Here is a 40,980-nt window from a genome sequence, read left to right on the forward strand (position 1 = left end):
CTGGCTGATACTAATGCTGGTAGAGTCGCAGTGCCGAACATGACCTTGCCAGAGCATCGCTTCCAATGGGCGGAAGACATTCCCCGGCACTTACGCAAAGCTTGGGATTTATATACAGACCGTTTTGGTCAAGAACCACGGGGTTTATGGCCTTCAGAACAATCAGTTAGTCCAGAAGTTTTACCGTATATTATTAAACAAGGATTTAAGTGGATTTGCTCAGATGAAGCCGTCCTAGGATGGACATTGAAACACTTCTTCCATCGAGATGGCGCAGGTAACGTCCAGCAACCAGAAATACTCTATCGACCTTATCGTTTAACAACCCCAGCCGGAGATTTGTCCATTGTCTTCCGCGACCATAGATTGTCCGATTTAATTGGCTTTACCTATGGGTCAATGCCACCAAAACAAGCCGCAGCCAACTTAGTGGGACACCTACAGGCGATCGCTAAAAAGCAACGCGAAAACCCCAGCGAACAACCTTGGTTAGTTACCATCGCCTTGGATGGCGAGAATTGTTGGGAATTTTATCCCCAAGACGGTAAACTCTTCCTCGAAGCCTTATATCAAAACCTCAGCAACGACTCTCAACTGCAACTCGTTACCGTCTCCGAATTTATTGAGCAATTTCCGCCTACAGCCACTATCCCCCAAGAACAATTACACAGTGGTTCTTGGGTAGATGGCAGCTTCACCACCTGGATTGGCGACCCGGCGAAAAATAAAGCTTGGGACTACCTAACCCAAGCTAGAGCAGTGCTGGCAAGCCATCCAGAAGCCACAGAAGAAAGTAACCCAGCCGCCTGGGAGGCTTTATATGCTGCTGAGGGTTCAGACTGGTTTTGGTGGTTTGGCGAAGGGCATTCTTCCAATCAAGATGCCATCTTTGATCAATTATTTCGAGAACATTTATGTGGCATTTACAAAGCCTTAAATGAACCCTTACCCTTCCATCTCTCACAACCTCTAGAGGTGCATGAAGTTCGTGCCAACCATACTCCCGAAAGCTTTATTCACCCCGTCATTGATGGCAGAGGTGATGAGCAAGATTGGGACAAGGCCGGACGGATAGAAGTCGGTGGTGCTAGAGGCACAATGCACAACAGCAGCGTCGTCCAACGACTGTGGTATGGAGTAGATCACCTGAATTTCTATTTGAGGTTGGACTTTAAAAGTGGTGTAGCACCAGGAAATGATTTACCACCAGAGCTAAATTTGCTGTGGTTCTATCCTGAGAAAACAATGCATAATAGCCCAATTCCCTTGACAGATTTGCCGCAGCAAGCGCCAGTGAATTATTTGTATCACCACCATCTAGAAATTAACTTGCTGACACAATCGGTGCAGTTCCGGGAAGCAGCAGAGAATCATCAATGGCAGCCCCGCTTTAGTCGCGCCCAAGTAGCTTTAGACACTTGTTTAGAGTTATCTGTGCCTTGGGCAGATTTGCAAGTGCCACCAGATTACCCCTTACGCTTGATTTTAGTGCAGTCTGATAATGGGCGCTTCTGCGATTATTTACCAGAAAATGCTTTTATTCCGATTGAAGTACCATAGGAAAGTAGCGCAAGGTAAAAGTCAAAAAGCTTAGATGACCACCTGTTGATTTACGCCGTACTGTAGTGGTCAGAAGGCTGAAGTATAAAGCAAATTACTTCAGCCTTTATCTGTGTCTATTGGTGGTTGCTAAATCTTGCTATTAGTCTCAGTAATTTGGATAGTTTTGTATAAAAATTATAAAATTTTGATTTTAGATTACGTAGAAAGAAAAACATAGATGAGAAATTTGCCAAAAAGCAGTAATGATACTGGCAAAAAAATATTTTTATAGTTAAATTGAAGACTACACAGAGTAGCTGTTTTTGAACCATGAATTGCTTTTCTGGAAACATCCCCAATTTTCAAGACGAGTACAGTTTACAAAGGAATCAACTGGCTCATTTGTGTGGTTCCCAGCAGCTATTCCGCGATCGCTACATCATCCTGCGAATTTTAGGTAGAGGTGGTTTTGGCATTACCTTTTTAGCTCGAAATGCCCGATTACCAGGAAATCCTCTGTGCGTAATTAAACAACTTTGCCCGAAGACAACTAGTACTAAAAGTTGGGAAAAAGCCTGTCAGCGATTTGAACAAGAGGCGAAAACTCTAGCGCAACTCGGTAGTCATTCACAAGTTCCTATGCTTTTAGACTACTTTGAAACCAATGGTGAGTTTTATTTAGTGCAAGAATATGTGCGCGGCTACACTTTAGCGCGAGAAGTTAAACGTAATGGCACTAAAAGCGAAACAGAAGTTAAACAGTTTCTACGAGAAATTCTGCCAATACTCCAATACATACATCAAAATCGCGTCATTCATCGAGATATTAAACCGCAAAACTTGTTGCGTTGTGAAGATGATCAGCGGTTGGTGATGATAGATTTCGGTGCAGTGAAAGAGAAGTTAGTTGAGATTACTGAAGACTCTGGTTATAAAACTGCAACAACTAATTTTGTTGGGACAATGGGGTTTGCACCTCCAGAACAGTTTGCATTGCGACCAGTTTACGCCAGTGATATTTATGCCGTGGGTATCACTTGTCTTTATTTGTTGACTGGTAAGGGGCCTTTAGACTTTGAACAGGATGCCTACACAGGTGAGATATGTTGGCAAAAAGAAGTGAATATTAGTGATAACTTTGCCAAAATTTTAGGAAAGATGGTGAAATTTTCTTTAGCCGATCGCTTCAAAACAGTTGATGATGTGATTAAAGCCTTAAATTTAGGGGAGAATTTACCAAATTTAAGTAACTGTTTAACAACTAAGCCTCTCAGAGAATTCCCGCCTCAACCACAACAAACACCACCACAAGCATATATATCACCGACCAACAAAACAGCGATCGCTATTCGAGAATGGAAAGCTAAACTCAATAACAAACAGTTGCATCGTCAGTTAAATTCTTACTTAACTTCGGTGTAAAGAATCATTTTCAGGACTTACGCATCAAAATTGTCTGTAGGGATTGGGTGTAAGGGTCTTGAATACCTACACCCTTACACTCTTATACCCCTATACTCTGATCTAAAACCTTAATAATTAAAACCCTATTGTCTTGTGTGCGGCAGCACGGGTGGGGTAGATTTTATGTGTTGAGGAATTTCTATAAATTACTTACTTCGCTTTTAATTAATCCTTTTTGTAAAGCCATCATTACAGCTTGAGTGCGATCGCTCACCTCTAACTTTTGTAAAATAGCATGGATATGCACTCGTACTGTTCCCGGTGCAATATATAGTGCAACGGCAATTTCTTGATTAGTTTTGCCAGCTGCTAACAGTGATAAAATTTCTTGTTCGCGCCCAGTGAGGGGATTAGCAAGTTTTGAGATATTCTCTACATGAGGCGACGGTTCAGCCAAAAAAGAAGAACGAATTTCTTTGGTTGCAGTTTCATCCCACCAAGAAGCCCCAGCCGCCACAGAACGCAATGCTAAGACTAATTTTTCCGCAGCAATGCCTTTGAGACAATAGCCTTGAGCGCCAGCTTCTATCAACCGTGAAATTAAAGGCTTTTGCCAATGGGAGGTGAGAATTAAGATTGGCAATAGAGGATTTTGCTGCTTTATTTGTTTACAAGTTTCGATTCCGCCAATTCCCGGTAAACCAACATCTAACAGCACAATATCCAAAGGATTTTGCTTGACTAACTCGATAGCTGTTTCACCATCTTCCGTCTCAGCGATAATCTCCAACCCAGGTTCTTGTTGCAACCGCACATATAAACCTAAGCGAAAGAGTTCATCATCTTCAACTAACAAAATTTTGATGGGGTTAGAAGACATTTCACACAGGTAAAGGGGACAGGAGACAGGAAAGACTTCGACGTAGCCACGACTTCAGTCGCTAGGCGCAAGATGTGGATAAACAGGCAGTTTAAAAGCAAACACAGCACCAGTAGGTACTTTGTTCTCTGCCCAGATTATACCCCCGTGGGCTTCAATAATTTGCCGAGATAAATAAAGCCCTAACCCCGAACCTTTCGCTTGACGGGCGCTATGTCCTTGGTAAAATCTTTCAAATAAGTGAGAGAACTTTTCTGGTTGAATACCTGCACCCGTATCCAAAATTTTGACTACTTGATAAGAAGTTTGCGGTTCTAAAACAACTTCAACCCTACCACCACGCAGAGAATGATTAATGGCATTCACTAACAGATTATGAAACACTCGTTGCAGTTGCAGCGCATCACCGTGAACCCACAACGATTGTCGCCAATCAGAATCACCATAGTTTACCGAGAGATGAACACGACGATTAGCCGCTAATTCCATCAAATCACCAGCCGCCTCTTCTGCCAAGATAGTTAAATCTACAGGTGCTAAATCTAGCCTTAAACCTTCAGTATCGTTGCGATAAACATCTAAAAGCGTTTCTACCAATTGTAGAGAAGTCTGATGACTCCGTGCCATTGTCGATAAGACTTTTTGCTGAGTTGGTAAAACTGGGCCAAATTTTTCTTGTTGAAAAGCTTTGATAGTTTCAATCGCCCCTAACAACGGCGTTTTTAAATCATGGGTAAGAGTAGAAGCAAAATCTTCCCGTACCTTCACTAACTCCCCTTGAGATTCTAACTTGGCGCGAGTTACTGCGATCGCCTCTTGAGAACGACGCAGGCGATCGCTTAAAATACCAGTCACAATTAAAGCCATCACCGCAATTAAGCGACTAGCTACCGTCGAGACTTTCACTAATTCATTTCCAGGTACAAGCAAATTCAACAGCGTCAAACTCACCGCCAACACAGTTGCGAAAAAAGTTGCCCTGCCACCAAACCAATAGTTTGTTAATAAGATTGCGCCTGTATAAAGATATCCAAAAACATATTCTGTTGGTGTTTTAAACTCCATCAAAATTACACCAACAAATAAACACAATATAATAATAAATCTGCCTAATTTATAGCATTGACTATTCTTTTGAACTCCAAATTTATCTGCGTTCATCGACGTTCATCCTCTTCTATCGGCGGTTAATTCCTAATATAAAATTTACGCAATAACTCTCTCAAACTCTCATTCCTCCGTGACCTCTGTGCCTCTGTGGTTCGTTTATCATAAATTGACAGCGTTTAGAAACAAACTAAACGCTAGATATAGAAAAAAATAAACGCTGTATAAGTATAAATTTATATCCTCCATCCCTTGTTTTTCCCTCATAAAAAATCGATGATCTAAATTAATTCAATTAATTACAAACTGTCTAAATAATTAATATTTATGCTCCAAGGATGGATTCAAATTGGACTAACGCTACTGATTGTAGTAGCCATAACTCCATTTTTTGGGCGATATATGGCGCGTGTTTACCAAGAACGCAGTACATTTCTCGACCCAATTTTAAACCCAATTGAACGCATACTTTACTCTTTAGTTGGCGTTCAGACTAAAGCAGAGATGACAGGCTGGCAATATGCCAGAGCCATCCTCTACAGCAATGTCGTCATGGGTTTGCTGATATTCTTGATTATTATGAATCAAGGATGGCTACCCTTTAACCCAACAAAAATCCCTGCACCAACTTGGGACACAGCCTTACACACAACAATTTCCTTTATTACTAACACTAACCAACAGCATTATTCTGGGGAAACATATTTGAGTTACGCCAGTCAAATGTGGGGACTTGGTTATCATATGTTCACCTCAGCCGCCACTGGTTTAGCTGTGGGAATTGCTTTTATTCGCGGCTTAACTGGGAGAGCATTAGGTAACTTTTATGTAGATTTGATTCGCTCAATTACGCGAATTTTATTACCTATTTGTATTGTTGGTGGGATTGCGTTGATGGCGGCGGGTGTTCCCGAAACCTTAGCAGGGCCAGTTGTATTCCCGACTTTAGAAGATTCTAGTGTAAGTCAGGCGATCGCTCTTGGCCCTGTTGCCCATTTTGAAATTATCAAACAACTCGGAGAAAACGGCGGCGGCTTTTTTGCCATCAACTCAGCCCATCCCTTTGAAAATCCCAACGGATTTTCTAACTTAATTCAAATTGTGGCGATGTTGTCAATTCCCACATCGTTGATTTATACCTACGGCTTATTTGCCAACAACACCAAGCAAGCCTGGTTAGTCTACGGTATGGTAGGCGTAATTTACATCACATTTATTATCATCACTGCTATTGGTGAATATAACGGCAACCCCGCAATTAACGCACTCTTAGGTAGTACCCAACCCAACCTCGAAGGTAAAGAAGTCCGCTTTGGTTGGGCGCAATCAGCCTTATTTGCTGTTAGTACCACCGGAACCATGTGCGGTGCAGTCAACAGTTTACATGACTCCTTCATGCCCAACGGTGGTTTTGTCACCCTCTCCAATATGTTCCTGCAAATTATCTGGGGTGGACAAGGCACAGGTACAGCTTATTTATTTGCCTACCTCATCTTGGCGGTATTCGTCACAGGCTTAATGGTAGGACGCACACCAGAATTTCTCGGACGCAAAATCGAAAAGCGCGAGGTAGTACTAGCGAGTTTCTTGATTCTCCTAGTTCACCCCATCTCCATTATGATTCCCGCTGGTATCGCTTTAGCCTTCCCTAACCAACTAGCAGGTATCAGCAACCCTGGCTTTCATGGCTTTGCCCAAGTCCTTTACGAATATGCTTCGGCTGCGGCTAACAACGGTTCAGGCTTTGAAGGCTTAGGCGACTCCCAACCATCACCCATCGCCATTGCAGCAGGCGCAAAAACCACCGTCACCGCCCTCTGGTGGAACCTCAGCACTTGCTTCAGCCTCCTCGCCGGACGCTATATCCCCATTATCGGCTTACTCTTACTCGCCGATAGTATGTCTCGCAAACCTCAAGTCCCCTTCACCGTTGGCACATTACGCACCGACACCGGACTGTTTACAGGCGTAACCGCAGGCGTAATTTTAATTCTCGGCGCACTCACATTCTTCCCCGTCCTCGCCTTCGGCCCCATCGGTGAAGCCTTCTGGATAGCCAAAGGTATCGGCTAATACACAGCAGAATTCAGAATCCAGAAGTCAGGAGTCAGAAGAAGAAATCCCTTTCCCTGAATTACTAGACCACATTTGCGAGCTTTTCTTTGCGTCTTTGCGTCTCTGCGCGAAACAATTCTCTCTTTATATGAAAACCAACACAACACCTCGTCTACCTCAAGGAACCCGTGACTCGCGCAAACATACCCCTAAATCAGATCTGCGGGGACTTTACCAAAGAGCGATTAAAGAGTCATTTGTCAAACTCCACCCAAAAATAGCTGTCAAAAACCCAGTCATGTTTATCGTCTGGGTAGGAACAGTTGTTACCTTCCTCGTCACCCTCGACCCCAATTTATTCGGCACAATTCAGGCAGATGTTAACCAACAACGTTTATTAAACGGGTTAATTACATTCATTCTGTTTTTTACAGTGGTGTTTGCCAATTTTGCCGAAGCCGTGGCCGAAGGACGGGGTAAAGCCCAGGCTGATTCCTTACGCTTAACTCGTTCTGATACCATTGCCAGTAAAATTCTCCCCGATGCTTCGATTCAACAAGTTAATTCTACGGAACTGCGACGCGGCGATTTAGTCAAAGTAGTAGCTAATAACATGATTCCCGCCGATGGCGAAGTGATTCAAGGGATTGGTTCTGTAGATGAATCGGCAATTACCGGAGAATCAGCCCCGGTACTCAAACAACCAGGGACAGATATTGCCAGTTCCGTTACAGGCGGTACGCGCTTGCTTTCTGATGAATTAACAATTAGGATTACGGCTGATCCTGGTAAGGGCTTTATTGACCGAATGATTTCTTTGGTGGAAGGCGCAGAACGCACCAAAACACCTAACGAAATTGCCTTAACAGTATTGTTAGCCGTATTAACACAAGTCTTTTTAATTGTGGTGGCAACCATGCCGCCCTTTGTTAACTATATTGCTAACTTTATCAGTACTGTGTTTGGCACAGAAGCTGGCAACAGCTTACGGGCGGGTGCGAGTGTGGCGATTTTGATTTCATTATTAGTTGCATTGATACCGACAACTATCGGTGGTTTACTCAGTGCGATCGGTATTGCGGGGATGGATAGAGTAGCGCAATTTAATGTGATTGCTACTTCTGGACGTGCCGTTGAAGCCTGCGGTGATATCAATACTCTAGTGCTAGATAAAACAGGTACCATCACCTTGGGCAACCGGATGGCAGATGAGTTTATCCCTGTTAACAGTTACACAATCGAAGATGTAGCCAGAGTTGCCCGTGCTGCCAGTGTATTTGATGAAACTCCCGAAGGTAGATCAATTGTCAAACTGGCAGAGACTTATCACATTGGTGTAGATTTCAATATCAACCAAGCAGAAGGTGTAGAATTTTCTGCCAAAACCCGGATGAGTGGGACAAATCTCCCCAACGGTAAGCAAGTCCGTAAAGGGGCGGTAGATGCAATTAAAAGTTTTGTGCGCTCTCGTGGAGGCCATATTACTAGTGATGTTGATGCAGCCTACGAGCGAGTTTCGCGGTTAGGGGGTACACCCTTAGCCGTTTGTCAAGATGACCAAATTTTCGGGGTTATCTATCTCAAAGATATTGTCAAACCAGGTTTAAGCGAAAGATTCGACCAACTCCGGCGGATGGGTGTGAAGACAATTATGCTCACAGGTGATAACCGCATTACAGCCAGTGTAATTGCTCAAGAAGCCGGCGTTGATGATTTTATCGCTGAAGCTACACCAGAAGACAAAATTGGTGTAATTCGCGCCGAACAATCTCAAGGTAAGTTAGTAGCAATGACCGGAGATGGGACAAATGATGCACCCGCATTAGCTCAAGCCAACGTGGGTTTAGCTATGAACTCTGGGACACAAGCTGCAAAAGAAGCCGCCAATATGGTGGATTTAGATTCTGACCCCACCAAGTTAATTGATTTGGTAACTATTGGTAAACAGTTGCTCATTACCCGTGGGGCGTTAACTACTTTCTCTATAGCTAACGATATTGCTAAGTATTTTGCCATTATTCCTACTATCTTTGCGGCGGCGGGAATTGGCGCACTCAACGTTATGGGGCTGAAAAGCGCCCAGTCTGCAATTATCTCAGCCCTGATTTACAACGCTTTGATTATTCCGGTACTGATTCCTTTAGCATTGACGGGAGTAAAATTCCGTCCCCTAACAGCAGATCAATTATTAAGACGCAACATTTTTATTTATGGTTTGGGCGGAATTGTTGCACCTTTTATTGCTATCAAATTAATTGATGTGATCTTACCTTTGTCTTAATTTTTTATTATTTACAACTCTGATGAAATTTCCACTTTTACCTCAAATATTGGCAGAAATAATTGATTTTTCTGCTGATTACCGCATTCCACAACTGCCCTTATATATCTTTTTGGGAATGTGTTTAAACATCATGGTTGCACCTGTGGTTTATGCCGCCACAGGAGAAAATTTTTCCCATGTTCAAGCTTGGTCATTAGGTCTATTAGGGCTAGTAACTTTGAGCCTTTCTACTTATTTATTTTTTGTTATGTTTGTCCCGGAGAAATTCTAATGAGTTTTGCACGCGAAGTTAACCGAGCCATTCGTTCTACTTTAGTTCTTTGGGTAATTGGCGCTATTATCTATCCCTTTATGATGATTACCTTGGGACAGATTGTCTTTCCATCTCAAGTCAATGGTAGTCTGATTAAAAATAGTCAAGGTCAAGTGATTGGCTCTAGTTTAATTGGTCAACCTTTTACTTCCGAAAAATACTTTAATAGTCGCCCTAGTACTACTAGCTACAGTACTGCTGACCCGAAAAAAGATGAAGCTGAAGTGTTGAAAACTGGGGTTTCTGGTGCGAGTAATTTAGCCCCCAGTAATTCAGCATTAATTGAACGCATCAAAGGTAAAGATGACCCCGACCCTAACAAACGGATTGAAGGTGATTTAAATCGACTCAAAACCGCAGGTATCCAACCTACCGCAGATTTAGTTTACACCTCTGCTTCTAGCCTTGACCCTCACATTACCCCTGAAGCTGCCAAAGCACAAGTTAGCCGTGTAGCGAAAGTGCGAGGAATCGAATATACTCAATTAGAAACTTTAATAGCTCAAAATACCGATGGTCGCTTTCTGGGTATTTTTGGTGAGCCTGGGGTCAATGTTTTGAAATTAAATTTAGCGTTGGATGCTTTGAAGTCGGCAAGTTAGTCAGATTTGAGATTGTATTTAGATAAATAGGCGATCGCACCTAAATTTTGTTAGTGCGATCGCCTTTAGCTTTAATTAATTACGTGCATCATCAATTAAGCAAGATTTGAACTTCTCCAACTTGGCTTTTGGGCTATTGGTCAGCAAGTCATTAATTAAAGTGTTAGGAGTAATATTGCCTCTGAGGTTAAACCAAAGTTCGCCTAATACTAAATCCTTACATTTGACTTCTGTCTTATCGCCAGCATCAGCGGCAAAAGACGACAAAGCTTGATCAATATCCTTGAGGGTAACTTGGCGACCAATATTACTAGCTACTAATGCTTGAATGGGTGATTTGTTCAAGGCATTAATCAGGGCGATTGACTCGGTAAAATATTCCTCTGGTGTACCTTGATAGCACGTACCATGCTTAATCCATTCATGCCTTTGCAAATTGGAAGCAGTTCCCGGCATAACTACTTGTAACCTTTCCCAAGTCTCAGGTGAAAGTTCTGTTTCTATGGGCGGTAACTTTGACCAAGCACTGGCTTTATCAAAAGTGATATCACCTTGACTGACTCCACAGTAAATATTAGATTCTGGCTGAGGCCACAAACCATGTAAAGCAAAATTGGTAGCTTCAGGACGGTTTGGGTTTTTCGCTAAATTTTTACACTCAGTTTTTTCGGGTTTGGATTCACAGAAAGCTGGTTGCCAACTCACTGCTAGTAGATAGTCGTTACCAACAGCTACGGGAATTACAGGCGGTATCTTGCCTGTCGTGTCAGAAGGCAAACCATCAGCACTCACGCAACTAATCGGAACCCAACGCCGAGAGGGACTGGCACTGGCAATTTCCAACAAGTAGTGAGAAGGATTATCCTGATTTTGACCAACTATTTGATAAGTTTGTCCCGGTTTTAATCTGACATTGCCGGGGTTCGTTCCTTTTTTAATCGAGGCTACTGCTTCACAAGCGCCTAGGGCGGTGGTAAATTGACTTTTTAAGGGAGTTGAAGCTAGGGCTTGGCTGGGAAATATGATGAAGGAAAACACCAATAAAACTACTAATGCAAAGATTTGTTGGAGCGATCGCCGCATAAAATACTCCTGAATATGGATACTTAATATCCACAGATGAGAAATGCTTTTCCTGATTTTGGCAAGTAATATATCTGTAGTATTGCCTGGAGCAAGAATCTGCTCGATCATAATTGCCTAAGGCAGAAAATCATAAGCGATAATACTTAAATCAAAATAAAAACATCAACTCTATAAAGTGCTGATTTACCCCATTAGATAGCAAAATCAGAAATTAGATTGCTGTTACTCAGTAACAATTTTAGTCTTCAGCATTGTTCACAGCTTGTGATTCTGAGTTGATTTGAATAAATATTTCGGGGAAATTCCGAATGTAAAAACTTGTTGTTCTTTAGTATGTGAGTGGATTTGTAGTTCAAAATTTTGAATAAAACTACCAAACTCAAAGCACTCATACCAGCGACTTTTGTCACAAAATCCGATTTGATGGCTAAATCAATGTTCTCAACAAAACGGCTCAATAGACGGTTTATCCGCTGGCTGCTGGCAGAAAACCGCCGCGAGAAGGAAGGGCCTTACCAAAAGGAAGAAGCACACCGTCAGCATCCTTGGTGGCAGGTTATGTGCTTAACGGGTGTAGATTATTTCTCTACCCTTGGCTATCAACCGGGAATTGCCGCACTGGCGGCAGGCGCGCTTTCTCCTATTGCTACTTTCATTTTGGTTTTACTGACACTTTTTGGTGCGTTGCCAATCTACCGCCGGATTGCTGCTAAAAGCCCACATGGCGAAGGTTCTATTGCTATGCTGGAGCATTTGCTTTCTTGGTGGCAAGGCAAATTATTAGTACTGTGTTTACTAGGCTTTGTGGCAACTGACTTTATTATTACAATTACGCTGTCTGCTGCTGATGCCACAGCCCACATCATCGAAAATCCTCTCACCCCGACTTTGCTGCACAGTCAGAGTATTGCTATCACATTGATGTTAATTGCTTTACTTGGTGCAGTGTTCCTGAGAGGTTTTAAAGAAGCGATTGGAATTGCAGTATTTTTGGTGGCAGTTTATCTGCTGCTGAATTTGGTTGTGATCAGTATTGGCTTATATCAGATTGCCCTGAACCCAGGTGCGATCGCTAACTGGCAAACAGCACTTTTCGCCCGTCATTCTAATTTCTTTGCCGTCATCGGCCTAGCTATCCTCTTGTTTCCTAAGCTGGCCTTGGGTTTGTCTGGGTTTGAGACTGGCGTAACTGTGATGCCCCTTGTCCAAGGTAGCAGTAGCGATACCCCAGAAATGCCCAGAGGAAGAATTCAAAATACCCGCAAGCTTCTAACTGCTGCTGCTGTGATTATGAGCTTCTTTTTACTCACCAGCAGTTTTGTCACTACTCTGTTGATTCCTACCGCAGAATTTGCCACAGGAGGTAAAGCCAATGGCCGCGCCCTTGCTTATCTAGCACATCTTTATTTGGGTAATGGCTTTGGCACAATCTATGATTTAAGCACCATCTCTATTTTGTGGTTTGCTGGTGCATCCGCAATGGCAGGACTACTAAATATTGTGCCTCGCTATTTACCACGTTATGGCATGGCACCAAGTTGGGCGCTATTAACCAGACCTTTGGTATTGGTTTATATAACTATTGCCTTTGTGGTGACAGTGATTTTCCGGGCTAATGTAGAGGCACAGGGTGGTGCTTATGCAACGGGTGTGTTGGTATTAATTAGCTCCGCCGCCTTTGCTGTTACCCTATCAGCCCATCGTCAACGCTCTCCCAAGGGAAGACTGATTTTTGCATTAATCACACTGGTTTTTATCTATACGACCATTGTGAATATCATTGAGAGACCAGAAGGGATTAAAATCGCGGCGTTCTTCATTGGTGCCATCATTTTTACTTCCCTAGTTTCCCGCGTTTGGCGCTCGACAGAATTACGAGTAGAACAAATAGAAGTTGATGAAAATGCCCGCCAATTCATTGCCGAAGAAAGCCAAGGTGCAATCCGCATCATTGCTAATCGATTAAATGTAGGTGATGAACAAGAATATTTGTTAAAGGAAAAAGAGGTACGGGAAGATAACCACATTCCGCCGACAGATCCCATTATCTTTCTAGAGATTCGGATATCTGATGCGTCAGACTTTGCTGAGGTAATTCGCGTTAAAGGCGTACAAGTTGGTGATTATCGGATTTTACGGGCTGAGAGTGCCGCAGTACCCAATGCGATCGCCGCTTTGCTACTGTATATTCGTGACCAAACTGGGAAAATTCCTCATGCCTACTTCGGCTGGGTGGAAGGAAATCCTATTCAATATTTACTGCGATTTATCTTGTTTGGTGAAGGTGATATTGCTGTAGTCACTCGTGAAGTAGTCCGTCGAGCCGAAAAAAATCCCCACAGGCGACCAGGAATTCATGTCGGTGGTTGAGAAAAAGTAGAGGCGTTGCATTGCAGCGTCTCTATCAAGGTTAAACAAGTGCTAAATTTTTACGTAATTAGTCAGTACGCAGATGTAAAACTAGTTTAGTGGTTTGTGCATCCCTCACCTTGAATCAAGACAATGGATACAAAAAGCAAAGTCAACGTTTGGTGGAGATACATTGTTTTATTTACAGTGCTTTTGGCATTTAGGCCAACTACCTATTTTATCCACCAGGCTTTGCGGGGACACCCACTAGATATTAATTACTTTTGGACAGAACTTTCTCCTTTTGGACTGCTCAAACAAGGTCTTTATAACGGTAATGGTGGCGCTGATTGGAAAATTGGCCAGCCAAAAGTCACCATTTGGAATGCAGCACAATTGCGTTCTCAGCCAGAGTTAAGCAAGTTTGCCTTAGAATTGGTAAATCGCGATCGCACAATCAATAATTTAAAACCTTTAACAGCCGACTCTTCACTTTCACTAGCAGCACAACTCCACGCCCAAGATATGCTGGAACGGCAATATTTTAATCATATTTCCCTTGATGGGAAAAATCCCCGCGATCGCTATATTGCCGTTAGCGGTAATCGGCGTGTTGCAGTTGGTGAGAATATTATTAAAGATAATGTGCAAGGTTTAGGATTAACTTACGGCACAGTTGAAGATTTTCAACGCGGTTGGATGTACAGCAATAGTCATCGGGAAAACCTCCTCACCCGTGAATACAAAAAATTTGGCTATGGTGTAGCAATTGGCAAAAACGGTCAAATTTATGCTGTGCAAATGTTTAGCGATTAATTTTGGATGATAGACTCAAAGCATAATATTTAGCTTTATAGCGAGGTAAAAATGTCCAGACAATTAAAGAAATTTAAATGTGTGTGATTAGCCGCAGAATTTTGCGAGATTTCTGTGATGTACACACAGATGTAAGGGAAGCACTTTATGATTGGTATAGGGTAGCAACTAAGGCTGAATGGAAAAATTTGGTAGAAGTTCAGGCTATTTATCCAAAAGCAGAAGCCGTTGGTAACTTCACTGTATTTAATATAAAAGGAAACAATTATCGCTTAATTGTTGATGTTGTTTACTAGGGTCAAAGAATCTACATTAAATATGTTATGACTCATGCCGAATATGATAAGGATAAATGGAAAAATGACCCGTACTTTTAATCCTGAATCCTACGGTAAATTACTAGCCCAGTATCAACCAAAAACAATTACTACAGATGAAGAAAATGAACAAGCAATAGCTCTTGTCCAAGACTTAGAACATCGTGCCAATCGTATACCAGAAGAAGAAATACTATTAGAACTGTTAGTAACATTAATTGAGAAATTTGAAGAAACCCATTATCCAATCCCTCAAGGTACACCACATTCGATGTTAGTCCATCTAATGGACGCACGCGATATTTCTCCAGAAGTATTAGCTGAGACTTTTGGATCATTGGAGTTTGTGCAGGAAATCTTAAATGGCGATCGCACGATTAATCAAGCAGAGGCAGAAGCGCTTGCTGAGTATTTTCATGTAAGTGCAAATTTATTTTTGACAACAAAAGGTTAAAAATGCGTACTATCAGATGCAAAGGAATTTAACCAAAGGCAAAACTCGGTAGAGTTTCTGGGATATCCTAAGATAAGTGAGAGATTTGCCAAAGAATAAGTAAGAATGAAACTGGCAGCAAGAGTAAGTCAGGTAAAACCTTCTTTAACCTTAGCGATCGCAGCTAAAGCTAAGGCCATGAAGGCAGAAGGTATAGATGTTTGTAGTTTTAGCGCTGGCGAACCGGATTTTGACACACCAGCGCATATTAAAGCCGCAGCAGCAAAAGCTTTGGAAGAAGGCAAAACCAAGTATGGCCCCGCAGCTGGAGAACCAAAGTTAAGGGAAGCGATCGCCCAGAAGCTGAAAACTGATAATGGTTTAGATTACAAGGCAGAAAATGTCATCGTCACCAATGGCGGGAAGCATTCTTTGTACAACTTGATATTGGCACTCATCGATCCTGGTGATGAGGTGATTATTCCGGCTCCCTATTGGCTGAGTTATCCCGAAATGGTAACTTTGGCTGGTGGTGTATCCGTAATTGTCAACACAGATGTTACTACTGGCTATAAAATTACACCAGAACAACTGCGCCAAGCCATTACCCCCAAAACTAAGTTATTTGTCCTCAATTCTCCATCTAACCCCACAGGGATGGTGTATACGCCAGAGGAAATTAAAGCTTTGGCGCAAGTAGTAGTTGATGCAGATATCTATGTAGTTTCCGATGAGATTTACGAAAAAATTCTCTACGACGGTGCAGAACACGTTAGCATTGGTTCTCTCGGTCAAGAAATTTTTCAGCGTACCTTCATTAGTAACGGATTTGCGAAAGCTTACTCCATGACAGGTTGGCGCTTGGGTTACTTAGCCGGGCCAATAGAAATTATTAAAGCCGCCAATTCCATTCAAGGGCATAGTACATCTAACGTTTGTACCTTTGCTCAATATGGAGCGATCGCCGCCTTACAAGATTCTCAAGACTGTGTAGCAGAAATGCTCCAAGCTTTTACCAAACGGCGACAAGTGATGTTAGAGAGAATTAATGCCATTCCTGGCCTAAATTGTCCCAAACCAGATGGTGCTTTTTATCTGTTTCCCGACATCAGCAAAACCGGACTGAAATCCTTAGATTTTTGCGACGCTTTGATTGAAGAACATCAAGTTGCAGTCATTCCCGGAATTGCCTTTGGTGCAGATAATAACATTCGCCTTTCCTATGCCACCGATTTAACTACCATTGAAAAGGGCTTGGATAGGTTAGAAAAGTTTGTGCGCTCCAAGATTTAGGGTCTTTGGTCATTTGTCGTATGACAAATGACCAAAAATTTTGGCGAGATTGTTAAGCAGCTTGCTGACTTAAGGGAATTGTCATCACAAATTCTGTACCTTGACCAACAGTAGAATTATATTGCAATTTTCCTTGATGTTTTTCCGTCACAATTTGATAACTAATAGATAAAGCCAAGCCTGTACCTTTACCCACAGGTTTAGTCGTAAAAAAGGGATTAAATACTTGTTTTTGCAAATTTTCTGGAATCCCCACACCATTATCAATAATCCGCACAATTATTTGTTTGTCAGCAGCAATTTCAGTTTTAATCCTAATTTCACCTTTACGGTTGTCTGGATCTGAATGCAAATATTGAGGATGAATAAATGACTCTTCTATAGCATCAATCGCATTGGTAAGCAGATTGATAAACACCTGATTGAGTTCTCCGGCGAAGCATTCTACCAGTGGGAGAACAGCATATTCTTTGATAACTTCAATTTCTGGATGATTGGGCGTAGCCTTGAGACGGCTTTCTAAAAACATGAGTGTACTATCAATACCTTCATGGATATTTACCATCTTCATTTCTGCCTCATCTAAGCGGGAAAAGTTTCGCAGAGACAAAACAATTTTTTTAATTCTTTCCGCACCAGCTTTCATCGAAGTGAGTAAATTGGGCAAATCTTCTATTAAGAAATCTAATTCAATTGCTTCAGACTCATCTTGAATTTCTGCCACTGGTTCAGGATAGTGATGTTGATAAAGTTGCACAACTCTGAGCAAATCTGCAATATATTCTTGGGCAGGAGTGAGATTACTATAAATAAAACTCACCGGGTTATTAATTTCGTGGGCAACTCCGGCGACTAACTGACTTAAACTAGACATTTTTTCCGCTTGAATTAACTGAGCTTGAGTTTGTTGCAATTCTTTGAAAGCTTGCTTTAATTCTTGCGCTTGCTGTTGCAATGTTTTTTGTTGTTGACTTAGCATCACCACCTGGATTTTGGCTTTATTAGATAGTTGTATCTGCCGCCAACTGATAATGAATGCAACCACCAGTAGTCCACCCAAGATGGAAGCCAGTAAATTCAAGGCTTTTAGTTGAGATTCGATGTTTTCCCGCGGTATCACCAGTGCTATTGACCAATTTGCTTGTTTGAGGTGAACATAAGCAACATATTTGTGCGTCCCATCAATGGAAATTAGTTCAATTCGTTGCTCTTTGTTTACCATCCGCCTAGCCAGCGCCGCCAAGCTAGAGTCACTTGAATTGAGAAAACTGGGAGCAGGTTTTTCTTGCGTTGACATCACCTGGGGATGAATAATTGGTTCTCCCTTGGAGTTAAGTGCAAACGCATAACTACCCTTACCGTAGTGCAGTTTGTTGACTACTTGGGTAATTCGATCTACCTTCAAACTGCCATTTAAAACGGCAATGGGACGACTGCTAGGATTATAACTTTGGCGAATTGGTGCCGCGATCGCCACAGAAGGAATCCCCGTACTTCGACTGATGAAGGGATCTGATATATTAACTTCTCCGGCCAGTGCTTTTTGAATAAAATCCCGATCATTGTTGCTGCTATTGCTTTTACCTACTTCGGTGTTGTAGTAAGAACCATCTGGTAGGGATAGTGAGATTTTAAAAAAATCCTCAGTGCGCTTAACTTCTGAGTTTAACAAAGGTTCCAGCAATTTCCAGTTTAAGGAACGCGCTAAGTCTGTATTCGCAATAGTCTGAATTGTCGTAGAGCAAGTGGCTAACCATTGATCAATTTCATCAGTTCCTTGATTAACTTGCAGTAGCGCTTTTTCTTGAAGTTGTTGAAGAATTAACTTTCTGACTACAAAATAGCTAGTAATGTCAACAAAACCTATAGCTAAGGTACAACTAATCAAAATCAGTGGTGTTCTGAGATTAGGGAGTTGCTGTTTTGTGGTGGATTGAGATTGTCTAACTTTGAATAAGTCACGGAATAATAAATAGAACATACAGGTAGTAACCAACAAATTTATTTAGCCTTACTACCTATATTTCCCATTCCATGAATTACTCCATGTCTCTTCCCTGCAACATTCCCATCAACTTGCGCTTACGTGCATGGATTGCCATTAATTTTGTATGATAATTTGACCAGTCAACTTGTTTATCTGATGCTAAGTAGGCAGCGCGGGCTTTTTTGAGCCAATCGACTGCGGCATCATAATATTCAGCTTTACCGGCATCCATAATTGCTTCTGCACGACGACAAGCATGAGTAATCACCCATTCAGGACGATGGGGAATGGCAGCATCCATCACCCGATGAATGATATCAGCATGATAGATATTTAGTTCATTGGCGATCGCAATCGCATCATCAATTAATCCCTCATGTAAGAAAATATCAACCTTGACTGGTGCAGTTTGCCAACTAATCTCAACCCGCAGCATTTTTAACAAGTCAGGTTTGACCCTTGCCCATTCTTCCCCAGCCAAATCTTGAATACGTTGGTATTCCTCTAAGGACGGGTGTGCCTGAAAGGCTATTTTTTTGGCTTGTAAAGCTGTGGTTTGATCTCCCAACTGCTGGGCTAAATCACTTGTCCACAAACCCAAGTCATATTGACAATTTCCTTGTAACTGCAAGCCAATTTGAGCAATATGTAAAGCTTGTGGCAATGCGCCCTGTTCTTGCAAGGTTTTCCCCAAAGCAAAGGCTTCTTCCATTGAGTTCATTTCAGTTTTGGCAGCTGCTAAAGCTTCTTCTACCCTGCCAAGTCTGCCCAACATCGTTAAATATTGCCGGGTTTGCCCTTCCGCCTCCGCCAGATATAAATATTCTTGATAACGTTCTTGCCGTTCGAGAATTTTCAGGCGAATTAAAGCTAAATCATCGGCATAATCGGGAATTTTTGCTTCCCATACGCCTCTTTCGCTCATCTTGCCTTGCAAAACTGCCACTAGCGGCGGGTAATCCCAACCTTGGCGCAAAGCATCTAAACTTAACCCAAAATCAACATCCCATTCATCTTGCCAGACTTCTAAATTTACCTGGATGTCAACTGTTTCCTCATCAGTAAGTTCCGCCGTCAAAATGGCTTCACACCAAGCATTATTCAATTCCCAAGCAATTTCATCATATTCAACACCATACTCAGCGACTTCATACCAATTTTCAATACAGGTAGAAGTAATTGCTTCTAAAACAGCGATCGCTTTATTCCCTTCTCCCCGTTCACTTAAATCTACAGCAGATTGAATCAGACTCAACAATTCTTCCGAAATTGGGTCTTCTTCACAGCCATCCTCCAAATAGCGCACACCATCGTGGATAATCTGCCGCACTTGCCGCCGTACCGGATGGGTATCAATGGTCTTCTGGCGCACAGATTTGAGCTTTTTTCCTTGGGGCGCAGGATTGGTCATCCAGATGACATGACGATCAATCGTCTCGATCAATTGGGGCTGTTCGGCGACTAATTCTTGCACTAGCCTTTGAGTTTGCACATGATCTAGCCGATCTAATAATTGCTCTAATGTCGGGCGATGCTCAATAATTTCTGGCTGGCGGACAAAAACAAGCATAGTTGCCACAATGTGTTTACACCATCCGTCAAAATTGTAGGCACAGGTACAATTTGCCGAGGTTAAACTATGACCCTCAAAATTGAGGCTGACACGATAAGGTCTAGCCTCACTACCATCAACTTCTGCGTGTAACAAATTACCGCGTCGAGTGATGGTATCCACAGCCCCTGACTCAAAATAAGCCTCACCGCGTTGGTAAGACTTGGCGTTAGCATAACGACGGATGGTAAATTCACTGATTTTGGGAATAGACATCGGGCGGATGAAGTGCAAAAATCCTAGGCGTAAATGAATTTTAGATCCAGGTTGGCTTTTCGGCTGATACCGATTTTAAATTCCCAGTCATAACCATCAGGCTGTTACTGAAATTTCCCACAATACGATACTAGTACAAGAAAGCAGAAGACAAAATATTTACGTCAATAGTAGTTTATTGCTCCTATTGACTACGAGTATTTTCTAATACTAATTATCTAGGTTTAATTATCCAATGTATTGATGAATCACAGTATAAGCAAGTTCCCCAAATCAAAACCAGAAGTTTTGCTACCAAGTTGTGATAAATTTTCCTGTTCGAGATTTTGGGAACTGTTAGATGGTAAAGATTGTGAAACCAAAATGCAAAATTGGTATGACAACCTGAATCAGTTATTATACCTTTCTCCAAAAAATTAGCCATATCAGTATAAAATTCAATAAGTGAATAATGTTTACTAAACTTGTCAAGAAATTTATCTCTTAGCTTGTTAGCGTGAATGATAATAGTTGATTTAGCCGTTCCCAACTCTCAATGGGTTGTCAGGATAGCTAGTCAAGTTGAGAATAAATAGGCGAAGCACACGGGGAAACTAACGTGAGTCATGGATTTGATTACGATTTAGTAATTATTGGCGCTGGTGTAGGCGGACATGGCGCTGCCCTACACGCGGTAAGCTGCGGTCTGAAAACAGCGATTATTGAAGCAGCTGACATGGGGGGAACCTGTGTTAACAGGGGCTGTATTCCATCAAAGGCGTTGCTGGCAGCAGCTGGACGTGTGCGGGAGTTACGTAATGCCCACCACCTCAAGTCACTGGGCATTCAAATTGGCAATGTGGAATTTGATCGCCAAGCGATCGCCAATCATGCGGGTAATTTAGTCTCGAAAATTCAAGGCGATTTAACCAACAGCCTGAAGCGTCTGGGAGTAGATATTATCCGGGGTTGGGGCAGAATCGCTGGGACACAGAAAATTACTGTCACTGGGGATGGGAGTGAAAAAACCATCACCGCGAAGGATATTATTCTTTCTCCTGGTTCAATTCCCTTTGTCCCGCCAGGAATTGACGTTGATGGCAAAACTGTCTTTACTAGTGACCAAGGTGTCAAGCTGGAATCTCTACCGCCTTGGGTGGCAATTATTGGTAGTGGTTACATCGGCTTAGAATTTTCGGATGTATATTCGGCATTGGGCTGTGAAATCACAATGATTGAAGCCCTAGACCAGTTAATGCCAGGGTTTGACCGCGATATTGCCAAACTCGCGGAACGGGTATTAATTACCCCCCGCGATATTGAAACTAAAGTTGGTATTTACGCTAAAAAAGTTATTCCCGGTTCGCCGGTGGTAATTGAATTAGCTGATTTCAAAACCAAAGAAGATTTAGAAGTCATCGAAGTCGATGCTTGTCTGGTGGCGACCGGACGCATCCCCGCAACCCAAAACCTCGGTTTGGAATCTGTTGGGGTGGAATTAGACAGACGGAATTTTATCCCTGTAGACGATCGCCTGGCGGTATTAAGTGCAGGTGAAGTTGTGCCGCATCTTTGGGCAATTGGTGATGCCAATGGCAAAATGATGCTGGCTCATGCGGCTTCTGCTCAAGGTATTGTTGCTGTAGAAAATATCGTTGGGCGATCGCGTACCATCGATTATCGCAGCATCCCCGCCGCCGCCTTCACTCACCCAGAAGTTAGCTATGTCGGCTTAACTGAAACCGCTGCTAAAGAATTGGGACAAACAGAAGGTTTTACCGTTGGGACTAGTAAGAGTTACTTCAAAGGCAACTCTAAGGCGTTGGCAGAAAACGAAGCCGACGGTATCGCTAAGGTAATCTATCGCCAAGATACAGGCGAGGTTTTAGGTGTTCACATCTTTGGGATGCACGCCTCCGACTTGATTCACGAAGCCTCCGCCGCCATTGCCAACCGTCAATCTGTCCACACCCTCGCCCATCTAGTTCACGCCCACCCAACCCTCTCGGAAGTTCTAGATGAAGCCTATAAACGGGCAGTAGCTTAACAAAAGTATGAAGGATGAAGTCAGAAGTATGAAATATAAATTTCCCACTTCATACTTCACACTTCATACTTCCCACTTCATACTTCACACTTCATACTTCACACTTCATACTTCTATGCAAATCCGTCGCCGTTCACCTAGCCCAGCTATAGATGTATCCATCTTGCGTTATCAGGTTGCTGTACCAAATGCCAAACCAAACAATATTTTAGAAGAAATTGTCTGGCAAAAAGAAGTTGAAGTTGACCAACTGCGGGACAAGCAGCCTTTGAGCGAATTGCAAAAGCAAGCACTCTCCGCACCGCCAACGCGAGATTTTATCGCCGCCCTTAAACAAGGTAAAACTAAACCAGCGTTAATTGCCGAAGTCAAAAAAGCTTCACCCAGTAAAGGCGTTTTACGCGAAGATTTTGACCCTGTAGCGATCGCCCTATCCTATCAACAAGGTGGTGCTAGTTGCATTTCTGTTTTGACAGATGTGAAATTTTTTCAAGGCAGCTTTGACAACTTAGCCAAAGTACGTGCCGCTGTAGATTTACCATTATTGTGTAAAGATTTTATTATCTATCCTTACCAGATGTATCTAGCCCGCATTCATGGTGCGGATGCCGTTTTATTAATTGCGGCGATTTTGAGTGACCAAGACTTACAGTACTTCATCAAAATTGCTCAAGCCTTAAAAATGGCAGCATTAATTGAAGTCCACAGTCTAGAAGAACTCGATCGGGTATTGGCTTTAGATGGTGTTTCTTTAGTTGGGATTAACAATCGCAATCTTGAAGATTTCACCGTAGATTTGCAGACAACTTGTCAACTTTTAGCCGTCAGGGGAGAACAATTACAGAAACGCAATATTTTGGTTGTCAGCGAATCAGGTTTACATACACCTGAAGATTTGAGTGTCGTCACACAAGCAGGTGCAAGTGCTGTGCTAATTGGCGAATCATTAGTCAAACAACCAGACCCAGAATTAGCGCTCGCTCGTATCTTAGCGAAAAGTTAGTCCAGGTCAAACTATCTGCCTCTACTTTTACAAATCAATTGTTTATTGTATTTTAAAGAACATATTAACTTATGTGATTACTCTTAAGTTTACTAAAACTTAATTGTTAAATACACCCATACAATAACCAAACATTTGTTTTTTATGTAACAATTCATGGCAAGAGATAAACTCTAAATAACACAAATTATACATCTGCAATATTTAAGCCACATGGAGCAAATTCCTCTACCGTCACCCATCCACTACGAATTGATTCTCCAACTTTTAGAAAGACAGACCTTGTTAGCCGTCAATCAAAATCCCGATTTGCGACATCAAGTCAATCAACTCATTATTACTCTTCGCAAAGCAGCAGTTCAGCAAAAACGGCTAGAAGAGATTTGTGAGGTGACATCTATGACTGTTGACCATCGTTGGTCGCTGAATCATCATATTGCGGAGAAAGTGGTTGTGCCTGACTGACGAGGATATTTTGCTTTGATTATTTGATGTGTAAAAATTGTTAGTTTCCTATCCCCGACTTCTTTAATAAGTTGGGGATATTTTTATTCATGAATAATTGAGAACTACTATCTTGAAATATATATTATCAGAAAAACCTATTTTAATTGTCAAAAAAAATACGTTTTGAGAATTTATATTTCTGCTGTAAATGAGATAACAAAATAGCTCAAATACCTGTTAGGGAATCGTAAGAAATAAGTTTTTTAACTAAAGTTTTTATTTTTAAATTGCCTATGATGGAAATAGGTAAATTAATGTCTTGAAATAAATTATGCCAAAACGTGTAATTAGAGAAGTTAATAGCTGGTTTCAGCGAGAGAGAATTGTCAATAACCTAGAAAGATTTCAAGACTTTATTATTATCTCTCTGTGTGTTGGTTTATTCTGCGTCATGCTGATGCGCTTAGGAGATATGTTTTTTTCTTTTTTGCATCCCTTAGATGTGCGAGAAATAACATCAGATATCCTGTTTATTTTGATTCTTGTAGAGTTATTTCGCCTACTAATTGATTACTTACAAACCCAGGAAATATCAGTAGGTGCAGCAGTTGAAATTACCATAGTTTCTGCACTACGAGAGGTAATTTTACGTGGAGTCTTAGAAATACAGCAAAATCAGCTTTTTGGAATTTCTACATTTTTATTAGTTTTAGCAGTAATTTTTATTGCTTTACCTTTAGTGTCACGCTTCTTTGGACATCATACTAATCATGAAACATTATCAGAAGTAACAGAAGTTTTATCAGATGGAACTGTTACTTCTGATTAAACATGATTAGAAAATGATGATGTTGAACAAGATATCTTATCGAGCGTGTGATTAATTTTAGTTCAGATTCTGATTTTCATAGTTGAGAAACAAAAAACTGGTGGAATAGGGGCTAGATTTGTGTATAATTTTTAAATCTTCTGTAAAATATCTTGGATACTTCAAGATATTTCCTGCTACTTGAACCCACATTCAGAAGGAGACAATTACAGCTTTTAAATACCCCTTTGGAAGTGGGAATTAAAGGATATCTGCTGGCCACTGCAATATGTAGTAGTCTGGCATCAAAGCCATATATGTATGAGTTAGAGACCTCTTTACTTTTGAAGAAATCTTTGTCAAATTCTCCTTATACTTATTCAAGCTCAGGCTCAGAAGACAAATCTCTTTTTTAGGAGAAAATTCAGCAATGGATCAGGTTGTCATCAATGACACAACATTACGTGATGGCGAGCAAGCAGCAGGTGTTGCTTTTAACTTAGATGAAAAAATTGCGATCGCCAAATTTCTTGATGCCATCGGTGTTCCAGAAATAGAAATTGGCATTGCGGCGATGGGTGAAGCCGAACAACAAGCGATCGCCAAAATTGTTGATTTGGGTTTGCAAGCTGATCTTTTAGGTTGGAACCGCGCCGTTATTTCCGATATTCAAGCTTCTATCGCTTGCGGTTTGAAGCGAGTGCATATATCAATCCCCGTCTCTGCAATTCAAATTGGGGCAAAATTTCACGGACAATGGCAATTCGTATTACAAAAACTCAAAGATAGTCTCAGCTTTGCTTTAGATCAAGGATTATTTGTCTCTGTAGGCGGAGAAGATTCTTCTAGAGCAGATGACCAATTTCTGCTTGATGTCGTTTCCTCTGCTCAAGAGTGGGGTGCATCGCGGTTTCGCTTTTGTGATACAGTAGGCATTCTTGACCCATTCACAACTTACGACAAGGTAAAAAAATTAGTTACATCCTTGTCCATACCGGTAGAAATGCACACTCACAATGATTTTGGTCTAGCGACAGCCAACGCTCTCGCAGGTATCCAAGCTGGTGCATTATCTGTAAATACTACCGTCAACGGTTTAGGTGAAAGAGCCGGAAATGCCGCCTTAGAAGAAGTTGTCATGGCGCTTAAACATATATCTAAGATTGATTTAAGTATAGACACGCGGCGTTTGTTAGAAATATCTCAACTGGTAGCCACAGCATCGGGTTATGGTTTACCCCCGTGGAAGGCAATAGTCGGAGAAAATACCTTTGCCCATGAGTCAGGTATTCATGCTCATGGAGTTCTCCAAAACCCCCATACTTACGAGCCATTTGCCCCAGAAGAAATTGGCCGCGAACGCCGTTTGGTTGTTGGTAAACATTCTGGTCGGCATTTATTATCTAATTTGCTGCAACAACACGGCATTATTCTCAACAGTGAAGAAACTCAATCTGTCTTAAATGCTGTGCGGCAAGAATCAATGCAAAAAAAACGCAGTCTGACAACACAAGAACTTTTATCTTTAGTAAATACCAACTAATAGCGTATTGTGGGACGGGCTTCTAGTAAACCACAGCGTAAATAAACAAACCATTGCAAATCGTCTCAGAGGCTGCCATATAAGCTGTTTGACTTTTGACTTCTGTCTTGCGGTACTAGCCCGTCCGGTGCAGACAAGATGCCCACACCACAAGATATTTATGCACTAAATTAGCCTTAACACGTCATTAGTGATAACTGAGACTACTGCTGTTGAGTCAAATTGACTGATAGGAGCAGGCTGCATATCTCGATAATCTAGGATTTGCACAAGAATTAGATAAGCGATCGCCAGCAGTATAGAAATTGCACCTGTAATAATGGCAACTATTTTTGAACGGTTCATTAGTAGTTCCTATGAGGTAGATTGTTTTGTTGTTCTGAATATCCACATTGCTACAATACAGCAGAATTCAGGAGTCAGAAGTCAAAATCGAGAAGTAAAACAGCCTTTATGTCTTTCACTAATGGGAAATTCGCTTTACATAGCAAAGTTCTGCGCGATCGCTGGAAAATAGAGCTTGGAGAATAAAGAAAAGCAATAAAAACATTAGAGACGCGAAATTTCGCGTCTCTAGGAATTTGGTATTAACATAAAATTAAAATATAGTTTAATACAAATTAAATGTTAAATTAATAGGATTTAAATAATATTCAAGAGATTCTTTTGTAGCTTCTTCGCCACTTTTCTAGCTGGTCAATTGCTATCGACTTAGTAATTACATTCATATCATTACCTCGCCATTCAACTTCTGCATCTGTAGTAAAAACACCACATTCTAATTGATTGAGCTTAATATCCCAATATTCACTAAACCTGTTTTTTAAAGTAATTACTTGCTCAAATACTTTGTTTCTGTGCTTATTTCGTCTTTTTCTTTCGGTAGCGCCTGTTGCTTCGGTATCAATAAATTTAGTTTCGATTAGCAACAAATTACCTTGTAATGTCAGATAGACAAAATCACATTTGCCTAAATCAGTGTAATCGGAAATTGGCGACTTTTCAAATAATAGTAATTCACAACATTCAGGAAACAAACTTTTGATATTTAAAAACAAATAAGCTTGTAAAAGTAGTTCTTTATCGTAAGGAAAAACTATGACCCCTTCAAAAAACTGTTTGATATCTTCTTGGGTTTGGGGTTGAATTTTTTTACAATAAGAAACAAATCGATGTAAATCATTTGCAATCATCCAGCTTTGGCTCCTTCACTTAGCAATCTCCAACTCCCTATGGCATAAAAAAATACCATTATCTCCCAGAAAACATCATCCGCATAAGTCACTAAAAAAACGAGTTTACTACAGTATTACTACGGCAATATACTGTTGACGAAGCAATGTGTAGGAGATTAAGTAGTTTATGTGATTTAAATTGAGGTAATTTTTCTTACCACTTTTTTGCGTAATTTCTAGTCAACTACTGATCAATTGTTTGACATGAGCCAGAAATCTAGCATTTTGTAGGGCTAAAACAGTTGAACGTGAATCTTGCACCCAAAATTGTCGTCCAAACCTAACCAGTTGACGAGAGTTGCCAGTTTGTACAATTCCAATTACAGGGACTTTGGCATTTTCTTTATCCCCTGAAAGTTCTTTCAAAATATTTCTTAATTTGTGGCGTTCTTCAATTGTGGTTGCTTGCTGAGGAGTTAACTCTACCATCACCAGTTGAACTGTTTCTACTGGTTCGACATCTTCCACAATTAATTGCACTTGATCATCTCTTCTATCGACTTTACCCCAAATAATTAATCTGGCATCAACTTCTAAGGAATTACCCACACGTTCATAAGTTTTAGGAAAGACGACAGCTTCTAATTGTCCTGTTAAATCTTCTATCTGCAAAATCGCCATTGGGTCGCCTTTTTTGGTCATGACTTTTTTGACGTTATTTAACATCACAACTGCACAAAGTAATGTCTCTTCTTTCTGATCATTCAGTTGTGTCAAGTTAATCGGCGCTAAAATAGACGATGAATGCTTAATTGATTTCAGTGGATGATCTGAGACATAAAACCCCAACAATTCTTTTTCCATCTGCAACTTTTTCTGGGGGGGAAAATCTGGTACAGCTTGGGCTTTGGGTACAGAATCAAAGACGTTATTGACTGTTTTGGTAGCAGGAGAAAATCCGCCTAATAAATCAAATAAATTACCTTGACCGCTGGCTTTATCTTTAGCACGGGATTGCGCCCAATCATAAACAAGCTCTAGGTCTTTAATTAATTGGTGACGATTGGTGTCTATTTTGTCAAAAGCTCCACAATAAATCAGCGATTCCAAAGTCCGGCGGTTGACTGTCCGCAAATCAATGCGATCGCAAAAATCAGACAGTGATTTAAACTCTCCTTCCTGTTCCCGCGCTTCTAAAATGGCAGCGATCGCATTTTGTCCCACATTGCGTACTGCGGAAAATCCAAATAAAATCTTGTCCCCCACGGGTGTAAAATCTACCCCAGAACGATTAACATCGGGCGGCTCTATTTGAATATTCATACTCAAACAAGTAGAAATATATTTCTGTACCTTGTCTGTGTCACCACTGTTAGCCGTTAACAGGGCTGCCATATATTCCAATGGATAATTCGCTTTTAAATATGCAGTTTGATAAGTTACATATCCATAGGCAGTAGAATGAGATTTATTAAAGCAATTGGAGGCGATGAAATTGTTTTTTATCACAAAATTATGGTCTTGTTCTACGCCAATGTCATAGACATTTTCTTGACCAATATATTTACGAGTAATGATTTTGACCATCTCCCTTTCTCCCGCAAAAAAATTAATAAAATTGCCGAATATTTATTAAATTAGCTATCAATTGCCAGACTCAAAAGTTTACTTGTCTAAGTTCCACTACTAACCTCTTACACGACAATAACTGAAATTTATAACTAAGTTAATAGTCTAAATTTTATAATTTGCAAACATGAGGTTATCAAGTACATACTTGCTGTTTTAAAGCAGTAAGACAGGAATGTATAAAGTATGAAGCAAATACCTTCTCAGATCGAAGTTTGAGGCTAGATAACCGAAACTCGCCCTGGTGGCTTGGGAGATAATCGCGTATTTCTCCAGTTCAGACTTCAGATTTCCCACTTCATACTTTCCTAATAGCCTGCAATATGTACTAAAATCAATGACTTGAGTTACCAAGAGAGCAGTCATGGCATCCATACGCGAGTTGCACGAACAGCTAGTTAAAAAAGAACGTTCTGCCGTTGAAATTACCCAAGAGGCTCTGGATAAAATTCAAGCATTAGAGCCGAAATTGCACAGTTTCTTGCATATAACGGCACAGCAGGCGTTAGAGCAAGCTCGTGCTGTAGATGCCAAAATCGCTGCTGGCGAAGAAATTAGCTCCCTAGCAGGGATTCCTATTGGCATCAAAGATAATATGTGTACCAAGGGAATTCCCACCACCTGCGCTTCTCGGATTTTAGAAAATTTTGTGCCACCCTATGAATCAACAGTGACACAGAAACTGCTAGATGCTGGGGCTGTGATGGTTGGCAAAACCAATTTAGATGAATTTGCGATGGGTAGTTCCACAGAAAATTCTGCCTACCAAGTTACAGCTAATCCGTGGGATTTAACGCGGGTTCCTGGTGGTTCATCGGGTGGTTCAGCCGCAGCTGTAGCCGGGGGAGAATGTGTTGTTTCCCTTGGTTCTGATACGGGTGGTTCAATTCGTCAACCGGCTTCTTTCTGTGGTGTAGTCGGCTTAAAACCAACCTATGGGCTTGTTTCCCGTTACGGTTTGGTGGCTTATGCTTCATCGTTGGATCAAATTGGCCCTTTTAGCCGCTCTGTAGAAGATACCGCAATTTTGCTCAGAGCGATCGCCGGTTATGATCCTCATGATTCTACTAGCCTGAAAGTAGAAATTCCTGACTATGCTGCTACCCTAAAACCCGACCTCAAAGCTAGAAGAAAGATGCGAATTGGGGTGATTACCGAGACCTTTGGTCAAGGTTTAGACTCCGTTGTTGAGGCGGCTGTTACCAAAGCGATCGACCAATTACAAATGTTGGGTGCGGAAATTCATATAATTTCTTGTCCTCGTTTCCGCTATGGCTTACCTAGCTACTACATAATTGCTCCATCGGAAGCATCAGCTAACCTCGCTCGTTACGATGGCGTGAAATATGGCTTACGCACACCTGATGCAGATAATTTACTGTCTATGTACACTCGTACCCGCGCGAGTGGCTTTGGTACAGAAGTCAAACGCCGGATTATGATTGGCACTTATGCCCTGTCTGCTGGCTATTATGATGCTTACTATCTCAAAGCTCAAAAAGTCCGCACCCTCATTAAGCAAGACTTTGAAAATGCGTTTAAAAAAGTCGATGTGTTAGTTACTCCTACCGCGCCTACTACAGCATTTAAAGCCGGGGAAAAAACCACAGATCCCTTGAGTATGTACTTAAATGACCTGATGACTATTCCCGTCAATCTTGCTGGTTTACCTGGGATAAATGTACCCTGTGGTTTTGATGACAACGGTTTGCCCATTGGCTTGCAAGTAATTGGGAATGTCCTGAGAGAAGACCAAATTCTTCAAGTAGCTTACGCTTATGAACAATCAACTACTTGGCATCTACGCCAACCGGAGCTATAGTGCTGAGTGCTATAGGAGAATCACCAAGGACTATTGACTATTGACTATTGACCCTTGAGTGTTTCCTTCTGGAGTGAACGTGACTTCTTTGATTTTCCCCAGAGTTCCTAGGGGTGTTGCAGGTTTATTATTCACAGAAACCAAGACAACACCCGCATTTCCAGAACGAACAGTCAACTGTTTTTTAGCTGTCCAGGTTTTCCGCGCTCCTTTTTTTAAATCCCCCACAAATTCCGTCTTGCCGTCTATTGTGACTTGTAACCACGATTTACCTTTAAGTTCTAAAGTGACGGCTACAGATTGATTTTGGCTGGTGTTGGGTGATGCGACTACAGGTAATGAAGTTAGGGAATTTTGAGCAGATATTGAGATTGGTTCTTGATTAGAAGATGGAGAAGATGATGCTGTTGGTAATGATGCAGGTGTAGATAATTCTGCTGTTGTTTGTTTTTTGGGTGTTCCCAAGTTGAATTTTTTTACGAAAGATTCTGCGGAAAACTGGGGATTAAGTACATACATAAGCCCAGCAGCAGCAACTAATAACAAAATGGCGTAAGGAATAAATAGAGGTAAGGAAAATTTTTGGTTCTTCTCTAAGTTTTGACTAAACTTACTATCAAATTGTGGAGTCTTAACTTCGAGGGAAAAAGTTTGAGATAAAGCTACACCATCTAAGCCAATGACATCTGCATAACGACGTATAAATCCTTGAATATAAACAGGTTCAGGTAATTCATCGAAATTTTCATTATCTAGAGCTTTTAAGCAAGCTAGTCGGATATTTGTCTTCAGTGCTACCTCTTCGAGTTGGATGGATTTTTCTTGTCTTACTTGTCTTAAAGTTTTACTTATTTCTTGCAACTGTTCTTTTTGATTTTCTTGTAAGAGGCTCACAACCTTCTCCTAAAATTGATTTATGTTTAGCATGTAATGGAAGAATTACTAAATTAATTCTAATTTTTTAACTATTTTAATTCTAATTGGAAAATCAATTCTTAAACTTTTAAGTTATTACAGGCAAGAAGGAGCTAAAATTGTGAGGATAATACGCCTATTTTTGACTAATTAGCTTGGCGATCGCCATTGCTAAGTCAAGGGGATCAACTGGTTTAGGGATATGTCGTTGAAAGCCGGCGGCCATTGCTTGTTTGTAGTCGATTTCTCCAGCATAAGCTGTCAGGGCGATCGCGGGAATTTCCCCACCTCTGTCTGCGGGTAATTGTCTGACTTGGCGCAGCAACATATAGCCATCCATGATGGGCATTCCAATATCGCTTAATAAAATATCTGGCTGTACCTGAATGAGCATTTGTAATGCTTCTGCGGCGGAGTCCACTTTGATGACTTCTGCCCCATACTGTTCTAAGGCAAAGGTGAAAAACTCCAACACATCAGCTTGATCATCAACAAATAAAATTCGCACTCCTGCCAGTAATGTATCCTGAGTTGCTAAATCCATCTGTAGTGTATTCGCCGTGCGGACAGGTTCAGCACTTTTATGCAGAGGAAGTCGGACTGTAAAAGTTGCCCCTAGCCCTTCACCTTCGCTTTCTGCTGAGACTGTACCCCCGTGGAGTTCTACTAAATTGCGGACAATTGCTAGTCCTAATCCCAATCCACCGAATACTCTGGTGGTTTTGCCATCGGCTTGGCGGAAATATTCAAAGACGTAGGGTAGAAATTCTGATGTGATTCCCTTACCGTTATCAATGACTTGAATTTGGGCTTCAAAACCCACTTGCGCTAAATGCACTTCTACCCGCCCTTCTGGTGGTGTAAATTTTACTGCATTGGATACTAAATTCCAGACAATTTGTTGCAAGCGATCGCCATCACCCATCACTTCGACGTTATGATTTGGCAGTGCTGTTTGCAGTTGAATTGACTTGGCTTCGGCGGCTAAACGCACTGTTTCTAAAGCGGCGGTAATTGTGCTGTTTAAATCTACGGTGCGGATATGCAAACTCAATTTACCGCGCAAAATCCGCGATACATCTAATAAATCTTCAATTAGTTGGGCTTGTAACTTGGCGTTGCGCTCAATGGTTTCTAAAGCGCGCAGCACTGTCGCTTCGTCGTTTTTGCGGGTGCGGAGTAATTTTGCCCAGCCCAAAATTGGGTTGAGGGGAGTTCGCAATTCATGGGAAAGCACCGCCAAAAATTCATCTTTGATGCGGTTGGCGGTTTCGGCTTCGGAACGGGCGTGGCGTTCGGCTTCGTAGAGTTGAGCGCGCGCGATCGCCTGAGCGCATTGTTGTCCCAATGTCAACATAAATCCTTGATCTGTTTCTGGGAATATTTGGGGAGTACTAAAGCTCAACCCTAATGCCCCAATGACTTGTTTTTCTAAAATCAAGGGGATACAAGCAAAGGCAGAATTTCCCGTTACCGATGGCAGTTCTGCTAAGTGGGGATAACTAGTGGCGAAGGCTGCTGGACTTTCGATAAAAATGGGCTTCCCGGTTCTCACTGTTTCTGCTAAAGGCACAGCCGCTGTCACCGGAAAACTTTTCCAAGCATCAAGTACTGATTGGGGATAGCCAGTGGCTTGCACAATTTTGAGATGAGTGCCTTTTTTTCCTAACAAACTGACAGAACCAGCATTAGCGCCCAAGGCGGCAATTCCTTGGTGGACGACAACATCCGCTACTTGTTGCGGTGTAATTGCTTCCGAAAGGGCGGCGGTGATTTTTTGTAACCGCACAGTGCGGCTGACGGCTAATTCGGCGGCTTGCTTTGCCTGTTGAGTTTTTTGGTAAAGTCTAGCGTTATCAATGGCTGTAGCCGCACGATGGGCTAAATCTTCAGCTAATGCCAAATCTGCTGAGTTGTAACTACAGCTAGATTCGCCTCTGACTAAAGAAATTACGCCAAACACATACCCACGCAAATGCAGCGGAATGATCATCAAAGAAGCGATACCGAGGCTTTGGAGTAATTTTAAATGCTCCTCGTCTTCAGCCATCTCTGCAAGAATTTGTTCTGGTATTTCGGGAAAAAAGACTGATTTTCTCCGGAGTAGGGTTTCTCGAAACGGGCTACTATTTTCGTATTTGGGAGGATAACGTCGGCGGATTTCTGTTAATATTTCTTTCTTCGCCGGATTGGCGGCAATCATGGCGATTTGTTGAATGTCATAATCTTCCCCCAGTACATCAACAACACACCAATCAGCTAGAGTCGGCACTACCAAATTAGCCACATTATTCAGCGTCACTTCATAATCTAGAGAAGCCGCGAGGAGACTACTGGCTTCAACTAAAAAAGTTTGGGCTGTTTCTGCTTGCAGGCGATCGCTAATATCTTCGATAATCCCTACTGCATACTTGGCTTGTCCATGAATATCCCAAACTGCGGAAGAAGTCAGATTTACCCAAACTAGTGAACCATCTTTACGAATGTAGCGTTTTTCTAAAGAATAACCACTAATTTCCTTAGCTAACACTTTACCCGCTTGTTGCCAATCATTTGCCACGTCATCAGGGTGGGTAATGTCTTGAAAGTTCATCTGGATTAATTCTTCTTGGCTGTACCCTGTGATGTCGCACAATGCCGGATTCACTTGTAAGAATTTGCCATTTAAAGCTACCAAAGCAATCCCCACTGCGGCTTGGTTGAACATCGCCCGGAACCGAGATTCACTTTCCCGCAGGGCAATTTCCGCAACTTTGGTGGCTGTGACATCTGACAGAATAATGCCAATGCCCACAGTTTCATCTAGGGCATTACGAACTGGGTAATAGTTACCCAACCAATAACCATAAACTCCCGGTTTACCTGGCATTTCCCCGCTAATTTCTACATTTAGCAAGGGTTCGCCTGTTTCTAACACCTGCTGTAACTGGGCTTCAAACTGAGTTGCCATACTAGAGAAGACATCGCCAAATTTCTGCCCTAGATGGGCTTCGATGGGGAAACCGTTAATGTCAGCTAATACCTGATTAATTCTGACATAGCGCAGTTCTCGATCTAAAAAGCAGACAGCCACAGGTGCGCCGGCTAACAAAGCATCTAACAGTGATAGAGATTCGGCATAGTTGATTAAAGCTTGATGATTATCTCGATACAGTTGGGCATTTTCTACTGCTAAGGCGGCGCGATAGGCGATATCTCTGGCCAAATTTAAGTCGGCTTGATCGTAGCAACGGTGGGCGATCGCAAAGCTAATACAGCCCAGCACTCGTTGGTGGGCGATTAATGGCACAACCATTGCTGACTTCACTCCCATCTGCCGGACAATTTCTAAATATTCTTCGTTCTGTGTACCTTCTATCAACAAAGAATCTGATATTTCCGCAATTAATTCTGGAATGCCTGTTTGCAGTACTCTAGCGATCGGATGTGTACCTTGAGTCTTCGGCACATACTCTTGAAGTTTTCGGGCTAAATCTGCCTGAGATGGATCTGCATAAGCCAGAGGTAAACGACGAATTGTCCCCTCGTCCGTGATAATTTCCACACTGCACCAGTCAGCTAGTTGGGGTACGGAAATTTTGGCAATTTGCTGTAATGTTGCCTCATAATCTAAGGATGTAGAAAGTAAAGTACTAATTTCCGCGATGTAACGCAGTTGATTTTCAGCTTGCTTGCGTTCTGTAATATCAATCACAAAAAAAGCGCCGCGATCTAAAGTTCCTTCATAGCGGCTACCACCGATTAAAATTGAACAGTGAGTCCCATCTTTACGGATATATTCTTTTTCATAAGGAGTGTAGCAGGAATTTTCTGGAAATTGCGTCAGTGCTTGTTCATCAAGTATTTGATCCTCAATAGGTGTCAAACTCCGCCAGTCAAGTTCTGCGCCAAGTAATTCTGCACGGCTGTAACCTAACATCTTCAGCAAAGCATCATTGGCATCTGTAATTCTGCCATCGCCTTCCCAGAAGCCAATCCCAATCATATTTGACTCCACCACACTGCGGAACTTGGCTTCACTTTCTCGCAATGCTTGTTCAGCTTGTTTTACAGGAGTGATATCAACACCTGTGACTCCCACTCCCAACAATTTCCCATCTGATAAACTAACGGGATAGTAACTCACCAACCCATAACGATACACCCCAGATGGATAAGTCTCCCCATTAACTTCCTGGTTCAGTAATGGCTGTTTGGTTGTCATCAATTCTTGGAAAATTGGCTCTAGTTGCGATGCCCATTCTGGTAGTACTTCTTGAAGTGTGCGGCCAATATGTTGATTTTGTGGAACACCGTTGATTGCGGCTAAAGCTTCGTTAGCATAAACATAGCGCAGTTCCGTATCCAGAAATGCCAATGCCATTGGGGAACTCATTAACCAAGCATTGAGTACAGCTAAAGTTTCATCTTTTTGCTGAAGGACTTGCTGAAGTCGGCTTTGTAATTTCGCTTTTTCCAGTTCTGTTTGCTTGCGTTCCGTAATATTTACGCCGACACAAGTTACACCGTCTTCCATCCCTCTTAGCGGTTCTACAAGCAAATCATAATAAAGGACTTTTCCTCGCAGCGTTACACAAACTTCTTCCCGCACCGAAGTATTCTGTTCTATAGCCTTGCGTTTAATTGCTGTTAATTGCTGCGCTAAGGCGATCGGAAAAAGTTCATAATCAGTTTTTCCTAGTACTTCCTCAGATGTGTCTACACCCTGAAGATTATGAACCCACTGATAACGAAAATCTCGGTCTTGCTGAAAAACAACAATATCTGAACTACTGAGTGCTACACGAAATCGCTCTTCGCTGATTTTAAGTTTCTGGAGATTAATTTCCGCTTTGCGTTTAGCGTGCCTTAGTTCCTCACAGAGAAAACTAAACAATAATCCCTGTAAGGCAAATAACAGTATCTTTACACCATTAGCTACGCTTAAACTCAGACTGTAATGTTGAGAAAGAAAAAAGTAATCGCTGACTATTACAGATAAAAAAGTTGCTAATAGTCCTGCTTTCAAACCACCATACCAGGCACTCACCATCACAGCACCATAAAATAGCAGGAATGGCGTTCCCTTCATATCTAGTAGAGGGTCAAGTAATAGCATGATTACTAGGGCTGTGGCGACAATTACCACCACAAAGCCATAACGTAGCAACTGCGAATAATGGATGTAGGGCATGAAAACACTTGCAAACAAACAAGACTTGTGGCGAGAGCTATATATAGCCTAAGCTAGTTTGCAAGTTTTTATAATTCATCTTCAGATAGATTCTTTATAAACATAAAAAATACCTTTTGCTAGTAGTCAATTTATTAAAAATATTGTATGGAGTTCTAAATCAAACTAGGGAAAATTATCGGATTTTATTAATAGTAGATTGTTAATTTTAACCAAACTAGTTTTTCTACATTTATCTTAAAGTATATAGCAATCTTATTCAATTTCTCAGCTACTCATGGCGGCAAGGATTAGAGAGTAGATTGGTTGACAATGCATAAAAAAATTGCTTGCTATAAAATGCCAAATATTGCTTGAACAGGAATAAAGTTGGAACAGATGTTCAGTTATCCACTTTATATAGTATGACTTTTTGAGTTAACAGAAAAATCAGTCCGATTTATAGATATTTTTTCCTGGTTTCTGTTTTTTCCTACACAAATAATTTTTCACATTAGTATGCTCAAACATAAAGAGTTAATTAGTATTTCTTAATACAGCAACTAATTTTTCTATTTGCGCTGTTGTATGAGTAGCCATGACAGAAATTCTAATGCGACTTGTTGGCACTGTTGGCGGACGAATTGCAGGGGCGAAAATGCCTGCATCTTTGAGGTGTTGACCAACCCGGAGTGCATCAGCTGGACTGGGTAATTGAAAACAGAGAATGGGTGATTCTGTAGGTAGCAATTTGAGGTGAGGTAACTGCTGTTGCATTAAGTTTTTCAGGTAATCTATATTGCGCCACAATTGAATTCGCCGTTGGGGTACTTGCTGGACAATTTGAATTGCGGCTAAGGCTGCTGCTGTATCCGCAGGGGAAAGTCCAGTAGTGTAAATCCAAGTTGGGGCGCGATTGCGTAAAAAATCAATCAGATTAGAATTTCCAGCTACATAACCACCCAAACTACCTAAAGCTTTGCTTAAAGTGCCAATTTGAATTAACTGCTTTCCCGTACAGCCAAAATGTTCCACACATCCAGCCCCAGTTTTACCCATTACCCCAGTTGCATGAGCTTCATCAACTAACAGCATACAGTTAAATTCTTCAGCTATGGCTAAGAGGTTTGGTAAAGGGCATAAATCCCCATCCATACTGAAAACGCTATCGGTGATAATTAGACAACGACGGTAGTTTTGTCGCTGTTGGCTGAGTTGAGTTTTTAAAACCACAACATCACAGTGGGGATATTCAATGATTGCTGCACCGCTGAGAACTGCACCATTTTTGAGACTGGAATGATTGTATTGGTCAGAAAGAATTAAATCGCGTTTACCAACTACAGATGCGATCGCTCCTAAGTTTGCCAGATATCCTGAACTAAAGACAATGGCATCTTCTGTTTGTTTAAGCGATGCGATCGCTCTTTCTAAGTCTCTGTGCAATTCTCGATGTCCACTGAGTAATCGAGAACCAGTGCTACCGGTACCAAATTCATGAATAGCGGCGATCGCCGCCGCCATTAACCTTTCATCCCCAGCTAATCCCAAATAATCGTTACTGGCAAAATTAATAACCTCGCACCCCGCCAAAACCACAGTTGCACCAGGGCGATCGCTTAATATCTGTACTGAACGATACCAGTTTGCCCGATGAATGGTTGCTAATGATTGTTTTATCCAAGCATAAGGATCTGTGGTCATAATTTCTCAGAATCCGAACTTTAAAGTATGGAAGCTCAAATTTCAGACTTCATACTTCCCTCTTCATACTTTTACTACAATGCTTCAGGAGGGGCAATATCTGAACCTACACTAATTCCTGTACCATTAGACTTGATACCTGGTTTAGCATTTGTTTCAGGATTTTGTGTTGATTGGGAAATAGACGAAGACGGAGGGACATCTGGATTTACACTTGTGTCAATTTTTCCTGGTTGAGACATGACAGATAATCCTCCCACTGTTCCAGCCACCAGTGCTGTATAACCTAAATACAAATGTATAGGGCGTATTTCTAACCCTAATTTTGGGGAATTATGTTTAGGTTGAGACCAAGAAGGTATTATGGATGGGGCGGTGTTAACCATCGGTAAAGTATGAGCTAAATTTGTGCCATTTAGGCCTAAAGCGTTACCCATCACCCGGATAAAGCCTCTAACTAAAACATCCTCTGGTAATGAATTTAAGTCTCCCTTTTCTACTGCTTCCATTTGATGGATTGGTAGGTGAGTGAAGATACTCAAGTCTCGCAAACAAAAACCTTTAGCTTCACGGGCTTGGCGGAGTTGTTGACCAATTTGACCCATAATTTCTAAACGTTGTTCAGCTAATTGTTGCTGGGCTAGTTGTTCAGTTGTGGCAGTTTTTTGATTTGGTTTCAGCCAGTTCATGACTGAGGGAAAATGATGTTTATGAGCTAAATTTTTGGCATGATTGATTGAGGTATTACTTACATTTTCATTTGCCAAAGATGTTGATGATAAATTCGTGTTTGTCTTGGGCGGATTTAGCTGATTACTAGTAATGTTATTTGGATCATTATGAGATGTTTCTAACTCTGGATTTGTCTGTTGATTGCTATCGGCAATTTTGGCATGATTGGCAAATTGTTGAAATGCTAAACCGATTGCTTCTCTACCTACAGCTTTAAATAAAGTCTTGGCTTCTTCTGAAGAACCAAGGAATTTTTGTAGTGTAGCCACAGCTTGACGATAAACCTTACTGCGATGAAGCTCAGACTCAATTTCACCCAGCAGCGATCGCAGTTCGTCTTGAGAAATTTTAATAGGAGAATTTCCGGGAATTTTGAATAAATATGCAGGTGTTGTAGTCATGATAGAATTTACTCCTCATACCGCAAGATATCTGTATAAATTCTCCTCAACCGGAAATATTATATCCGGATATTTATGTATGAAAATGGCTGATTTTTGGATATAAATTTATTGGGTGTAAGGGTGTCAAGAAAAAAATTATAAACCTAGTAATCATACTGAAAAATTCTCGTTCTTCTGGACATACTTATGTTTATTTAAAATCAAAAATGAGAATTATTACGTACCTGAGTTTTTTGCACAAATGACTGTACCCATTGCAGATATTTACCACCAGAGGCTACAGCTGTATTGTTATGATCTGCACCAGGAACAAAAATTAGCTGCTTTGGTTCAGGCGCAGCATCATACAGTTTTTGACTCATGTAAGACGGTACAGTAGAATCAGCAGTCCCGTGAATAAATAAAACTGGCATTTGCAACCGTGATACTTTTTTAATAGATTCAAAGCGTTGTGTCAAAATTAAATCGATGGGGAACATGGAAAACCATTTCCGAGTCGATACCATCTCGCGGAGAGATGTAAAGGAACTTTCGACAATTAATCCAGCTGCTTGGGGGTGTTTAACTGCTAAATCAATAGCGATCGCACCGCCTAAAGAATGACCGTAAATAAAAATGTCCTGGGGTGGAATCTGTTGTTGCTGGGTGAGATATTCCCAAGCCGTAGCAGCATCTTGATATACTCTCATTTCATTAGGGAAATCCCCTTGACTGCGACCATATCCCCGATAATCAATCAGCAGCACCGAAAATCCTAGTTGATAAAATCGATTGGTATGAGCTATATTTGCGCCAATATTAATACCATTCCCGTGCAGATATAACAAAACCTTGGCATTAGGCTCCTTGGCTTTAATCCACCAACCGTGGATTTTCTCTACCTTGCCCAAACTAGTTTTGACAGGTAGCCAAACTTCTTGGTAAGGCAAATTGAAGGACTCTGGTGTGTTTTCGATGGCACGGGAGGGAAAAAAGATAAACTTGGGTTGCTGGACAAATAGAAATATACAGATGGCAAAGTAAGCGATCGCGGCAATTATTCCCACAACAATTAACGGACGAAACCTTAATAATAACAATTGCTGCTTGCGTATTTTCATGTGGGCAACTTTATGGGTTCTTGGCAACTTTTGGTGATTTAAGTTGAGGGAAAGCAGAGGGCAGAAGGCAAAAGGCAGAAAGATATAATCGAGATATTTCAAACTTTACTCCTTCAAACATTTGAGGTATAAGCCTCAGCAAGTTCTATGTCGGTGCTAACTCACCTATTACCAGATTCAAGCAATCTAATACTTGAGAATTGCCAACTTGACAAAATAAAAAC

29 protein-coding genes and 1 pseudogene (1 of these 30 cut by a window edge) are annotated in these 40,980 nt (G+C 41.4%); 17 read left to right on the forward strand and 13 right to left on the reverse strand.

What is annotated here, in order from left to right; genetic code table 11:
- Together IQ244_RS15210 and IQ244_RS15215 are read left to right on the forward strand one after the other, a co-directional pair.
- A protein-coding gene (locus IQ244_RS15210; protein ID WP_193895437.1) for a glycoside hydrolase crosses the window boundary here: on the forward strand, nucleotides 1-1,560 show its 3' portion. Its footprint begins 675 nt before the window's first position; the window shows 1,560 of its 2,235 coding nt (coding positions 676-2,235); its start codon lies off the left edge, out of view; it ends in the stop codon at nucleotides 1,558-1,560.
- 312 nt (nucleotides 1,561-1,872) lie between these two features.
- A complete protein-coding gene (locus IQ244_RS15215) occupies nucleotides 1,873-2,964 on the forward strand; it encodes a serine/threonine-protein kinase (protein WP_193895439.1) in 1,092 nt (363 codons plus the stop codon).
- Between the two features lie 181 nt (nucleotides 2,965-3,145).
- Here IQ244_RS15215 and IQ244_RS15220 read toward each other — a convergent pair whose 3' ends face one another.
- Both IQ244_RS15220 and IQ244_RS15225 read right to left on the reverse strand, forming a co-directional pair.
- Nucleotides 3,146-3,826: a response regulator transcription factor gene (locus IQ244_RS15220; RefSeq protein ID WP_193895440.1), complete on the reverse strand. Its 681-nt coding sequence runs from the start codon at nucleotides 3,824-3,826 to the stop codon at nucleotides 3,146-3,148.
- Nucleotides 3,827-3,880: 54 nt separating this feature from the next.
- Nucleotides 3,881-4,987, reverse strand: a complete 1,107-nt coding sequence (locus IQ244_RS15225; protein ID WP_193895442.1) for a sensor histidine kinase — start codon at nucleotides 4,985-4,987, stop codon at nucleotides 3,881-3,883.
- A gap of 273 nt (nucleotides 4,988-5,260) precedes the next feature.
- Between IQ244_RS15225 and kdpA the strand changes: the two genes are divergently transcribed.
- The 4 genes from kdpA (at nucleotide 5,261) to kdpC (ending at nucleotide 10,187) form a co-directional block, all read left to right on the forward strand.
- Nucleotides 5,261-7,006 (forward strand): potassium-transporting ATPase subunit KdpA, encoded by a 1,746-nt coding sequence (kdpA, locus tag IQ244_RS15230; protein ID WP_193895444.1) that lies wholly within the window; start codon nucleotides 5,261-5,263, stop codon nucleotides 7,004-7,006.
- A 130-nt stretch (nucleotides 7,007-7,136) separates the two neighbouring features.
- Nucleotides 7,137-9,269, forward strand: coding sequence for a potassium-transporting ATPase subunit KdpB (gene kdpB, locus IQ244_RS15235; protein ID WP_193895446.1), 2,133 nt, complete (start codon nucleotides 7,137-7,139; stop codon nucleotides 9,267-9,269).
- 22 nt (nucleotides 9,270-9,291) lie between these two features.
- A complete protein-coding gene (locus IQ244_RS15240; protein ID WP_193895448.1) occupies nucleotides 9,292-9,543 on the forward strand; it encodes a potassium-transporting ATPase subunit F in 252 nt (83 codons plus the stop codon).
- Entirely contained in the window at nucleotides 9,543-10,187 is a 645-nt protein-coding gene (gene kdpC, locus IQ244_RS15245; protein ID WP_193895451.1) for a K(+)-transporting ATPase subunit C, read from the forward strand. The genes IQ244_RS15240 and kdpC overlap by 1 nt, the downstream gene beginning before the upstream one ends.
- Before the next feature lie 75 nt (nucleotides 10,188-10,262).
- On the opposite strand, the gene IQ244_RS15250 is transcribed toward kdpC, so the two are convergent.
- The gene (locus IQ244_RS15250; protein ID WP_193895453.1) at nucleotides 10,263-11,381 is read right to left on the reverse strand and encodes a ribonuclease T2 family protein; all 1,119 of its coding nucleotides are present in this window, start codon (nucleotides 11,379-11,381) and stop codon (nucleotides 10,263-10,265) included.
- 315 nt (nucleotides 11,382-11,696) lie between these two features.
- On the opposite strand from IQ244_RS15250, the gene IQ244_RS15255 reads away from it, so the two are divergent.
- The 5 genes and pseudogenes from IQ244_RS15255 to IQ244_RS15280 all read left to right on the forward strand — a co-directional run bounded on the left by IQ244_RS15255 (nucleotide 11,697) and on the right by IQ244_RS15280 (nucleotide 16,481).
- Nucleotides 11,697-13,643, forward strand: coding sequence for an amino acid transporter (locus IQ244_RS15255; protein WP_193895501.1), 1,947 nt, complete (start codon nucleotides 11,697-11,699; stop codon nucleotides 13,641-13,643).
- 132 nt (nucleotides 13,644-13,775) lie between these two features.
- Nucleotides 13,776-14,438, forward strand: coding sequence for a CAP domain-containing protein (locus IQ244_RS15260; protein ID WP_193895455.1), 663 nt, complete (start codon nucleotides 13,776-13,778; stop codon nucleotides 14,436-14,438).
- A 77-nt stretch (nucleotides 14,439-14,515) separates the two neighbouring features.
- A pseudogene (locus IQ244_RS15265) lies at nucleotides 14,516-14,815 on the forward strand (type II toxin-antitoxin system HigB family toxin).
- Nucleotides 14,799-15,209, forward strand: a complete 411-nt coding sequence (locus IQ244_RS15275) for a helix-turn-helix domain-containing protein (protein WP_193895459.1) — start codon at nucleotides 14,799-14,801, stop codon at nucleotides 15,207-15,209. The pseudogene IQ244_RS15265 and the gene IQ244_RS15275 overlap by 17 nt, the downstream one beginning before the upstream one ends.
- 105 nt (nucleotides 15,210-15,314) lie before the next feature.
- Entirely contained in the window at nucleotides 15,315-16,481 is a 1,167-nt protein-coding gene (locus IQ244_RS15280; protein ID WP_193895461.1) for a pyridoxal phosphate-dependent aminotransferase, read from the forward strand.
- 52 nt (nucleotides 16,482-16,533) lie between these two features.
- Here the strand turns inward: IQ244_RS15280 and IQ244_RS15285 are convergent, their stop codons facing one another.
- Both IQ244_RS15285 and IQ244_RS15290 read right to left on the reverse strand, forming a co-directional pair.
- Nucleotides 16,534-18,462 (reverse strand): sensor histidine kinase, encoded by a 1,929-nt coding sequence (locus tag IQ244_RS15285; RefSeq protein ID WP_193895463.1) that lies wholly within the window; start codon nucleotides 18,460-18,462, stop codon nucleotides 16,534-16,536.
- Nucleotides 18,463-18,520: 58 nt separating this feature from the next.
- A complete protein-coding gene (locus IQ244_RS15290) occupies nucleotides 18,521-20,296 on the reverse strand; it encodes an SWIM zinc finger domain-containing protein (protein WP_193895465.1) in 1,776 nt (591 codons plus the stop codon).
- Nucleotides 20,297-20,894: 598 nt separating this feature from the next.
- Between IQ244_RS15290 and lpdA the strand changes: the two genes are divergently transcribed.
- The 5 genes from lpdA (at nucleotide 20,895) to nifV (ending at nucleotide 26,123) form a co-directional block, all read left to right on the forward strand.
- Nucleotides 20,895-22,322, forward strand: coding sequence for a dihydrolipoyl dehydrogenase (lpdA, locus tag IQ244_RS15295; protein ID WP_193895467.1), 1,428 nt, complete (start codon nucleotides 20,895-20,897; stop codon nucleotides 22,320-22,322).
- Nucleotides 22,323-22,437: 115 nt separating this feature from the next.
- On the forward strand, nucleotides 22,438-23,325 hold the full coding sequence (gene trpC / locus IQ244_RS15300; protein WP_193895469.1) for an indole-3-glycerol phosphate synthase TrpC: 888 nt from the start codon (nucleotides 22,438-22,440) through the stop codon (nucleotides 23,323-23,325).
- Nucleotides 23,326-23,538: 213 nt separating this feature from the next.
- Entirely contained in the window at nucleotides 23,539-23,790 is a 252-nt protein-coding gene (locus IQ244_RS15305) for a DUF5340 domain-containing protein (protein WP_193895471.1), read from the forward strand.
- Nucleotides 23,791-24,103: 313 nt separating this feature from the next.
- Nucleotides 24,104-24,601, forward strand: coding sequence for a phosphate-starvation-inducible PsiE family protein (locus IQ244_RS15310; RefSeq protein ID WP_193895473.1), 498 nt, complete (start codon nucleotides 24,104-24,106; stop codon nucleotides 24,599-24,601).
- 409 nt (nucleotides 24,602-25,010) lie between these two features.
- A complete protein-coding gene (gene nifV / locus IQ244_RS15315) occupies nucleotides 25,011-26,123 on the forward strand; it encodes a homocitrate synthase (RefSeq protein WP_193895475.1) in 1,113 nt (370 codons plus the stop codon).
- Nucleotides 26,124-26,288: 165 nt separating this feature from the next.
- Here the strand turns inward: nifV and IQ244_RS15320 are convergent, their stop codons facing one another.
- The 3 genes from IQ244_RS15320 to IQ244_RS15330 all read right to left on the reverse strand — a co-directional run bounded on the left by IQ244_RS15320 (nucleotide 26,289) and on the right by IQ244_RS15330 (nucleotide 28,885).
- Nucleotides 26,289-26,468 carry a hypothetical protein gene (locus IQ244_RS15320; RefSeq protein WP_193895477.1) on the reverse strand — a complete coding sequence of 60 codons (180 nt, stop codon included), beginning with the start codon at nucleotides 26,466-26,468 and terminating at the stop codon, nucleotides 26,289-26,291.
- Between the two features lie 308 nt (nucleotides 26,469-26,776).
- On the reverse strand, nucleotides 26,777-27,316 hold the full coding sequence (locus IQ244_RS15325) for a hypothetical protein (protein WP_193895479.1): 540 nt from the start codon (nucleotides 27,314-27,316) through the stop codon (nucleotides 26,777-26,779).
- Between the two features lie 222 nt (nucleotides 27,317-27,538).
- Nucleotides 27,539-28,885 carry an OB-fold nucleic acid binding domain-containing protein gene (locus IQ244_RS15330; RefSeq protein WP_193895480.1) on the reverse strand — a complete coding sequence of 449 codons (1,347 nt, stop codon included), beginning with the start codon at nucleotides 28,883-28,885 and terminating at the stop codon, nucleotides 27,539-27,541.
- Between the two features lie 406 nt (nucleotides 28,886-29,291).
- Here IQ244_RS15330 and gatA point away from each other — a divergent pair, with 406 nt between their 5' ends.
- On the forward strand, nucleotides 29,292-30,749 hold the full coding sequence (gatA, locus tag IQ244_RS15335; RefSeq protein WP_193895482.1) for an Asp-tRNA(Asn)/Glu-tRNA(Gln) amidotransferase subunit GatA: 1,458 nt from the start codon (nucleotides 29,292-29,294) through the stop codon (nucleotides 30,747-30,749).
- 30 nt (nucleotides 30,750-30,779) lie between these two features.
- Here gatA and IQ244_RS15340 read toward each other — a convergent pair whose 3' ends face one another.
- The 5 genes from IQ244_RS15340 to IQ244_RS15360 form a co-directional block, all read right to left on the reverse strand.
- On the reverse strand, nucleotides 30,780-31,643 hold the full coding sequence (locus IQ244_RS15340) for a helix-turn-helix domain-containing protein (protein ID WP_193895484.1): 864 nt from the start codon (nucleotides 31,641-31,643) through the stop codon (nucleotides 30,780-30,782).
- Nucleotides 31,644-31,800: 157 nt separating this feature from the next.
- Entirely contained in the window at nucleotides 31,801-36,837 is a 5,037-nt protein-coding gene (locus IQ244_RS15345) for a PAS domain S-box protein (RefSeq protein ID WP_193895486.1), read from the reverse strand.
- Nucleotides 36,838-37,353: 516 nt separating this feature from the next.
- A complete protein-coding gene (gene bioF, locus IQ244_RS15350; protein WP_193895488.1) occupies nucleotides 37,354-38,520 on the reverse strand; it encodes an 8-amino-7-oxononanoate synthase in 1,167 nt (388 codons plus the stop codon).
- Nucleotides 38,521-38,594: 74 nt separating this feature from the next.
- The gene (locus IQ244_RS15355; RefSeq protein ID WP_193895490.1) at nucleotides 38,595-39,653 is read right to left on the reverse strand and encodes a helix-turn-helix domain-containing protein; all 1,059 of its coding nucleotides are present in this window, start codon (nucleotides 39,651-39,653) and stop codon (nucleotides 38,595-38,597) included.
- Nucleotides 39,654-39,856: 203 nt separating this feature from the next.
- On the reverse strand, nucleotides 39,857-40,756 hold the full coding sequence (locus tag IQ244_RS15360; RefSeq protein WP_193895493.1) for an alpha/beta hydrolase: 900 nt from the start codon (nucleotides 40,754-40,756) through the stop codon (nucleotides 39,857-39,859).
- Nucleotides 40,757-40,980: the final 224 nt, after the last annotated feature.

This window comes from Nostoc sp. LEGE 06077, assembly GCF_015207705.1.
Lineage (GTDB): Bacteria > Cyanobacteriota > Cyanobacteriia > Cyanobacteriales > Nostocaceae > Nostoc_B.

Excerpts from the sequence above, each read along its gene's own strand:
- gatA (WP_193895482.1), top strand. The coding sequence starts at position 29,292 with ATGGCATCCATACGCGAGTTGCACGAACAGCTAGTTAAAAAAGAACGT.
- IQ244_RS15255 (WP_193895501.1), top strand. The coding sequence starts at position 11,697 with ATGGCTAAATCAATGTTCTCAACAAAACGGCTCAATAGACGGTTTATC.
- IQ244_RS15275 (WP_193895459.1), top strand. The coding sequence starts at position 14,799 with ATGACCCGTACTTTTAATCCTGAATCCTACGGTAAATTACTAGCCCAG.
- IQ244_RS15320 (WP_193895477.1), bottom strand. The coding sequence starts at position 26,468 with ATGAACCGTTCAAAAATAGTTGCCATTATTACAGGTGCAATTTCTATA.
- IQ244_RS15305 (WP_193895471.1), top strand. The coding sequence starts at position 23,539 with ATGGAGCAAATTCCTCTACCGTCACCCATCCACTACGAATTGATTCTC.
- IQ244_RS15285 (WP_193895463.1), bottom strand. The coding sequence starts at position 18,462 with ATGTTCTATTTATTATTCCGTGACTTATTCAAAGTTAGACAATCTCAA.
- IQ244_RS15360 (WP_193895493.1), bottom strand. The coding sequence starts at position 40,756 with ATGAAAATACGCAAGCAGCAATTGTTATTATTAAGGTTTCGTCCGTTA.
- kdpC (WP_193895451.1), top strand. The coding sequence starts at position 9,543 with ATGAGTTTTGCACGCGAAGTTAACCGAGCCATTCGTTCTACTTTAGTT.
- IQ244_RS15355 (WP_193895490.1), bottom strand. The coding sequence starts at position 39,653 with ATGACTACAACACCTGCATATTTATTCAAAATTCCCGGAAATTCTCCT.
- IQ244_RS15310 (WP_193895473.1), top strand. The coding sequence starts at position 24,104 with ATGCCAAAACGTGTAATTAGAGAAGTTAATAGCTGGTTTCAGCGAGAG.
- nifV (WP_193895475.1), top strand. The coding sequence starts at position 25,011 with ATGGATCAGGTTGTCATCAATGACACAACATTACGTGATGGCGAGCAA.
- IQ244_RS15215 (WP_193895439.1), top strand. The coding sequence starts at position 1,873 with ATGAATTGCTTTTCTGGAAACATCCCCAATTTTCAAGACGAGTACAGT.
- kdpA (WP_193895444.1), top strand. The coding sequence starts at position 5,261 with ATGCTCCAAGGATGGATTCAAATTGGACTAACGCTACTGATTGTAGTA.
- trpC (WP_193895469.1), top strand. The coding sequence starts at position 22,438 with ATGCAAATCCGTCGCCGTTCACCTAGCCCAGCTATAGATGTATCCATC.
- IQ244_RS15345 (WP_193895486.1), bottom strand. The coding sequence starts at position 36,837 with ATGCCCTACATCCATTATTCGCAGTTGCTACGTTATGGCTTTGTGGTG.
- IQ244_RS15250 (WP_193895453.1), bottom strand. The coding sequence starts at position 11,381 with ATGATCGAGCAGATTCTTGCTCCAGGCAATACTACAGATATATTACTT.
- IQ244_RS15240 (WP_193895448.1), top strand. The coding sequence starts at position 9,292 with ATGAAATTTCCACTTTTACCTCAAATATTGGCAGAAATAATTGATTTT.
- IQ244_RS15290 (WP_193895465.1), bottom strand. The coding sequence starts at position 20,296 with ATGTCTATTCCCAAAATCAGTGAATTTACCATCCGTCGTTATGCTAAC.
- IQ244_RS15260 (WP_193895455.1), top strand. The coding sequence starts at position 13,776 with ATGGATACAAAAAGCAAAGTCAACGTTTGGTGGAGATACATTGTTTTA.
- kdpB (WP_193895446.1), top strand. The coding sequence starts at position 7,137 with ATGAAAACCAACACAACACCTCGTCTACCTCAAGGAACCCGTGACTCG.
- bioF (WP_193895488.1), bottom strand. The coding sequence starts at position 38,520 with ATGACCACAGATCCTTATGCTTGGATAAAACAATCATTAGCAACCATT.
- IQ244_RS15280 (WP_193895461.1), top strand. The coding sequence starts at position 15,315 with ATGAAACTGGCAGCAAGAGTAAGTCAGGTAAAACCTTCTTTAACCTTA.
- IQ244_RS15220 (WP_193895440.1), bottom strand. The coding sequence starts at position 3,826 with ATGTCTTCTAACCCCATCAAAATTTTGTTAGTTGAAGATGATGAACTC.
- IQ244_RS15330 (WP_193895480.1), bottom strand. The coding sequence starts at position 28,885 with ATGGTCAAAATCATTACTCGTAAATATATTGGTCAAGAAAATGTCTAT.
- IQ244_RS15225 (WP_193895442.1), bottom strand. The coding sequence starts at position 4,987 with ATGAACGCAGATAAATTTGGAGTTCAAAAGAATAGTCAATGCTATAAA.
- IQ244_RS15325 (WP_193895479.1), bottom strand. The coding sequence starts at position 27,316 with ATGATTGCAAATGATTTACATCGATTTGTTTCTTATTGTAAAAAAATT.